48 protein-coding genes (2 of these 48 cut by a window edge) are annotated in these 57,671 nt (G+C 58.5%); 25 read left to right on the top strand and 23 right to left on the bottom strand.

Features of this window, described 5'->3' with window-relative positions; translation table 11 throughout:
• The 3 genes from ahcY to QUE75_RS15285 form a co-directional block, all read right to left on the bottom strand.
• Positions 1–414, bottom strand: partial view of an adenosylhomocysteinase gene (ahcY, locus tag QUE75_RS15295; protein ID WP_286251448.1) — the beginning only. 981 nt of this gene lie to the left of the window's left edge; 414 of the gene's 1,395 nt are visible here — the first part of the coding sequence; the start codon lies at positions 412–414; its stop codon lies off the left edge, out of view.
• A gap of 447 nt (positions 415–861) precedes the next feature.
• The gene (gene metK, locus QUE75_RS15290; RefSeq protein WP_061332607.1) at positions 862–2,052 is read right to left on the bottom strand and encodes a methionine adenosyltransferase; all 1,191 of its coding nucleotides are present in this window, start codon (positions 2,050–2,052) and stop codon (positions 862–864) included.
• A gap of 96 nt (positions 2,053–2,148) precedes the next feature.
• The gene (locus tag QUE75_RS15285) at positions 2,149–3,150 is read right to left on the bottom strand and encodes a metalloregulator ArsR/SmtB family transcription factor (RefSeq protein WP_286251445.1); all 1,002 of its coding nucleotides are present in this window, start codon (positions 3,148–3,150) and stop codon (positions 2,149–2,151) included.
• A 235-nt stretch (positions 3,151–3,385) separates the two neighbouring features.
• Between QUE75_RS15285 and tkt the strand changes: the two genes are divergently transcribed.
• The 4 genes from tkt to fba all read left to right on the top strand — a co-directional run bounded on the left by tkt (position 3,386) and on the right by fba (position 8,973).
• Positions 3,386–5,386, top strand: a complete 2,001-nt coding sequence (tkt, locus tag QUE75_RS15280) for a transketolase (RefSeq protein WP_286251444.1) — start codon at positions 3,386–3,388, stop codon at positions 5,384–5,386.
• Positions 5,386–6,414, top strand: coding sequence for a type I glyceraldehyde-3-phosphate dehydrogenase (gap, locus tag QUE75_RS15275; protein WP_286251442.1), 1,029 nt, complete (start codon positions 5,386–5,388; stop codon positions 6,412–6,414). The genes tkt and gap overlap by 1 nt, the downstream gene beginning before the upstream one ends.
• A gap of 111 nt (positions 6,415–6,525) precedes the next feature.
• Entirely contained in the window at positions 6,526–7,686 is a 1,161-nt protein-coding gene (locus QUE75_RS15270; RefSeq protein ID WP_106694779.1) for a phosphoglycerate kinase, read from the top strand.
• A gap of 222 nt (positions 7,687–7,908) precedes the next feature.
• Positions 7,909–8,973: a class II fructose-bisphosphate aldolase gene (gene fba / locus QUE75_RS15265; protein ID WP_138435297.1), complete on the top strand. Its 1,065-nt coding sequence runs from the start codon at positions 7,909–7,911 to the stop codon at positions 8,971–8,973.
• A 107-nt stretch (positions 8,974–9,080) separates the two neighbouring features.
• Here fba and pntB read toward each other — a convergent pair whose 3' ends face one another.
• Complete coding sequence (gene pntB, locus QUE75_RS15260) at positions 9,081–10,472, bottom strand: Re/Si-specific NAD(P)(+) transhydrogenase subunit beta (RefSeq protein WP_286251438.1); 1,392 nt, start codon at positions 10,470–10,472, stop codon at positions 9,081–9,083.
• Positions 10,473–10,484: 12 nt separating this feature from the next.
• On the bottom strand, positions 10,485–12,062 hold the full coding sequence (locus tag QUE75_RS15255; protein ID WP_286251436.1) for a Re/Si-specific NAD(P)(+) transhydrogenase subunit alpha: 1,578 nt from the start codon (positions 12,060–12,062) through the stop codon (positions 10,485–10,487).
• A 222-nt stretch (positions 12,063–12,284) separates the two neighbouring features.
• Here QUE75_RS15255 and QUE75_RS15250 point away from each other — a divergent pair, with 222 nt between their 5' ends.
• The 6 genes from QUE75_RS15250 to QUE75_RS15225 all read left to right on the top strand — a co-directional run bounded on the left by QUE75_RS15250 (position 12,285) and on the right by QUE75_RS15225 (position 22,672).
• A complete protein-coding gene (locus QUE75_RS15250) occupies positions 12,285–13,346 on the top strand; it encodes a zinc-binding metallopeptidase family protein (protein WP_286251434.1) in 1,062 nt (353 codons plus the stop codon).
• 14 nt (positions 13,347–13,360) lie between these two features.
• Positions 13,361–14,821, top strand: a complete 1,461-nt coding sequence (locus tag QUE75_RS15245; protein WP_106694784.1) for a circularly permuted type 2 ATP-grasp protein — start codon at positions 13,361–13,363, stop codon at positions 14,819–14,821.
• Between the two features lies 1 nt (position 14,822).
• On the top strand, positions 14,823–15,761 hold the full coding sequence (locus QUE75_RS15240) for an alpha-E domain-containing protein (RefSeq protein ID WP_286251430.1): 939 nt from the start codon (positions 14,823–14,825) through the stop codon (positions 15,759–15,761).
• A 35-nt stretch (positions 15,762–15,796) separates the two neighbouring features.
• Positions 15,797–19,114 (top strand): transglutaminase family protein, encoded by a 3,318-nt coding sequence (locus QUE75_RS15235; RefSeq protein ID WP_286251427.1) that lies wholly within the window; start codon positions 15,797–15,799, stop codon positions 19,112–19,114.
• 89 nt (positions 19,115–19,203) lie between these two features.
• A complete protein-coding gene (locus tag QUE75_RS15230; RefSeq protein ID WP_286251425.1) occupies positions 19,204–21,708 on the top strand; it encodes a circularly permuted type 2 ATP-grasp protein in 2,505 nt (834 codons plus the stop codon).
• 10 nt (positions 21,709–21,718) lie between these two features.
• Positions 21,719–22,672 carry a transglutaminase family protein gene (locus tag QUE75_RS15225; RefSeq protein WP_106694788.1) on the top strand — a complete coding sequence of 318 codons (954 nt, stop codon included), beginning with the start codon at positions 21,719–21,721 and terminating at the stop codon, positions 22,670–22,672.
• 36 nt (positions 22,673–22,708) lie between these two features.
• Here QUE75_RS15225 and QUE75_RS15220 read toward each other — a convergent pair whose 3' ends face one another.
• Genes QUE75_RS15220 through QUE75_RS15205 form a run of 4 tightly spaced genes read right to left on the bottom strand, consistent with a single transcriptional unit; the run spans position 22,709 to position 26,470 of the window.
• On the bottom strand, positions 22,709–23,332 hold the full coding sequence (locus QUE75_RS15220; protein ID WP_286251422.1) for a DUF2894 domain-containing protein: 624 nt from the start codon (positions 23,330–23,332) through the stop codon (positions 22,709–22,711).
• Entirely contained in the window at positions 23,329–23,985 is a 657-nt protein-coding gene (locus QUE75_RS15215) for an OmpA family protein (protein WP_286251420.1), read from the bottom strand. Before QUE75_RS15215 ends, QUE75_RS15220 begins: the two co-directional genes overlap by 4 nt.
• On the bottom strand, positions 23,985–25,784 hold the full coding sequence (locus QUE75_RS15210) for a coiled-coil domain-containing protein (RefSeq protein WP_286251419.1): 1,800 nt from the start codon (positions 25,782–25,784) through the stop codon (positions 23,985–23,987). Before QUE75_RS15210 ends, QUE75_RS15215 begins: the two co-directional genes overlap by 1 nt.
• Positions 25,781–26,470 carry a DUF3348 family protein gene (locus QUE75_RS15205; RefSeq protein WP_286251418.1) on the bottom strand — a complete coding sequence of 230 codons (690 nt, stop codon included), beginning with the start codon at positions 26,468–26,470 and terminating at the stop codon, positions 25,781–25,783. Before QUE75_RS15205 ends, QUE75_RS15210 begins: the two co-directional genes overlap by 4 nt.
• Positions 26,471–26,581: 111 nt before the next feature.
• Between QUE75_RS15205 and QUE75_RS15200 the strand changes: the two genes are divergently transcribed.
• A complete protein-coding gene (locus QUE75_RS15200) occupies positions 26,582–26,827 on the top strand; it encodes a Rho-binding antiterminator (protein ID WP_286251417.1) in 246 nt (81 codons plus the stop codon).
• Here the strand turns inward: QUE75_RS15200 and QUE75_RS15195 are convergent.
• The gene (locus tag QUE75_RS15195; protein WP_286251416.1) at positions 26,824–27,849 is read right to left on the bottom strand and encodes a hypothetical protein; all 1,026 of its coding nucleotides are present in this window, start codon (positions 27,847–27,849) and stop codon (positions 26,824–26,826) included. The two genes, QUE75_RS15200 and QUE75_RS15195, sit on opposite strands and share 4 nt — an antisense overlap.
• Before the next feature lie 57 nt (positions 27,850–27,906).
• Positions 27,907–28,686, bottom strand: coding sequence for an SGNH/GDSL hydrolase family protein (locus QUE75_RS15190; RefSeq protein WP_286251415.1), 780 nt, complete (start codon positions 28,684–28,686; stop codon positions 27,907–27,909).
• Between the two features lie 281 nt (positions 28,687–28,967).
• On the opposite strand from QUE75_RS15190, the gene QUE75_RS15185 reads away from it, so the two are divergent.
• Together QUE75_RS15185 and QUE75_RS15180 are read left to right on the top strand one after the other, a co-directional pair.
• Positions 28,968–29,939, top strand: coding sequence for a DnaJ C-terminal domain-containing protein (locus tag QUE75_RS15185; RefSeq protein WP_286251413.1), 972 nt, complete (start codon positions 28,968–28,970; stop codon positions 29,937–29,939).
• Between the two features lie 11 nt (positions 29,940–29,950).
• Positions 29,951–30,307: a chaperone modulator CbpM gene (locus tag QUE75_RS15180; RefSeq protein WP_286251412.1), complete on the top strand. Its 357-nt coding sequence runs from the start codon at positions 29,951–29,953 to the stop codon at positions 30,305–30,307.
• A 29-nt stretch (positions 30,308–30,336) separates the two neighbouring features.
• Here the strand turns inward: QUE75_RS15180 and QUE75_RS15175 are convergent, their stop codons facing one another.
• Positions 30,337–30,513: a DUF6435 family protein gene (locus QUE75_RS15175; protein ID WP_286251411.1), complete on the bottom strand. Its 177-nt coding sequence runs from the start codon at positions 30,511–30,513 to the stop codon at positions 30,337–30,339.
• Positions 30,514–30,623: 110 nt separating this feature from the next.
• Here QUE75_RS15175 and QUE75_RS15170 point away from each other — a divergent pair, with 110 nt between their 5' ends.
• Positions 30,624–31,220 carry an acyl carrier protein phosphodiesterase gene (locus tag QUE75_RS15170; protein WP_286251410.1) on the top strand — a complete coding sequence of 199 codons (597 nt, stop codon included), beginning with the start codon at positions 30,624–30,626 and terminating at the stop codon, positions 31,218–31,220.
• On the opposite strand, the gene QUE75_RS15165 is transcribed toward QUE75_RS15170, so the two are convergent.
• Entirely contained in the window at positions 31,206–32,168 is a 963-nt protein-coding gene (locus QUE75_RS15165) for an NAD(P)H-dependent flavin oxidoreductase (protein WP_286251409.1), read from the bottom strand. The genes QUE75_RS15170 and QUE75_RS15165 overlap by 15 nt on opposite strands.
• 115 nt (positions 32,169–32,283) lie before the next feature.
• Here QUE75_RS15165 and QUE75_RS15160 point away from each other — a divergent pair, with 115 nt between their 5' ends.
• The 3 genes from QUE75_RS15160 (at position 32,284) to QUE75_RS15150 (ending at position 35,086) form a co-directional block, all read left to right on the top strand.
• Positions 32,284–33,015 carry a DsbA family protein gene (locus tag QUE75_RS15160; protein ID WP_286251408.1) on the top strand — a complete coding sequence of 244 codons (732 nt, stop codon included), beginning with the start codon at positions 32,284–32,286 and terminating at the stop codon, positions 33,013–33,015.
• A 294-nt stretch (positions 33,016–33,309) separates the two neighbouring features.
• Positions 33,310–34,329 carry an oxygen-dependent tRNA uridine(34) hydroxylase TrhO gene (trhO, locus tag QUE75_RS15155; RefSeq protein WP_286251407.1) on the top strand — a complete coding sequence of 340 codons (1,020 nt, stop codon included), beginning with the start codon at positions 33,310–33,312 and terminating at the stop codon, positions 34,327–34,329.
• Between the two features lie 25 nt (positions 34,330–34,354).
• Positions 34,355–35,086: a DUF481 domain-containing protein gene (locus tag QUE75_RS15150; protein ID WP_286251406.1), complete on the top strand. Its 732-nt coding sequence runs from the start codon at positions 34,355–34,357 to the stop codon at positions 35,084–35,086.
• Between the two features lie 73 nt (positions 35,087–35,159).
• On the opposite strand, the gene QUE75_RS15145 is transcribed toward QUE75_RS15150, so the two are convergent.
• The 3 genes from QUE75_RS15145 to QUE75_RS15135 form a co-directional block, all read right to left on the bottom strand.
• Complete coding sequence (locus QUE75_RS15145; RefSeq protein ID WP_286251405.1) at positions 35,160–36,107, bottom strand: YbgA family protein; 948 nt, start codon at positions 36,105–36,107, stop codon at positions 35,160–35,162.
• A gap of 107 nt (positions 36,108–36,214) precedes the next feature.
• On the bottom strand, positions 36,215–37,231 hold the full coding sequence (locus QUE75_RS15140; protein WP_228263741.1) for a DUF6160 family protein: 1,017 nt from the start codon (positions 37,229–37,231) through the stop codon (positions 36,215–36,217).
• Positions 37,232–37,427: 196 nt separating this feature from the next.
• Entirely contained in the window at positions 37,428–38,084 is a 657-nt protein-coding gene (locus tag QUE75_RS15135; protein WP_072676502.1) for a GntR family transcriptional regulator, read from the bottom strand.
• Between the two features lie 257 nt (positions 38,085–38,341).
• Between QUE75_RS15135 and QUE75_RS15130 the strand changes: the two genes are divergently transcribed.
• The gene (locus tag QUE75_RS15130; protein ID WP_286251404.1) at positions 38,342–39,481 is read left to right on the top strand and encodes an alkane 1-monooxygenase; all 1,140 of its coding nucleotides are present in this window, start codon (positions 38,342–38,344) and stop codon (positions 39,479–39,481) included.
• A 200-nt stretch (positions 39,482–39,681) separates the two neighbouring features.
• Entirely contained in the window at positions 39,682–40,224 is a 543-nt protein-coding gene (gloA, locus tag QUE75_RS15125; protein WP_286251403.1) for a lactoylglutathione lyase, read from the top strand.
• Between the two features lie 24 nt (positions 40,225–40,248).
• Here gloA and QUE75_RS15120 read toward each other — a convergent pair whose 3' ends face one another.
• The 5 genes from QUE75_RS15120 to atzF all read right to left on the bottom strand — a co-directional run bounded on the left by QUE75_RS15120 (position 40,249) and on the right by atzF (position 48,663).
• The gene (locus QUE75_RS15120; RefSeq protein ID WP_286251402.1) at positions 40,249–41,193 is read right to left on the bottom strand and encodes a DMT family transporter; all 945 of its coding nucleotides are present in this window, start codon (positions 41,191–41,193) and stop codon (positions 40,249–40,251) included.
• 109 nt (positions 41,194–41,302) lie between these two features.
• On the bottom strand, positions 41,303–41,575 hold the full coding sequence (locus tag QUE75_RS15115; RefSeq protein WP_061332622.1) for a ComEA family DNA-binding protein: 273 nt from the start codon (positions 41,573–41,575) through the stop codon (positions 41,303–41,305).
• Between the two features lie 408 nt (positions 41,576–41,983).
• Positions 41,984–42,679: a GntR family transcriptional regulator gene (locus QUE75_RS15110; RefSeq protein WP_286251401.1), complete on the bottom strand. Its 696-nt coding sequence runs from the start codon at positions 42,677–42,679 to the stop codon at positions 41,984–41,986.
• 495 nt (positions 42,680–43,174) lie between these two features.
• On the bottom strand, positions 43,175–46,807 hold the full coding sequence (gene uca, locus QUE75_RS15105; RefSeq protein WP_286251400.1) for an urea carboxylase: 3,633 nt from the start codon (positions 46,805–46,807) through the stop codon (positions 43,175–43,177).
• Between the two features lie 26 nt (positions 46,808–46,833).
• Positions 46,834–48,663 carry an allophanate hydrolase gene (atzF, locus tag QUE75_RS15100; RefSeq protein ID WP_286251399.1) on the bottom strand — a complete coding sequence of 610 codons (1,830 nt, stop codon included), beginning with the start codon at positions 48,661–48,663 and terminating at the stop codon, positions 46,834–46,836.
• Between the two features lie 341 nt (positions 48,664–49,004).
• On the opposite strand from atzF, the gene urtA reads away from it, so the two are divergent.
• The 5 genes from urtA (at position 49,005) to urtE (ending at position 54,640) form a co-directional block, all read left to right on the top strand.
• Positions 49,005–50,303, top strand: coding sequence for an urea ABC transporter substrate-binding protein (gene urtA, locus QUE75_RS15095; RefSeq protein ID WP_138435329.1), 1,299 nt, complete (start codon positions 49,005–49,007; stop codon positions 50,301–50,303).
• A gap of 73 nt (positions 50,304–50,376) precedes the next feature.
• Positions 50,377–51,981, top strand: coding sequence for an urea ABC transporter permease subunit UrtB (urtB, locus tag QUE75_RS15090; protein ID WP_286251398.1), 1,605 nt, complete (start codon positions 50,377–50,379; stop codon positions 51,979–51,981).
• 3 nt (positions 51,982–51,984) lie between these two features.
• Positions 51,985–53,121, top strand: a complete 1,137-nt coding sequence (urtC, locus tag QUE75_RS15085; RefSeq protein ID WP_286251397.1) for an urea ABC transporter permease subunit UrtC — start codon at positions 51,985–51,987, stop codon at positions 53,119–53,121.
• Positions 53,118–53,942 (top strand): urea ABC transporter ATP-binding protein UrtD, encoded by an 825-nt coding sequence (gene urtD / locus QUE75_RS15080; RefSeq protein ID WP_058092764.1) that lies wholly within the window; start codon positions 53,118–53,120, stop codon positions 53,940–53,942. Before urtC ends, urtD begins: the two co-directional genes overlap by 4 nt.
• The gene (gene urtE, locus QUE75_RS15075) at positions 53,942–54,640 is read left to right on the top strand and encodes an urea ABC transporter ATP-binding subunit UrtE (protein WP_286251396.1); all 699 of its coding nucleotides are present in this window, start codon (positions 53,942–53,944) and stop codon (positions 54,638–54,640) included. Before urtD ends, urtE begins: the two co-directional genes overlap by 1 nt.
• Before the next feature lie 77 nt (positions 54,641–54,717).
• On the opposite strand, the gene dcd is transcribed toward urtE, so the two are convergent.
• Positions 54,718–55,740: a dCTP deaminase gene (gene dcd, locus QUE75_RS15070; RefSeq protein WP_286251395.1), complete on the bottom strand. Its 1,023-nt coding sequence runs from the start codon at positions 55,738–55,740 to the stop codon at positions 54,718–54,720.
• A gap of 114 nt (positions 55,741–55,854) precedes the next feature.
• Between dcd and QUE75_RS15065 the strand changes: the two genes are divergently transcribed.
• Entirely contained in the window at positions 55,855–57,168 is a 1,314-nt protein-coding gene (locus tag QUE75_RS15065; protein ID WP_286251394.1) for a DNA methyltransferase, read from the top strand.
• Positions 57,169–57,170: 2 nt separating this feature from the next.
• Here the strand turns inward: QUE75_RS15065 and QUE75_RS15060 are convergent, their stop codons facing one another.
• Positions 57,171–57,671 carry the 3' portion of a hypothetical protein gene (locus QUE75_RS15060; RefSeq protein ID WP_286251393.1) on the bottom strand. 453 nt of this gene lie beyond the right edge of the window, so 501 of the gene's 954 nt are visible here — the last part of the coding sequence; its start codon lies beyond the right edge, outside the window; it ends in the stop codon at positions 57,171–57,173.

The raw sequence follows: 57,671 nt of genomic DNA, 5'->3' as shown, positions 1-57,671 counted from the left end.
CAGGATCATGTTGGGTTCCCAGCCGTCTACGTCCGCACCCACGGTGCGGTGCAGGCACCATTCGTATTCTTCATCGGTTTCGCCTTTCCAGGCGAACACGGGAATGCCTTGTGCTGCGATGGCGGCTGCGGCCTGGTCTTGGGTGGAGAAGATGTTGCACGATGACCAGCGCACGTTAGCGCCGAGCTCCACCAGGGTTTCGATCAACACGGCGGTCTGGATGGTCATGTGGATGCAGCCCATGATGTTGGCGCCTTTCAGCGGCTGCTCGGCTTTGTATTTCTCGCGCAGTTTCATCAGGGCGGGCATTTCGCCTTCGGCGATTTTGATTTCCTTGCGACCCCAGTCGGCGAGGGTGATGTCGCGGACTTTGTAGTCTTCAAACGTGGTCAGTTTTTCTGCCGGAGTGCTCATTTGGGTGTTCTCCTGTCAGCCTTTCTCTACGGTCCCGGAACATTATCGGGTACCGCCTGTATGGGTTGCGTCGGAGATGGGGAACGTCTTTCGCGGAACCGCTACGAGCACATCCATGTGCGCTTCTCTCAGGCCATCCTTGGCCTTCGAAATTCCGCGAAAGACGTTCCCCATCTCCTCTTTCAAACTTTGGCGTATGCCGTCTCCGGTACGCCGAAATACTGAATTTGGCCTTCTTTCAGCGCCTTGCATGAAAGAGTTTTCGATAATCCCTCGCCACAAGTTCAAAAGCGGTGGTGAGGAACGTCTTTCCGGGACTATCTTTGGCCATGGATGGCCAAAGCTAAGCGCCCACGGACGGCTTGAGCGTGTCCCGGAAAGACGTTCCTTGCCGCCGCCACTCCAAAATTGGAGGGCTGGGCCACGACAAGAAGCCAGTGCCAGTCTTTAGATGCCTGCAGCGTCCTTCAGGGCCGCAGCGCGGTCGGTCTTCTCCCACGGGAACGCGGTGAAGGTCTTGCCGCCAACGGTCATCTCGTATGGGTCGCGGCCGAAGTGGCCGTAGGCTGCGGTTGCCCGGTACATCGGGTGCAGCAGGTCCAGCATGTTGGTGATCGCATAGGGGCGCAGGTCGAAGTGCGCGCGCACCAGGTCGATGATCTTGTCGTCGCTGATCTTGCCGGTGCCGAACGTGTTCAGGGAAATGGAGGTCGGCTGGGCTACACCGATGGCGTAGGAGACCTGGATCTCGCATTTCTCGGCCAGGCCGGCGGCGACGATGTTCTTGGCCACGTAACGACCGGCATAGGCGGCAGAACGGTCAACCTTTGAGGGGTCTTTGCCGGAGAACGCACCACCGCCGTGACGGGCCATGCCGCCGTAGGTGTCTACGATGATCTTACGGCCGGTCAGGCCACAGTCGCCCACCGGGCCGCCGATCACGAACTTGCCGGTCGGGTTGATGTGGAACTGAGTGTCTTTGTGCAGCAGTTCTTCCGGCAGCGTGTGCTTGACGATCAGTTCCATCACCGCTTCTTTCAGGTCTTCCTGGGTCACGTCCGGGTCGTGCTGGGTGGACAGAACCACGGCATCGATACCGACAACCTGGCCGTTCTCATAGCGGCAGGTGACCTGGCTCTTGGCGTCCGGGCGCAGCCACGGCAGCAGGCCGCTCTTGCGGGCTTCGGCCTGGCGCTGTACCAGCCGGTGCGAGAAGGTGATCGGAGCCGGCATCAGCACGTCGGTTTCGTTGCTGGCGTAGCCGAACATCAGGCCCTGGTCGCCGGCGCCCTGATCTTCCGGCTTCTGGCGGTCAACGCCCTGGGCGATGTCGACAGACTGTTTGCCGATGATATTGATCACGCCACAGGTGTCGCCGTCGTAGCCCACGTCTGAGGAGGTGTAGCCGATGTCTTTGATCACTCCGCGCACCAGGTCTTCCAGGTCTACCCAGGCGCTGGTGGTGATTTCACCGCCAACGATGGCAACGCCGGTCTTGACCATGGTTTCGCAGGCCACGCGGGCGTGCGGGTCGTCGGCCAGGATGGCATCCAGTACCGCATCGGAAATCTGGTCGGCCAGTTTGTCCGGGTGGCCTTCAGAGACCGATTCGGAGGTGAAGATGTTGTAGTCAGACATAGCGGTGCTCCTTTGTGAGCGTTTTCAAAGTCAGTGTACGTATTTCTACGTACGACAATATCAAAGTTTTTTGATGTTCCAGTATCCGCGCGGGCCTCAGGCCGTTGCGGTCGTTTTCCAGAATTCCCTGACCTGCACCTGAAAACCGTTGCGCAGGCCAATAAACAGTTGCTCCCCGGCGCTTAAGCCGGCATCAGCGGCCCAGGCGGTCAGCTCTTCCGGCTCAAAGCCAAGCCAGAGGTCGCCGCAATTCTCTTTCGCCCAGTCCTGATCATGGCTGCACAAATCACTGACGATAAAACAGCCACCGCTGTTCATCAGTGCCGCGGCATCCAGGAAGATGTCCGCCGGGCTGGGCACATGGTGCAGCACCATGTTGGCGACGATCAGGTCAAAGGCATCACCGCGGGCCAGCAGGGTGTCGGTGACGCCTTCAATCAGATCCACGTTATTCAAACGCTCATCAATACAGGTGCGGGTGGTCTTGGCCAGCATGTCCTTGCTGTTGTCCAGCGCTACCACGTGTTCAAACAGGGCTGATAGTACGGGCAGGAAGGCACCTTCACCTGGGCCGATTTCCAGCGCACTGCGCCATTCTTGCCGGGTCGTGCGCTTGCGGATCAGCTCTGCTGTGGGCTCGGCATACAGGTCAAAGGCTGCAATCAATTCCTGTTGTTCCCGGAACTGCTCCGAGTGTCGGGAGAAAAACGCCTGGGATTGCTCCGCCCGCTGCTCCCGGATTGCCTCAATCTTTTCTTCCAGCTGCGGCGGCAAAGGCACGCGGTCCACCGTCTCAAAAATCTGCCGGATGGCCTGGTCCGCCAGTTTGTCGCTGTCCAGATGCAGGGGGCGGCGGTAGAAAATGGCGTTGCCTTCACGCTGGGGTTCCAGCAACCCGGCCTTGTTCATCACTTTCAGGTGATGGCTCATGCCGGACTGGCGCATATTAAACAGCTGGCTCAGCTCAAGCACGCCGAAGGTGTCACGGCGCAGCACCCGCAGGATCTCCAGGCGCAGGGGGTCTCCGCTCGCCTTGAAGATCGGTGCCAGGGTGTCCACAGAGGACAGTTCGTTAGCATGTGCATTGAGTGAGGTCATGGTTGGCAAGTGTAGGGGTGATTGGTTGGTCGATCAATAGCCATATCAAAATTTTTTGATATAGGTTTGTGGCTTTGTGAAATCAGTTGCTTTGGCGAGTTTGTGCCGCCGCCATCGGAAAACCACTACATATGGATTTGCCCCGGCATACCGTAATCGGCGAAAATACGCGCCTTCTTTTTAAGCAGTTTTTGCAGCTTGAATTCTTTTCCTGAAAAACACTGGAGAATAGTCAATGTCGTCCCGTAAAGATCTCGCCAACGCCATTCGCGCGCTGAGCATGGATGCGGTTCAGAAAGCCAAGTCCGGCCACCCGGGTGCGCCCATGGGTATGGCGGATATCGCCGAGGTACTGTGGAACGATTACCTCAGCCACAACCCGGCCAACCCTCAGTGGGCCAACCGTGACCGCTTTGTGCTGTCTAACGGCCATGGCTCCATGCTGCAGTATTCGCTGCTGCACCTGAGTGGGTACGACGTCTCCATTGACGACATCAAGAACTTCCGCCAGCTGCACTCCAAAACCCCGGGCCACCCGGAATACGGCTATACGCCGGGCATCGAGACCACCACTGGCCCGCTGGGGCAGGGCATTGCCAATGCCGTTGGTTTCGCGCTGGCCGAGAAATCCCTGGCGGCGCAGTTCAACCGCCCGGGCCACGAGATTGTTGATCACTACACCTACGCCTTCCTGGGCGATGGCTGCCTGATGGAAGGCATCTCCCACGAAGTCGCCTCCCTGGCTGGTACTTTGGGCCTGGGTAAACTGGTGTTCTTCTACGACGACAACGGCATTTCCATTGATGGTGAAGTAGAGGGCTGGTTCACCGACGACACGCCCAAGCGTTTCGAATCCTACGGCTGGCAGGTTATCCCGAACGTGGATGGCCACGATGCCGATGCCATTCGTGCGGCCATCGAAGCGGCCCGCGCGAATACCGATCAGCCCACCATCATTTGCTGCAAAACCATCATCGGCTTTGGTTCCCCCAATAAACAGGGCAAGGAAGATTGCCACGGCGCCCCGTTGGGTGACGATGAAATCGCCCTGACCCGGGAAGCGCTGGGCTGGCAGCACGGTCCGTTCGAGGTGCCTTCTGAAATTTACGCAGCCTGGGATGCCAAAGAAAAAGGCGCCGCTGCCCAGAAGGCATGGGAAGAGAAATTCGCCGCCTACGAAAAGGCCGAGCCGGAACTGGCCGCTGAGTTCAAGCGCCGCATGGCCGGCGAGCTGCCAGCAGACTTCTCTGGAAAAGCTCAGGCCTACATTCAGGAATGCCAGGACAAGGGCGACACCATCGCTTCCCGTAAGGCATCCCAGAACACCCTGAACGCCTATGGCCCGCTGCTGCCGGAACTGATGGGCGGCTCCGCCGACCTGGCCGGTTCCAACCTGACCATCTGGTCTGGTTGCAAAGGCGTGACCAAAGACGACGCCTCCGGCAACTACATCTATTACGGTGTGCGCGAGTTCGGTATGGCGGCCATCATGAACGGCATCGCCCTGCACGGCGGTTTTGTCCCCTACGGCGCCACCTTCCTGATCTTCATGGAATACTGCCGCAACGCGGTACGTATGGCGGCTCTGATGAAGCAGCGCTCCATCTTTGTCTTCACCCACGACTCCATCGGTCTGGGCGAAGACGGCCCCACGCACCAGCCCATCGAGCAGATGGCCAGCCTGCGCACCACGCCGAACATGAGCATGTGGCGCCCGGCCGATACCGTGGAATCTGCGGTGGCCTGGAAAGCCGCCCTCGAGCGCAACGACGGCCCCACCGCCATGGTGTTCTCTCGTCAGAACCTGCCGCACCAGCAGCGTGACGCCGAGCAGCTGGCCAACGTTGCCAAGGGTGGCTACGTGCTGTCTGACAGCGAAGGCACCCCGGAGCTGATCCTGATTGCCACCGGCTCTGAAGTGGCCCTGGCCCAGGACGTTGCCGTCAAGCTGCGCGAGCAGGGCAAGGCTGTGCGTGTGGTGTCCATGCCGTCTACCGATGTATTCGACGCCCAGAGCGCCGAGTACAAGCAACAGGTGCTGCCGCTGGAAGTCACCAACCGCATCGCCATCGAAGCCGGCATTGCTGACTACTGGTACAAGTACGTGGGCCTGGACGGCCGGGTTGTGGGCATGACCACCTTCGGTGAGTCTGCGCCTGCTGGCGAGTTGTTCAAGGAATTCGGCTTCACCGTCGATAACATCCTGGAAGTGGCTGACGAGCTCCTGGACGCCTGATGACCAACTCAACGCCGTTTCGCATCGCCATCAACGGGTACGGCCGCATAGGCCAGTGCGTGTTGCGGGCACTCTATGAAAACGGCTATCGCGACCATCTGCAGGTGGTCGCGATTAACGAGTTGTCGGATATCGACACCATCGCCCATCTCACCAAATACGACTCCACACACGGGCGGTTTCACGGTGAGGTGGCGGTGGATGGCGATAACCTGGTGGTGAACGGCGACCGCATCCGGGTGCTGCGCCACCCGGACCCGAGTGATCTGCCGTGGCGTTTGCTGGACGTGGACCTGGTGCTGGAATGCTCCGGCGCCTACTCCGACCGCGCCACAGCGGAAAAGCATATCGCTTCGGGTGCCCAGCGGCTGCTGTTTTCCCAGCCAGGAGAGGCCGATGTGGACCGCACCGTGGTGTTCGGGATCAACGACCACCAGCTGAATGCTGAGGATGTGATTGTGGCTGCGGGTTCCTGCACCACCAACTGTCTGGTACCGGTGATCAAGGTACTGGACGACGCCTTCGGCGTAGAGCAGGGCAGTACCACCACCATCCACGCCGCCATGAATGACCAGCCGGTGATCGATGCCTACCACCACCAGGACCTGCGCCGCACCCGCAGCGCGCTTCATAATATCGTCCCGGTAGACACAGGACTGGCCCGTGGCATAGAGCGTTTGCTACCCCATATGGAAGGTCGCTTCAGCTCGGTGGCCATGCGCGTGCCAACACTCAATGTCTCTGCTATAGACATGGTGGTGAATGTACGCGAGGCCACCGATGTAACGGCGGTAAACCAGTTGCTGCAGAACGCCGCAAAGGGCTCGTTAAAAGGCATCCTCGGTTACACCGACGAACTGCTGGCCAGTTCCGACTTCAACCACGACGCCCATTCCGGCGTGGTAGACGGCGGCCAGACCCGAGTCACCGGCGGCACCATGGTGAAAGTACTCTGCTGGTTCGACAACGAATGGGGCTTCGCCAACCGGATGCTGGATGTCAGCCAGGCATGGCTAACCAAAACCTGAAGGCTACAAAGGGGCCTGACCTTTAACCCAGCCCCGACGGATACAAAGGGGTCAGACCCCACCCAAATTTAACTATTTGAATCTGTGAACCCATAACTACGGAACCTGATTATGGCCATCAAAAAAATGACTGACCTGAACCTCGCCGGCAAGCGGGTTCTGATTCGTGAAGACCTGAACGTACCGGTCAAAAACGGCAAAGTCTCCAGCGACGCCCGCATCCGCGCCTCGCTGCCGACCATCAAAGCCGCTAAAGACGCCGGCGCCAAAGTCATGCTGATGTCCCACCTGGGTCGCCCGGAAGAAGGCGTGTACGACGAGGCCTCTTCCATGAAGCCGGTTGCCGAACACCTGAGCACCCTGTTGGGCCAGGAAGTGCGCCTGATCAAGGATTACCTCAGCGGTGTTGAAGTCGCCGACGGCGAAGTGGTGCTGTTTGAAAACGTTCGCTTCAACAAAGGCGAAAAGAAAGACAACGAAGACCTGGCCAAACAATACGCCGCCCTGTGCGACGTCTACGTGATGGACGCCTTCGGCACCGCCCACCGCGCCCAGGCCTCCACCCACGGTGTAGCGAAGTTTGCCCCAGAAGCCTGCGCCGGCCCCCTGCTGGCGGCAGAACTCGACGCCCTCGGCAAAGCCCTCGACAACCCGGCCAAGCCGGTCGTCGCCATCGTTGGCGGCTCCAAAGTCTCCACCAAACTGGACGTACTCAACGCCCTGGAAAAAGTGTGTGACCAGATCATCGTCGGCGGCGGCATCGCCAACACCTTCCTGGCGGCCGCTGGCCACCCGGTCGGCAAATCCCTGTGCGAACACGACCTGATCGACACCGCCAAAGACATCGCCAGCCGCGTGGAAATCCCGCTGCCGGTAGACGTAGTGGTCGCCAGCGAATTCGCCGAAACCGCTACCGCCACCGTGAAAAACATCTCCGACGTCAGCGACGACGACATGATCCTCGACGTAGGCCCGGAAACCGCCGGCCAGTTCGCCAACCTGCTCAAGAGCGCCAAAACCATCCTGTGGAACGGCCCGGTTGGCGTGTTCGAATTCGACCAGTTCGGCAACGGCACCAAAGCGTTAGCCGAAGCCATCGCCGAAAGCGACGCCTTCTCCCTGGCAGGCGGCGGCGACACCGTCGCGGCCGTTGACAAATACGGCATAGCTGACAAGATCTCCTACATCTCCACCGGCGGCGGCGCGTTCCTGGAGTTCGTGGAAGGCAAAACCCTGCCGGCAGTAGCGGTACTGGAAGAACGCGGAGCGTAATCAACAAAGCGATTCTGAGAGAAACCCGCACAGGGCCAGAATCGCAAGGAGGGTGGGGTAGGCCTTTCGCGGAATTTCGGAGGCCATGGATGGCCGGAGAGAAGCGCACACGGATGTGCTCGTAGCGGTTCCGCGAACGACCTACCCCACCCTCCGAAGCAGACCCCAAAGTCTGAAAACGAACAGAATTCAAACCTCAAAAGTCAACGAAGGAGACAACCCATGGCCCTGATATCGCTGCGGCAACTTCTGGACCACGCCGCCGAGCATGGTTACGGTGTGCCAGCCTTTAACGTAAACAACCTCGAACAAATGCGCGCCATCATGGAAGCCGCCGACAAAACCGACTCCCCGGTAATTGTCCAGGCCTCCGCCGGTGCCCGCAAATACGCCGGCGCCCCCTTCCTGCGCCACTTGATCCTGGCCGCCATCGAAGAATGGCCGCACATCCCGGTGGTTATGCATCAGGACCACGGCACCAGCCCATCCGTCTGCCAGCGCTCCATCCAGCTCGGCTTCAGCTCCGTCATGATGGACGGCTCACTGGGTGAAGACGGCAAAACCCCGACCAGCTACGAGTACAACGTAGACGTTACCCGCCGCACCGTCGAAATGGCCCACGCCTGTGGCGTGTCCGTAGAAGGCGAGCTGGGCTGCCTGGGCTCCCTCGAAACCGGCCAGGCCGGTGAAGAAGACGGCATCGGCGCCGAAGGTACCCTGGACCACGACCAGATGCTGACCGACCCGGAAGAAGCTGCCGACTTCGTCAAGAAGACTCACGTGGATGCCCTGGCCATCGCCATCGGCACCAGCCACGGTGCCTACAAGTTCACCCGCCCGCCCACTGGTGACATTCTGGCCATCGAGCAAATCAAAGCCATCCACAAGCGCATTCCAGATACCCACCTGGTCATGCACGGCTCAAGCTCTGTACCCCAGGAATGGCTGAAGGTGATCAACGAATTCGGTGGTGAGATTCCGGAGACCTACGGTGTGCCGGTGGAAGAAATCGTCGAAGGCATCAAGCACGGCGTACGCAAGGTCAACATCGACACCGACCTGCGCCTCGCCAGCACCGGTGCCGTCCGTCGCTTCATGGCCCAGAACCCGGCTGAATTCGACCCGCGCAAATTCCTCAAGGCCACCATGGTCGCCATGACCGATATCTGCGTAGCCCGCTACGAAGCCTTCGGCTGTGCCGGACAGGCCAGCAAGATCAAGCCGCTGAACCTCGAGCAGATGTTCGAGCGGTATGAGGCTGGCGAGCTGGACCCTAAGGTTAAGTAAGCTGCACAAGAAAGCCCCCGCGAGTCGGGGGCTTTTTTCTGGGGTTGGTGAATACCACCCGATGATGATGGTTCAGGTTGTGCCAATTCAGCCCCGCAAGCCTTCCTCTAGCCCCGCAGACCACTGACCAGCTTGTCGATGCTTTCCTTGGCATCGCCAAACAACATACGGGCGTTGTCCTTGAAGAACAGCGGGTTCTCCACCCCGGAATAACCAGTGGCCATGCCCCGCTTGAGAATAACCACCTGGTGGGCTTTCCAGACCTCCAGCACCGGCATGCCGGCGATCGGGCTGCCCGGGTCTTCGGCGGCGGCCGGGTTCACCGTGTCGTTGGCGCCGATCACCAACACCACGTCGGTATCCGGGAAGTCGTCGTTGATCTCGTCCATCTCCAATACGATGTCATAGGGTACGTGGGCTTCCGCCAGTAGCACGTTCATATGTCCGGGCAGGCGGCCCGCCACCGGGTGGATGCCGAAGCGCACGTTCACGCCCCGGTCCCGAAGGATCTTGGTCATTTCGCTGACGCCATTCTGGGCCTGGGCCACCGCCATGCCATAACCGGGCACGATGATCACCGACTGGGCGTTGCGCAGCTCCTCACAGACATCATCCACGCTGGATTCGTGCACCGTCTGGTCGCCATTCGCAGCTGCCGAACTGCTGCTGGTCTGGCCGAATCCGCCAAGGATCACGCTGATGAAAGACCGGTTCATGGCCTTGCACATGATGTAGCTGAGAATGGCACCGCTGCTGCCGACCAGAGCACCCACGACAATCAGCAGATCATTGCCCAGCATGAACCCGATGGAAGCGGCGGCCCACCCGGAATAACTGTTGAGCATGGACACCACCACCGGCATGTCGGCGCCGCCAATGGCCATGATCAGGTGAATGCCCAGGACCGAGGCAATGATGGCCATCAGTATCAGGGCGCCGATGCCCAGGGCCATGCTCTCGGTGCCCAGGAACCAGGCCCCGAGGAACACGCAGACAATGATCGCTGCCAGATTCATCAGGTGCCGGCCCGGAAGGGTCAGCGCCTTACTGTCGATTCGGCCGTCCAGCTTGCCGCAGGCCACCAGTGAGCCAGTGAAGGTGATGGCACCGATGAAAATGCCCACATATATCTCCACCAGCTTGATGGTGTGCTCGGTACCGGAGGTGGCAATCAACGGCTCGATGTAGCCTGAAAAGCCCACCAGCACCGCAGCCAAACCCACAAAGCTGTGGAGCAGGGCTACCAGCTGCGGCATCTGGGTCATTTCCACCTTGTTGGCGATGGGAATGCCGATGCCGACACCAAGCAACACGGCAATGACGATGGCGGTGATGCCTCCGTCCACGCTGGCCAGGGTCGCCCCCACCGCGATGATGATGCCGGCTACGCCGTAAAGATTACCTCGCCGTGCCGATTCCTGGTGGCTGAGACCACCCAGGCTGAGAATGAAACAGATACTTGCGACCACGTAGGCCACGCTCACCAGTCCTGTGCTCATATCGGGCGTCTCCTACTTGCGGAACATTTTGAGCATGCGATGGGTGACCCGGAAGCCACCGCCCACGTTGATGCTGGCAATCAGCACCGCGACAAACGCCATGATGCCCACGGCAATATTTTCCGCCTGGGCCAGATGCAGAATGGCGCCGATTACGATGATGCCGCTGATGGCATTGGTGACGCTCATCAAGGGTGTATGCAGGGAAGGCGTAACGTTCCAGATCACCTGCCAGCCAATGAAGCAGGCCAGCACGAATACGGTGAAGTGTTGCAGGAAGCTCTCTGGCGCGTGGGCGCCGACTCCGTAGAGTGCCAGTGCCGTGACCACGAACAACACGCCCTTGCCGATCTGGCTGCGGCGGTCGGCCTTTTTCTTGGCGGCGGCTTTTGCTTCGGCTGAGGGCTCCTCGGTGCCCGGTGCCGGTTTGGGGCTGACCGGCGATTCCGGTTTTGGCGGTGGCCAGGTGATGTCGTCCTCGTGCACTACCGTAAGGCCACGGATGACTTCGTCTTCCATGTTCACCACTGGCTGGCCGTCCTTTTCCGGTGTCAGCTCGGTGAGCAGATGCACCAGGTTGGTGGCATACAGGTCACTGGCCACCTTGGCCATCCGGCTTGGCAGATCGGTGTAGCCGATCAGGGTGACGCCATGGTGATGGGCTACCTTGCCGGGTTCGGTAAGCTCGCAGTTGCCGCCCCGCTCGGAGGCCAGATCCACGATCACGCTGCCGGGTTTCATGGATTTCACCATGTCGGCGGTGATCAGCTTCGGTGCCGGTTTGCCGGGAATCAGGGCGGTGGTAATGATGATATCCACCTCTTCCGCCTGCTCCGCAAACAGCGCCATCTCCGCCTTGATGAATTCGTCGCTCATCTGCTTGGCGTAGCCGCCGCTGCCGCTGCCATCCTCGTTTTCAAAATCCAGCACCAGGAACTCGGCCCCCATACTCTCGACCTGTTCCTTCACCTCCAGTCGGGTATCGAAAGCCCGAACGATCGCGCCCATGCTGTTAGCGGCGCCGATCGCTGCGAGGCCCGCCACCCCGGCACCGATCACCATAATTTTCGCCGGTGGCACCTTGCCAGCAGCCGTTACCTGCCCGGTAAAGAAACGTCCGAAGTGATTCGCCGCCTCAATCACTGCCCGATAGCCTGCGATGTTTGCCATGGCGCTGAGGGCGTCCATCTTCTGGGCGCGACTGATGCGGGGCAGGCTGTCGATGGCGAAAGACGTGATCTTTCTGGCGGCCAGCTTTTCCAGGAGCTCCGGGTTTTGCGCCGGCCATAGGTAGCTGACCAGAAACGCCCCTTCTTTCATCAAGTCTGCTTCGTGCTTGCCCAGCGCCGGGTTCTCCATGGGCGCCCGGACTTTCAGGATAAAATCGGACTCCTTCCACAACATGGTTGTGTCAGCGGCGATGGCAGCGCCCACTTTCTCGTAGGCGGCATCGGAGTAGTTCGCTGCCTCCCCGGCGCCACCTTCAACGATCACGTCGTAACCCAGGCCGATCAGTTTGTGAACCGAGGGTGGCGTAGCGGCCACCCGCCGCTCGTCCTCAAAGATTTCCTTTGGGATACCGATTTTCATTATTGGTTTGCCTCCGGATTTCCCGATCAATCAGATGTCTGGATACCTACATACTAGTGCAGGTTGTCAGATTCGCTCGCCTGGCTACTCCCAAACAAGGGCTCGGGCTTTCCTGATGATCCGGTGCGCGTTCGTACCTATTTGAGGATTCTTTGCATTTTGGCCTGGATGGCCAATACTTGAAGGCATGGTCTTGCCGATGGTGGCCAAGGATGCCTTCCAATGAAGCTGTTCCATTGTGGCCGGTGCGCCAACCTGCTTTATTTTGAAAACAGTCGTTGTACCAACTGCGGGGCGGACCTGGGCTTTGCTCCGGATGTCATGGATTTGCTGGCTATCGAGCCAGAAGGTAATGCCACCTGGGCGAGTGTCGCCAGTGGTGACCTCTATCGGCTGTGTGACAACTATCAGAATCAGCAAGCCTGCAATTGGCTGATCCCCAAAACCGATCCCCACACCTTCTGCGTCGCCTGCCGCCTGAATCGCACCATTCCCAATCTTAGTATCCCGAAAAACCACGATCTCTGGCTGCGTCTGGAAAAGGAGAAGCGACGCCTGGTGTATTCGGTGCTGCGGCTCAAGCTGCCTTGCGCCCCCCGCAATGAAGAACAGTTTGGACTGGCCTTCGATTTTCTGGCCGACCAGCCGGCGATGTTTGATGAGCGCTCCAAGGTAGCAACCGGCCATGCTAATGGTGTCATCACCATAAACATTGCCGAGGCGGACCCGGTGGAACGGGAACGGATGCGTAACCAAATGGCTGAGCCCTATCGCACTGTTCTGGGGCACTTCCGCCACGAGTCCGGTCACTACTACTGGGATCTGCTGGTTCGTAACAGTCCCTGGCTGGATAAAGTCAGGGCGCTTTTTGGTGACGATACCAGAGACTACCCGCAAGCCCTGGATCAGCATTACCAGTACGGCCCGCCAAGTGACTGGCAAAACCGGTACATCAGCGCCTATGCCAGCAGCCATGCCTGGGAAGACTGGGCGGAGACCTGGGCACACTACCTGCATATGGTGGATACACTGGAAACCGCCTGGCAGTTCGGGATGCGGGTGAACGCTCGCCAGAGCCCTATGGTGAGCAGCGAACCGGGCCCAGCGTTTGATCCTTACCAGGCCGATGATTTCGATGCGCTGATCAAGCACTGGTTGCCCCTGACGCTTGCGCTCAACAGCCTGAACCGAAGCATGGGGCATGAAGACGCCTACCCCTTTGTGCTTCCTCCTCCGGTGGTGGAAAAGCTTCGCCTGGTACACCGAATAGTTCACGGTGGTTAATGAAAGGACATCAAATGAAGAAGAACAAATCGATTGACTGGAAAAACTACGACCCAAACGACTTCTATGATGAGCTGATCGCCGCCAAAGGGAAGCCCAGGCGCGCAGCCACGGCGATTACCGACTACCTGGGCAATCTTGACTCCGAGGAGATTCAGGCGCGCCAGCAGGCTGCCGAACTGGCGATTCTGGAGACGGGGATCAGCTTTACCATCTACAGTGAGGGCGAAAATATCGACCGGGCCTGGCCTTTTGACATCATTCCCCGGGTGATCTCGCTCCGCGAGTGGGAAACCATCGAGCAGGGACTGGCGCAGCGCCTGACGGCCCTCAACATGTTCATCAACGACATCTACAACGACCAGAACATCGTCAAGGACAAGGTGATCCCCAAGTATGTGTTCGCCAACTCCAAGAACTTCCGCGAGCAGTGCCGGGGGTTTACGCCGCCATTGGGGGTCTGGGCACACATCTGCGGATCGGACCTGGTGCGTGATAAGGACGGCAAGGTGTATGTCCTTGAGGATAACCTGCGGGTTCCCTCGGGTGTTTCCTACATGCTGGAGAACCGGCAGCTGACCAAGCGGGTGTTCCCGGAGCTGTTCGACAACACCAGCATCCTGCCGGTGGATGACTACACCAACCAGCTGTTCGACATGCTGGCATCGATTTCGCCGAGGCCCCAGGACCATCCGAAAATTGCGGTGCTCACGCCGGGCATTTTCAACTCCGCCTATTTCGAACACTCCTTCCTGGCCCAGCGTATGGGCGCAGAACTGGTGGAAGGGGCTGATCTGGTGGTTGGTGAGGATGACTGTGTCTACATGCGCACGGTCGAGGGCCTGGAACGTGTGGATGTGATCTATCGCCGCATTGATGACGATTTCCTGGACCCGGAGGAGTTCCGGGCGGATTCCACTCTGGGCGTGCCGGGCCTGATGCGGGCCTGGCGCAATGGCAAGGTTGGCCTGGCCAATGCACCCGGTGCCGGCGTGGCCGACGACAAGGTCATCTACGCGTTCGTCCCTGACATGATCCGCTACTACCTGGATGAGGAGCCGATCATCCCGAACGTGCCCACCTATATGTGTGTGAACAAGCAGGACCAGGAGTATGTCCTCGAACACCTCGACGAGTTAGTGGTGAAACCGGCGAACGAATCCGGGGGCTACGGGATGCTGGTTGGGCCCCATTCCACCAAGAAGCAGCGCACCGAGTTTGCCCGGCTGATCAAGAAGAACCCGCGCAACTACATCGCCCAGCCCACTTTGAGCCTGTCGGTGGCGCCGACCCTTTGCGACGAGGGCCTGGCGCCAAGGCATCTGGATCTGAGGCCCTTCGTGCTGCAGGGCGTACGAACCTACGTAACCGCTGGAGGGCTTACACGAGTGGCGATGCGCAAAGGCTCCCTGGTGGTGAACTCTTCCCAGGGCGGTGGAAGCAAGGATACCTGGATCGTGGACGAGGAGAACTGATGTGCTGTCACGTGTAGCGGAACGACTGTACTGGATGGCCAGATACCTTGAGCGGGCCGAGAACAACGCCCGGATGATCATGGCCTTCAATTCCCTGGCGCTGGATATGCCGAGAGAAACCCAACTGTCCTGGAAGAGTCTGGTAGCGGTTACCGGAATGGAAGCCCTGTTCGATCAGCACCACCAGAAGGCCGATGAGCGCAATTGTGTGAAGTTCCTGATGGCCGATGGTTACAACCCGAGTTCCATAGCCTCCTGCATCAAAGCGGCCCGGGAGAATGTTCGCACGACTCGGGACCAGATTCCGACCGATGCCTGGGAGGTGATCAACGAGCTTTACCGGTACATTCTGGAACACATAGACCAGGGGGTTGGCAAGCGCGCGCGATACGAGTTCCTGAACGAAATCGTGGGGCGCTGCCAGATGCTCAATGGCTTGCTTGCCGGCTGTATGAGTCACGACGAGGGGTATGACTTCATCCGGGTCGGGCGCAACCTGGAGCGGGCTGACATGGCCACCCGGCAGATTGAAGTGGGTGCCCTGCAGTTCCTGGATGGCTGGGATGGCACCGAAACCTACGGCGGGCTGCTGTGGACCAGCGTGCTGCGTTATCAGAGTGCCTTCCAGATGTACCGTCACAATGTTCGACGCAAGGTTAGCGGACCCCAGGTCATTCGCTTTCTGCTGCAGAACGAGCCGTTTCCGCGATCGGTGCTGCACAGCCTCAACGAGGTGGCCAGTGCCCTCGGTCGTTTGCCAAGGAACGAGATTCCGTTACGCACGGCATTACAGGCGGTACGTCACACCCGGGAAGGAGACGTGGATGCGCTTATTCGTAAGGATGAGGGGATCCTGTTCCTGGAAAACTTGCAGTTGGAGATCGGTGAGCTTCACGAAGACATTGCAGAGACCTGGTTTCCTGTCTACGAGACAGCCTGAAACTCCCAAACATATTCGCCTGCGAGATAGGTTTCATGTCGATTCACGTTGCCCTGAGTCATACCACGCACTATCGCTACGAGCGCCCGGTTACCCTGGGGCCTCAGATCGTTCGCTTGCGACCGTGTCCGCATGCGAGAACCCGCATTCTCAGCTACTCGCTGAAGGTTGAGCCGGAAGGTCACTTCTTGAACTGGCAGCAAGATCCGCAGGCCAATTATCTGGCCCGTCTGGTATTTCCTGAGAAAACCGATGAACTGAAGATCACGGTAGACCTGGTTGCCGAGATGGCCGTGATCAACCCGTTTGATTTCTTTCTGGAACCCCGGGCGGAGACCATTCCTTTCGACTACGAGGAATGGCAGACGGCAGAGCTGGCACCATACTTACAGAAACTGCCGGAGACACCGGACTTCCGTAAGTGGATGGCCACCATAGACCGCAAGGAAACCCCCAGTGTCGATTTTCTGGTGGGTGTGAACCAGCGTGTTTCTGATCGGATCGATTACCTGATCCGGATGGAGCCGGGTGTCCAGACGCCGGAGGAAACCCTGAAAAAAGGTTCTGGATCCTGTCGGGATTCCACCTGGCTGCTGGTTCAGACACTCCGGCACCTGGGGCTTGCGGCGCGGTTCGTGTCCGGTTACCTGATTCAGCTCAAGGCGGATCAGAAAGCACTGGACGGCCCCTCCGGGGCCGAGGAAGACTTCACCGACCTGCATGCCTGGTGCGAGGTCTACCTGCCCGGCGCGGGTTGGGTGGGGCTGGACCCTACCTCCGGCTTGTTTGCCGGGGAAGGGCATATTCCCCTGGCTTGCAGCCCCGATCCGTCCTCCGCCGCGCCCATTACTGGCATGGTGGAGGATTGTGAGGTTGAGTTCGAGCACCAGATGAGCGTCCAGCGCATTTGGGAAGCGCCGCGGGTAACCAAACCCTACACCGAGGACCAGTGGCAGCGCATTGTTGGGCTAGGTCATGATGTCGACAAGCGCCTTACTGAGCTCGATGTGCGCCTGACCCAGGGCGGCGAACCCACCTTTGTGGCGAATCATGACCGGGACGAGCCGGAGTGGAACACCGAGGCCATGGGCCCCACCAAGCGCAAAAAAGCCATCGAACTCTACCACCGGATGCGGGACCGCTATGGTGCTGGCGGGCTGGTACACTTCGGCCAAGGCAAGTGGTACCCGGGCGAACCGCTGCCCAGATGGTCCCTGAATTGTTTCTGGCGCAAGGATGGAGAACAGATCTGGCAGGATGAACGTTGGCTGGCGGACGAACGCACCAACAGCGGCGCCACCGCAGAAGCGGCCGAGCGCTTTATACAGAGCCTGACCCAGGAGCTGGGCCTGGATGCCGAACAGGTGTTCCCGGCTTTTGAGGATGCCTTCTATTATCTCTGGCGCGAGCGGCGCCTGCCGGTCAACGTCGATCCCTTCGACTCCCGTCTGGAAAACGCACTGGAGCGGAAACAGCTCCAGCAGATTTTCAGTCGCGGCCTGGATAAGCCGGTGGGCTACGTGTTGCCCCTGCGGGTCTCCGAAAAGGAACAGACGTGGGAGACGGGCCCCTGGTTCCTGCGCAGTGAGCGCTGTTACCTGGTGCCGGGCGGCTCCCCAATGGGCCACCGTTTGCCGCTGGACAGCCAGCCTTGGGTGGCGGAGGCGGATTACCCCTGGATCCACCCTCAGGATCCGTTCGCGCCCCGGGGCCCGTTGGCAAAAAACGAGGAGATCCGCCAGTGGAACAGCCGCGGACAGCGTGTAGAGCCAGGGTCGGAGCAGGAGGCCATTGAACAGAAGGCGCCTGAGCAAGGGAAGTCCTCCCCGGAGGTGGTCCGCACTGCCCTGTGCGTGGAGCCCCGGGAGGGCATACTGCGGGTTTTCATGCCGCCGCTGGCTGAGCTCGAGCCCTACCTGGCGCTGGTGGCGGCCATCGAGAAAACCGCCGCCGGGCTGGAGCAGCCGGTGTTGCTGGAAGGCTACGAGCCGCCCTCGGACCCACGACTGAACCACTTCCGGATTACCCCGGACCCTGGTGTAATCGAGGTCAATGTGCAGCCGGTGACCACTTGGGATGAACTGGTCGAGCAGACCGAGACGCTTTACGCAGACGCCTACGAGTGCCGTCTGACTTCCGAGAAATTCATGATGGACGGCCGTCATACCGGCACCGGCGGCGGCAACCATTTTGTGCTGGGGTCGCAGAAGGCCGAGGATTCCCCGTTCCTGCGGCGTCCGGATCTGCTGCGCAGCCTGATCAGCTACTGGCATAACCATCCCAGTCTGTCTTACCTGTTCTCCGGCCTCTTTATAGGGCCCAGTTCCCAGGCCCCCAGGATTGACGAGGCCCGTAACGACCATGTGTTCGAGATGGAGCTGGCTTTCAGGGAGATGGAGCGGCTGTGTCCGGTCAGCAAAAAGGTCGCTCCGTGGGTGGTAGACCGCCTGCTCCGAGACCTGCTCACGGATGTGACCGGCAATACCCATCGGGCCGAGTTCTGTATCGACAAGCTGTATTCGCCGGATGGCCCTGGCGGGCGCCATGGCCTTCTGGAACTGCGGGCCTTCGAGATGCCACCCCACGCCCGCATGAGCCTGACCCAGCAGCTGCTGTTGCGGGCGCTGGTGGCCCGATTCTGGGAGCAACCCTATAAACCAAGTGGGCTGGTGCGCTGGGGCACCGAGCTCCACGACCGGTTCCTGTTGCCGCACTATGTCTGGCAGGACTTCGAAGATGTAATCGACGATATGAAGGCGCAGGGGTACCCGCTGGAGAGTGACTGGTTCGCGCCACATTTCGAGTTCCGGTTCCCGCGAATCGGCGACTACAAGGTTAAAGGGATCACCCTTGAGCTGCGCTCGGCTTTGGAGCCCTGGCACGTGACCGGGGAGCACGGGGCAATTGGCGGCACGGCCCGCTACGTGGACTCTTCCTTGGAGCGATTGCAGGTAAAAGTACGTGGTGCGGCCCCGGATCGTTACCAGATAACCTGCAATGAGGTGCCGCTGCCGCTTCAGCCAACCGGTATGGTGGGTGAATCCGTTGCCGGGGTGCGCTACAGGGCCTGGCAGCCGTCGTTGTGCATGCACCCGACCATTGGTGTGGACGGGCCGCTGGTGTTCGACATCGTAGACACCTGGAACGAACGAAGTCTGGGTGGGTGTGAATACCACGTGACCCACCCTGGTGGCCGCAATTTCGAGACTCTGCCGGTGAATTCGTTCGAGGCTGAAGGTCGCCGTATGGCGCGCTTCTTCCGAATGGGGCACAGCTCCGGCAAGCAACCCCTGCGGCCGGTTCAGGAGCACCGGGAATTCCCATTTACCCTGGATCTGCGATATCACCAATAAGATGCCTGGACGCGTAGTTTGAGGCTGGCTCCGGAGCGTATAAAGCGGCTATGCTTCCAGCTCACTGACAAACGGAGCCTGAATTCAAGGTGGCGAAACAGCGCGCAGTAGCGGACATCCTCCGCCAGTACCATCCGGTACCGGATCGGTTTGATGAACTTGGTTCCATGGGTTCCGGGCCGCAGGCTCATTGGTGGCCATTGTTACAGCAGCTGAACCTGGAGTCAGTCGACAGTCTCAACATCCGGGCTCAGGCGGTTTCCAATGCCATTGCCGAAGATGGCGTAACCTATAACGTCTACGAAGATCCCCGTGGCGATACCAGGCCCTGGGAAGTGGATCTGCTGCCACTGGTCCTGGGCGCCGATGAGTGGCAATGGCTGTCGAAAGCTGTGGCCCAGCGTGCTGAGCTCCTGGACAGCGTTCTGGCCGACCTTTACGGCGAGCAATCGCTGCTGAAGGAAGGCCTCTTGCCGCCGGCCCTGGTCTATGGTCAGGCCGGTTTCCAGTGGCCCTGTCAGGGCATTCAACCCGCCGGAGGTCGTTTCCTGCATTTATACGCCGTGGATCTGGCCCGGGCGCCGGACGGCGGCTGGTGGGTGATGGCGGACCGAACCCAGGCGCCTTCGGGTGCGGGCTACGCCCTGCAGAACCGCCTGGTGATTTCCCGCGCTTTCCCGGCGCCCTTCCACAACCTGCCGGTGACCAACCTTTCGGAATTCTTCCAGGGTTTCCAGAACAGCCTGGTGGGTATGTCGCCAGCCGGAACCGAGACGCCGCTATGCGTCCTGTTGACCCCTGGCCGTTTCAACGAAACCTATTTCGAGCATGTGTTTCTGGCCCGTTACCTGGGCTTGCCCCTGGTTGAAGGCCAGGACCTGACCGTGCGTGATGACACGGTGTACCTCAAGACCCTTCAGGGTCTGCGGCGGGTGCATGCCATTTACCGCCGGCTGGACGATGGCTTCTGTGACCCACTGGAGCTTCGCGCCGATTCGGTGCTCGGTATTCCAGGGCTGCTGGGAGCGGTGCGGGCAGGCAAGGTGTTGATGGCGAATGCGTTGGGCTCCGGTGTGTTGGAAAGTGCCGCGCTGTTTGGTTTCCTGCCGGAGATCTCGAAGAAACTGCTGGGTGCGTCGTTGGAGATGCCATCGGTGGCGTCTTGGTGGTGTGGTGAGAAACCTGCTCTGGATTATGTGATCGAACACCTGGACGAACTGGTGATCAAGCCCGCTTTTGCAAGTATGCGAATGGAGCCGGTGTTCGGCTATCAGGTGAAGGGCGCGGAGCGGGATGCACTGATCAAGAAGATGCATGCCCATCCCCATGCCTTTGTGGGGCAGGAGCTGGTCCACCTTTCACAGGCGCCGGTCTGGAAGGGCGACCAGGACCAGCCGCTCGCCACCCGCTCTATTGGTCTCAGGTTATTTGCCGCCGCCACGCCCTCCGGCTGGCGGGTCATGCCTGGTGGGCTGACCCGGGTGGCCATGGACGAGGGTGTGGAAGTCATCTCCATGCAAAGGGGGGGGCTGTCTAAGGATACCTGGGTGGAAGCACGCTTCACGGGGCCCTCCAAATCACTGATCAAAAAACGGTTGCAGGTGTCTGACCTGCTGGACGGCGAGCGGGACACGCCCTCGCGGGTTGGTGAAAACCTGTTCTGGATGGGCCGCCATTCGGAGCGGGCAGAGGGTACCGCCCGGTTATTGCGGGCGGCGTTCAACAGGCTGTCGGGCCACGACCAGGCCAGTGAGGAAGCGCTGCTCGGGCTGCAACAGGCAGCCGAACAGTTCGGGACGCTGCCGGAACCCGAGGAGGACGCGGTGCCGGAGCCGCTGCCCGACCTGTTGCTCAGAGCGGTCAGTGATGCCAAGTCTCCGGGCTCCATTGCGTCTATTCATCAGGCACTGTTGTTCAACGCCAGCCAGGTGCGGGACAGGCTGTCTTCGGACAACTGGCACACGCTCAATCGGGTAGGCAAGCCATTGAGCCCAGCGCCAACCACCCCGGACCAGTCGATCCGGGCGTTGAATCTGGTGTTGTTGGACTGCATCTCCCTGGCCGGCTTTGCCATGGACGACATCACCCGCGATTGCAGCTGGGTGTTCCTGGTGATTGGCCGGCGCCTGGAGCGGCTGGCCAACCTCTGTACGCTCATCTGCGTGCCGTTGTTCAGCGACCGGTTCAGCCGCAACGCAATGCTCGAATGGCTGCTGGAAGTGGCTAACTCGGAAGTGACCTATCGGACCCGGTATCGACGGACACCGGAGCTCCTGGGCGTGCTTCATACCCTCGTGATCGACGGGAGTAACCCCCATTCCATCATGTTCCAGCTTCGCCAGTTGCAGAAGGATCTGCCGGAGATGGGGCGGAAAACCGGGCAACTATTTCCTCCAGATCTGAACGAATCGCTGCAGCGGCTTCAGGCGTTGGATTTACATCCTTTCGAGCGCAAGCGCCCGGACAAAGCTTGCGATAGCCTGGCAGAGCTATTGTGTGACATCCGGTCTGAGGCCTATCGTGTATCGGATGAGATCCAGCGGCAGTATTTCATTCACACCCGGTATTCCGACCAGCGTGTGAAACCGGATTGAGGCGTTCGTCATGACATTTGTCCGTTACCATGTGCGTCATGAGACCCTGTACCAGTACGATCAGCTGGTGGGGGAGTCCCACCATTTGCTGAGGCTTACGCCGCGGGCTCTGCCTTGGCAAAAGAACCTTGAGCATCATCTGGCGATCTCTCCAGAGCCGTCGGCAAGGCGTTCTTTCCTTGATTGCTTTGGCAACCGGATTACCAAGATTCATTTCAACGCCGATCATGAGTACCTGGAGATCATCAGCGAATTCTGGGTGGAGCTGCGCGACCGGCCCCAACCCTCGGCATCCGCTGCAAAAATGCCGTGGGAGATCGCGCGTGACAACCTGCGATACCGGGCAGATAGAAAGTTCCCGCCGGACCACCTGCAGGCCACCGCCTTCCGGTTTGTCTCCACCAATGTGCCGATAGATTCGCAATACGCTGCCTATGCCCGAGAGGCCTTCCTACCGGGACGACCTCTGGTGGAGGCGGCGGATGCCCTGATGCGGATGATTCATCGCGACTTCAAGTTTGATGCGACGGCGACGGAAACCTTCACCCCGGTGGAACAGGCGTTCAAGGCCCGTCGCGGGGTATGCCAGGATTTCTCCCACATCATGATTGCCTGTCTGCGCTCGATTGGCCTGGCCGCCCGTTACATGAGCGGTTATATCCTGACGCATCCGCCGGAGGGCAAGGAGCGGCTGGTTGGCGCGGATGCCACCCATGCCTGGGTGGCCGTATTCGTGCCGGATTTCGGCTGGTTGGAGCTGGACCCAACTAATGCTTTGCGGCCGGATCTGGAACACATCACCCTCGGTTGGGGCCGGGACTTCTCTGATACCACACCGATGCGCGGCGTGCTGCTGGGCGGTGGTGATCATGAGCCGGAGATTGCCGTGACCGTTGTCCCGGAAGAGGAATTTGCATCGCTATACTCGGATGGCGAAACCTACCTGGAAGAAATCTCCCCCTGAGCGGGGAGGCCTTGTTCCGGCGTGAGGCTCGTTACGTCAGAGGTTCTTCTCCAACCCTCTTTTGGCCAGTCGCTCCAACGCCAGCAACGTATCGGTATAACGGGCAAACCGCTCCAGATACTCCGGCGACAACGTCTGCATTTCCGCAAGCGCCCGGCTAACCAGCCGGTGTGCGTTCATCGGCCCCGCCTCTTTCGGGGTGCTCTCAATCGCATGGCGGATGCGCTCCTGAAGGGCCTGAGTGCCCTGATCCGCTCTTGCTCTGATCATCGCCTTGAGCGGTTGTGGGCTGTTGGAGCTTGATGCCGTGCGCGTTTGCTCCAGCTCTGAAGTCTCTCCAAACACCCTTTGTTCCAACGTTGATCTCGGGGCTTCGGCCGGTGTCTCTGTGATTTGATTCAGCCGGTCCAGCAGGGATGAAATGGGGGATGGCTCAGGGGCAGCGGGTGCCTGCCTGGGCTGCTCGGCACCCTCTAACCTGGCCTGATAATCGGAAATGGCCTGCTCTAGCTTCCGCCAGTGACCGCCCTGCTGGAGTCCGTTCGCACGCAGGCGCTGTTCGAAGGACTCCAGATAACGAAAGCGAACCGGATCAAACCGGTCTGCGCCTTGTTGCTTCAGGTTCTCTAGCAATGAAAGGCTGGAGGCTTGGTTCATCATCCGTTGCCTGCCCCGGTTTCGGGTTCCGTGGCCGCCGAAGGTGCCCGGGGCACGGTACTGATTTCCACTCGTCGGTTCTGGGCTCTTGATTCGGCATCCGTGTTGGGTACCGCTGGATGGTGCGGGCCGAAGGCGGCGGCGAAGACGCGGTCGTTGGGCAGGCCCAGTTCTGTTAACGAACGGGTGACGGTGAGCGCCCGCTGGGCCGACAGGCCCCAGTTATCCTGGTAACGGTTGCCAGGATGCATGGGCAGGTCGTCGGTGAAGCCGCTCACCATCAGAAGTTCATCGTGCTGCTCCAGGTAGGTTTGCAGGGGCCGAATCAGCGATTCCAGAATCTCCTCACCTTCGGTCTGCAGTTGGTCCGAGTTCAGCTCAAACAGTACGTTGCCGCTGATGCCGATGCGGCCATCCCGAAAGGTGACCAGGCCCTTGGTGAGCGGGTCTTCCAGGGCCTGTTCCAGGGCGATTCGACGTTGCTCTTCCGCTTCCCGCTTCTCGATTTCCTGGGCCAAGGATTGGCTGAGTTCCAGTTGAATGCCGATTACCCACACCAGGATCAGCGCCAGAATACCCACCAGCGCCGCCATCAGGTCTGAGAAAATGGCCCAGACCGGTGCCGATTGCTGTTCGCCGCCTTCTAGCTGTTCCATCAGCCAGCCTCGCTGGGTTCGGCCCGGCGCAGTGCTGCGGCGGCATCAATCACATCTTTCTGGGTGCTGACGCTCAGGTCGATCACTTCCCGTGCCTGGGCCACGTAATAGGCCAGTTGCTCATCGTGGCGGGTGCCGGCGTTATCCAGCGCTTTCTGGATATCCGCCAGGCTGTCGACAACCTGCTGGTTGGACTGGCTGAACAGCTCAATGGCCTGCGCGAACGCATCGCTCAGGGCCCCCACTTCCTGGCTGCTGCCGGTGATGTCGTCGCCCAGTTTGCCCAGCTGCTGGCTCTGTTCCTGAATCAGAGTGTTGAATCGCTCGCTGATGCCGATCAGCGTGTCGCCGGCGCCACTGATCAGCGACGCCACCGCATCTCGCTGGCTGTCGGCGGTGCTGCGCTGGTTTTCCAGCAGGCTGTCCAGTTGTTGTACCAATCGCTGGCGTTCTTCCAGCAGCTCGTTTTCCCGCTCGCTGTTGCGGGCGATTTCCGACTGGAGCTGGCGGATCACTTCGGCGGCTGCCTTCGGGGTTTCGGAGGCGGTTTCGATCAGGCGGGTCATGGGGGCTTCCAGCGCGGTGCCCAGCTCTGACAGGTGTTTGGTCACCGTCGCTTCAAGGCTCTCCATGCGTGCCGCAGACGCATCAGCGCGACCGGACTCCTGCTCCCTGAGTGCGGAGAGCTGTTGGCCAATGGTGGTGACCAGTTGCTCAAGGCCGGCTTTCTGGTTTGTCACCAGCTCTGCGGTGTTACGACTGAAATGTTGCTGGTATTCCGCCAGATTTTGCTGCCAGCGATCGCCAGCCTCACTGGTGGTTTTTTGAAAATCGGTGGTCATTTCAGCCAGTTGCTGGCGGGCATCATCCGCCCAGTTCTTTTGCAGGGACCGGGCATTGCTCTGAAGCTGCTCCATGGCACTGATGACAATAGGCTCAATCCGCCCTACTGCCTGCTTTGCGCTGTCATCCAGCGCGGATTTCAGGGAGTTGGCGACGGAATCGGCCAGGGCCTGGTAGTGGTTGCCAACGGTACTGTGGAATTCCTGTTGGTTACGGGTCAGGGACTGTTCCAGTTGTTGACCCAGCTGTTCCATGCGCGTGGTCATACGTTCCATGGCCGACGCCATCTGCGGCAGGGCTTGTGCCTGGGTTTCCAGAGCCTGGAACGCCTGCTGGCGTTGATGGTCGGCAGACAGGTGGTGCAGTTTCTCCCGCAGGGCAGTATCCAGCGTGCGGGATGCCTGTGCCCGGTCCCGGCGGCTCAGCGTAGAGGCCAGCCCCAGCATGGCGGAGGCGGCCACACCGGCAATGGAGGTACCAAATGCCAGGCTCAGCCCCGCGATGGGGGCGGCCAGCGCACTGCGGATGGCGCTGAGTTCGGTGCTGTTATCCAGGGCCGAGGCGGCACCGCCCAGGGTCACGATCATGCCGGCAAAGGTGCCCAGCAGGCCCAACATCACCAGCAGGCCAGTCAGGTAGGGGGTGATCTGCGGCCCGGGCAGGGCAGCGGCGTGGCCTTCGATGCGACGTTGAGCCGGGTATTGAAGCGGCTGGGGCAAGGTATTCAACCAACGGGAAACCTGGTCCTGGCTTTCCGGCAGTTGGCCGACTTGCCCGGCCAACTGCCGGGTTTGCCGGCGAAAGTTCACCAGCTCGCCAAAACCCAGGCAATACACCGCGCCAATCAGACCGGTGAACGCCAGGGCCAGCAGGTCAGAACCAATAAAGCCTGCGCCAATCCAGCTCACGACAGCAAGGCCGATGGCGAACGCCAGGGTAAAGAACAGTTTACTCATGGGGTGTTATTAACCTCATTGTGGCAGGCTTCAAGCAAACCCAGCACCGGTTCCAGCCGAACGTCCAGTTCAGCGAGTAACAAGGCCTGCGCTTCCTCGCAGTAACGGTGGAACCAGTCGTGGGGTGCCTGGCCTGATGTTTGGGGTTGTTCATCGGATGTTTGTAAGGCCCGGAATCGTTGTTCCAGCACCTGGGATACCGTGGAAAAACACTGGCCGGTGTAGCCGGCCATGGTGTGATCGAACACCGCGTCCAGCTCAGCCAGGCGGGCCAGGCTCTGGCCCTGATCTTTCATGGATTTGCGTACTTTATCCCTGAACTGGCGGCTATTGGCCGCGATCTTGCGCTGTAATGCCAGCCAGGCATTTAACACCGGCTCACATTCCGGCTCGCCTTCAAGTTCCAGTTCATCGGCCCAGGTGTGAACGCGGCGGACCAGTGCCCGGCGGGTGATGGCCAGCTCGGCGGTCAGCTTATCGACCACAGCACCTTGCGCCTGGCCGGGCTGCCGAGCGCGGTAGGCCGTGGCGGCGTCCAGGGTCATGGTGTCGCCCAGGCCAAACAGCCGGCTCAGGCGCTCTGCAAAACAGGGCAGGGCGTCAGTAGTCGCAGCTGTGCCCAGATGGGCCAGCTGTGCGAGCAGTTTGGATGGGTGGCCTGTTTGTGCCTGAGGCTGGTATGGCATCCGTTCGGTGTCTCACTCCGTGATCAAATCTTGCAGTTCTGAAAAAGGGCTATTCTACTCAGTATGGAACACGAAACATAATGACTGACGGGATAGAAACTGAGTGTGGATATGATCACTTGTCATCAGTCGGACTACCTTGAAATCGCCTGCTTGTACAGGATACCGGTGTCGTTGGCCTGGGGTGACGGTCGCGAGGTGGTAGGAATGCCACGGGACACCGGGTACAACGACCGGAAGCAGGAGTGCCTGTTAATGCAGGTTGACGGTCAGGAACGCTGGATCGTTCTGGAAGGCGTGTCGACGATGACCGCTTTGCAGGAAAACCGGTACTTTGACCGGGTGGACTTTGACTAGTTCAGGCCATAACGCCGGGGCCGCTCAAACCGATAGAAGCCCTCCTCCTCTTCCCGCGCAATGGTGGGCGCTGCAATGCCAAAATGTTCTTCCCGCAGGTGGTTGAGTGCCGATTCCAGTTCTTCACCGGCCAGACGTTGGGAAAGCGTCTGCCGTTTCGCCATGTAGGCGTTTCCGTTCTGCCATTTTTCTTCCCGAAGCTGGTCTTGTTTTGCCATTCGCTCCAACGCGGCCTCTGGATAGCCGAAATGCCGGCGCAGATCGGTAATGGTTTGCTGCCGCTGATCCGGTGGTAACTGGTGTAAATGGCTTTGCACGCTGTCCAGACTGAACAATGCATGGCCCAGCGCACCGGAGCCGGCGAATTGTCGGGTCATGTCGCTACCGTAGATTTCCTCGGCACGGGTGTGCAGTTGGTGGGCAAGTTCGGTTAACTGGAGTTCCCCGGATTCCTCCAGATTGGAGACTGCCTGCTGGAACCGCTGGGATTTTTCTTCCAGAAACGAGGCTTCTTCTCCCCAGATCTGGCTCGCCAGCGCACCAAACAATGCTTCGCGTTGCTGCCAGAGTTCAGTGTCGCGCTGCAGCGGCTGCAATGCCTGTAACCGAAGCTCGTTGTCATCCAGCCATTCGTGATAACGGTCCAGGTTTGCCAACAGCGTCAGAATCTGAGCGGCGGTATCGGGAAAAGCTGTCTCAACGGCATCGCGGAATAGCGCAGCGCCATGACGGGTGTCGGCCTCAATCAACCCCCGCCGCTCGTTATACAGCCGGGCCTGTGTTGCCGGCTGATGGATGCTTTCGCCATAGATTTCCAGGTACTTCACCGCCAGTTCCAATACCTGATCCGGAGCCTGTCGGCTGGTTTCGCCGGGCGCGGATACGGCCTGTGTTTGCTTTGCCTCGAGGGCGTTGGCGCGCTTTTGGGCGTCGGACTTGCCCGCTTCCTGGGTAATATACATCCCGCTGGCCATGGTCAGCCCTGTAAACGCCGCGAGTACAATCCAGCTTTGAGCTCTCATGGTGTTCCTCAGGTTGTCGGGCGGCCCCGGTAAGAGGCCGCCCAGTGGTTGCGGGGCTTAGAGTAGCGGCTGCAGTTTCGGCCAGATCAGATCGGCGATTTTCTTCGAGCCGCTGTCGGCTGGGTGAATACCATCAAAGATGATGTCGCTGTCGTTAATCACGCTTCGCGGATCAACAAAGGTGCAGTCAAGCACCGAGTTTCGGCAGGCTCGTGCCAGAGTGGCGTTGCCGTAGTCGACCGCCTCCTTCATATCTTTAAGGCGAAACAGCCCGTTCTTGGTGTAGTAGTAACCCAGAAGAACGCCATTTTGTACTCCGGCTTGGGCCACTTCATTTAGAAAATCCACGCCTTCCACGTAGATGTCATCGATAAAGTCCCGGCATTGCTTGCTCAGTCGGCCAAAACGCCACCATGGGGTTTTGCAGTTATTGGAATTCAGCGCGATGGCCGGAATCAGGATATCGTTACCACCAGCATCGCCCACCATCGTCTTGATGTCCGGGTTGTCGGCTACGGCTTGCCGGAACTGATTGGGGATAGACGGGGCGATCAGCTCGCCGGACAACTGGGCGCCAGACACGGTGTAGCGCCGGAAGGTCTCACCGGCCTTGGCTTCCAGTTGGTTCTGGATCTCGCCAGACAACGCAAAGATGGAATCACCAACAAAGACAACCTGATTGTTGTCGGCATCGGTCACCTTGTCGTTACTCAACAGGTAACCCAGTTCGCTACATCCGGTGAACAGGGCTGCCATTAACAGGGCGGCCACGGCTTTGGTCAGGCTGGCGTTAACAGCAGCCGGCAGGTACATCGGTTTTTTGTGATTGTTGTTCATAGTGCAACTCCGTTTGTAAGGGATAGATACTCCAAATACTGGGACTGCAGCATGAATAGTGGTCTGAAAGCCTGGGGTTTTGAAATGCTGTGGCTGGTTAAAAATTGTCCTAATCGGCCAGCGTCCGGTAGTTGTGAGCGGTGTCACGAAAGCTTGGGGGGAGCGCGACAATATTGGCTTTGACCCAACGCAATTCCGGAACACGCCCGCCTTGTATTTTCCGCGCCAGCGTCAACTATTAAGTATCAGAGCATTACCTTTGATCAGACGTGAGGAGTTCCATGGACTTCAAAGACTATTACGCCGCCCTGGGGGTGAGTGAGTCTGCCTCACCCGAGGACATCAAAAAGGCCTATCGCAAGCTGGCGCGAAAGTATCACCCGGATGTCAGCAAGGAAGAGGACGCCAGCGACAAATTCAAGGAAGTCGGGGAAGCCTACGAAGTTCTGAAAGACCCCGAAAAACGCGCCGAGTACGATCAACTGCGCAAGTACGGCGCCCGTGCCGACGGCTCGTTCCAGCCGCCTCCAGGTTGGCAGAGCTCATCCGGCTTTGGTGGTGGCGGCTATACCGAGGCCGATGCCCGGCAGTTCAGTGACTTTTTTGAAGAGATCTTTGGCGGTGGCCGTGCTGGCGGATTTTCCGGTGCAGGTTACAGCGGTGGTTTCCGGCAGGCCCGTTCCATGCGTGGTGAAGATGTGCATGCCCGCCTGGCGCTGTTTCTGGAGGAAGCCTTCCATGGCTGTGAAAAGCAGGTGTCGTTTACGGTACATGAGCCGGATGACCACGGCCGGCTCATCGCACGCAGGAAGACCCTTAACGTCAAGATACCGGCTGGCATGCGCGAGGGTCAGCATATCCGCCTGAAAGGGCAGGGCGCGCCGGGTATGGGCGGCGGCGACAATGGGGATCTGTTTATCGAGGTGGAACTGGCGCCGCATCCGCACTTTACCGTGGAAGGCACTGATGTGGTGATCACCGTACCAGTGGCCCCCTGGGAAGCCGCGTTGGGTGCGACCATTACCGTGCCAACCATTGGTGGCAAGGTGAACGTGAAAGTGCCAAAGGGTTCCACCAGTGGCCGAAAACTCCGGCTCAAAGGCAAGGGCTTCCCGGGCAAGCATCCGGGTGACCAGATTGTGGTGTTGCAGGTCGCCATGCCAGAGCAGCACTCGGCTGAGGCTGAATCGCTTTATGAAAAGCTGGCGGAGCTAGAGAAGAACTTTAATCCACGCAGCAAGTTGCACGTGTGAGCGGGGTGGGTATGACACGCAAAGACCAGATCCTGACCGTAGAAGTGGCCGACGAAAACGGTAATACCTTCACCCTGCGTGAAGTATGTGAACGGGGAGACTGCCACGCTGAGTTTGTCATCAAACTGGTAAATTACGGCATCATAAGCCCGGTAGAAGACATCACTGAGGCTCGCGAGTGGCAGTTTGATATGGCGGCCCTGGCCCGTTTGCAGAAAGCCTTAAGGTTGCAACGAGACCTAAAACTCAACCTGCCCGGCCTGGCGGTTTCCCTTGATCTGATCGATGAGGTCAACGACAGGCGTCGGGAAGTGGCGCGCCTCAATCAGCAGATCAGGCAGTTGCTGGGAGACTCAGGGAAGTCGTAATTCGGGCGAGCGCTGTCCGGTTCAACCTGTCAGCGCTTGCCCTGCTCAAGGCTCTGGATTTCCGCGTACAGTTTTTCCGCTTCTTCCATCAAGGTGCCGTGGCTGCGCAAATCGCCGTTACGTTGGGCGTGCAGCGCCTTGGCCAGTTTGTCCTCATACGCTTTTTGCAGTTTCTTCTTCGGGTCGCCTTTCAAAAATCCCAACATACTGGTCGCTCGGTTGCTGTGTTTATGCAAAGGTATACGGAACAGGCCCCGCAGAGTTCACCGTGGACTGACCGCAACATGCTCAATGATCAAAATGGTAGACATTCAGAATGAACCACCTGGCCCACACCTTCCTCGCCCCGGACTCCCCGGAGGCCCGTGTGGGCAGCATCCTTGGTGACTTCTGCCGAGGTATTAGGCTGGCGGAGTTGCCGGAGCCGGTGTTGCTGGGCGTGCGCCACCATCGGGCGGTGGATGCCTTTACTGACCAGCATCCGGAAGTGCGGGCCAGCAAGCAACTGTTCTCCAGCCAGCGCCGACGCTTTGCCGGTGTGGCGCTGGACATTCTTTATGATCACTACCTGCTGCGGCACTGGCAGAGGTTCAGTGACGTTGATCATCACCGGTTTGTGCGGGGCGTGTATCGGGAGCTGACAAGTCACGAAGATGTCATGCCGCCAACCATGGTCAAAGTGACCCGCCGGATGGTTCAGCATGACTGGTTCGGCGCCTACGAAGACTTCGAAAACATTGGCTATGCCCTGGATCGCGTGGCCGGTCGAATCCGCTTCGCCAATCAGTTTGCCGGCATCATCGAAGAAATCCGGGCTAACGATGAACAGCTCGAAGCCCGGTTTCTCCAGTTCTTTCCGGAACTGCTTAACTTCGCCGAAGCGGAAGCCGCCAGCCTGTCAGCCCAATCGTGAACGTGCCTGCTGGTACTCCTCTTTCAGCCGGTCTACCAGCGCCTGAACACTCGGAACGTCGTGAATCAGGCTCACCCCCTGGCCAGCGGACCAGACGGTTTTCCAGGCCTTGGCCTCGTCGTCCATGGGCTTGAGCTTCTCGCCGTAATTCACATCGCCGGCCTTATTCAGCTTCGCCATATCAAAACCGGCTGCCTCCAGGCTCTGGCGCATAAAACTGGCGGGAACCCCGGAAACCGCCGGGGTGTGAATAATATCAGCGGACACCGCCTCAATAATCATGTTCCGATAGGCATCCTCCGCCTCGGATTCCTCGGTATTGATAAACCGGGTACCCATGTAGGACAAATCTGCCCCCAGGGCCTGCGCGGCGAGCAGGTCTTCACCATGAGACAGCCCGCCCGCCAACAGAATCGTGCCGTCAAACACCTCGCGAATCTCGTGCACCAACACAAACGGATTCACCGTGCCGGCATGGCCGCCGGCCCCGGCACTCACGGCAATAATGCCATCCACCCCGGCTTCCGCCGCCTTGCGGGCATGCTTCTGATTGGTCACATCATGGAACACCAGCCCACCATAACTGTGCACCGCCTCCACCACCTGGCTGGCCGCGCCCAGTGACGTAATCACCATCGGAACCTGGTGTTTCACACATAGCTCCAGATCCGCCTGCCAGCGGGGATTGGTGCGATGCACCACCAGATTGACCGCATAGGGCGCGGTAACTGAGTCCGGATGGGCCTGCTTCCATTGCGCCAGCTCCGTATTCATCTGAACCAGCCATTCCTCAAACCCCTCACTGCTGCGCTGGTTCAGGGCCGGGAAACTTCCCACCACGCCCGCCTTACAGCAGGCCAGCGCCAGCCGGGGCGAAGAAATCAGAAACATCGGCGCGGCAATCAGGGGTAATGACAGAGAATCTTTGAGCTGAACGGGCATTGGCATGATTGGTCCTTGATTTTTATTGGAACTTTCTCAGGATATAGGGGATCTTAGCCTGCCCGACGAGCAGTGGACAATCGTTCCAACGGGTGACAGGACAAAACAAAAGGAGCCCACCATGGGTGAAGCAAAAAGACGCAAACAAACCGGCGCCCCCGCACCGCGTAAGCACCGAAACAAAAAACCGGCCATCATCGGCATCTCTGTTGCCGTTATCGCCGTTGTCGCAGTGGCCGTCTACTTCCTGACCCAACCACCCAAACCAACCTCCGAGGCACTACCGGTAGCCGCCCCCAACGCATCAGAATTCCCGGCCTTCCTCGACCAATACGGCATTTCCGTGGGCCCGGCAGACGCCCCGGTTGTGGTCCGCGAATTCGCCGACTACCAATGCCCCGCCTGCGCCAGCTTCGCCTCAGCCAGCAAACGCCTGAAACAGGAATACGTAGACACCGGCAAAGTCCGCTTCGTCTACTTCGACCTGCCCCTACGCCAACACCAAAACGCCGTCCCCGCCGCCCAGGCCGCCCGCTGCGCCGGAGACCAGGGCCAATACTGGCAGATGCACGACAAACTCTACGACGCACAAAGCGAATGGAGCGGCTCCAACGACCCGGTAGCCACCTTCACCCGCTACGCAAACGGCCTCGGCCTCGAAGAACGCCGCTTCCGCCGCTGCCTGACCACCGAACTCCACAAAGAAGCGGTAGAACAAAGCCTGCAAGTGGCCACCCAGATGCGCGTAATGAGCACCCCAACAGTGATGGTAGACAACATCCAGTTAACAAGACCAGGCTGGGGTCAGTTGTCGGCGGTCGTTGAACGTGAATTGAATAAAGCGGATAACTAATCACTTGTAGCCGACTCATCTTGACGGCAAATTGAGAAGCTAGCCGTTGGCCGGGGAAGGTCTCCCAAAAGCCTGCGGAGCCATGGATGGCGGAGCGGAGCGTACAGGGATGTATACACAGCGTCTTTTGGGAGGCCTTCCCCGGCCAACGGCGGGCTCCAGGGTGCCAAGATAAGGGCTTCCCCAACTTGCACCCAACCCCCAGTTGGTTAAACTTTGCCCCCTAAACGGCCAACCCCCGTGACAATTATCAAACCATGCTCCGGATTTACGATCCGGCCCGCAGGAGAAACCATGAGCAACGAAATAGTCGTCTGCGCACTCTACAAGTTCGCAGTATTGAATGATTACAAAGACCTACGCCAGCCCCTGCTGAACCTCATGCTGGAAAAAGACGTCCACGGCACCCTGCTGCTGGCACGGGAAGGCATCAACGGCACCATCGCCGGCAGCCGCCAGGGCATCGACGCCATCAAAGCCTGGATCGCCAGCGATGACCGATTCGACGGCGTGGACTACAAAGAATCCTTCGTAGACATCCAGCCCTTCAAGCGCACCAAGGTCAAACTCAAAAAAGAAATCGTCACCATGGGCGTTGAAGGCATCGACCCCAAACGGGTGGTTGGCACCTACGTCGACCCCAAAGCCTGGAACGACCTCATCTCAGACCCCGAAGTACTGCTGGTAGACACCCGCAACCAGTACGAAGTTGAGATTGGCACCTTCAAAAACGCCGTCAATCCGGCCACTGACACCTTCCGGGAATTTCCAGAGTATGTGAAACAGAACCTGGACCCCAGCAAACACAAGAAAGTCGCCATGTTCTGCACAGGCGGCATCCGCTGTGAAAAATCCACGGCGTACCTGAAAGAACAGGGGTTCGATGAGGTATACCACCTCAAAGGCGGCATCCTGAAATACCTGGAAGAGGTGCCCCAGGAACAGAGCCTTTGGCAGGGCGAGTGCTTCGTGTTTGACGACCGGGTAACCGTCAACCACAGCCTCGAACGCGGCGATTACGACCAGTGCCACGCCTGCCGCCGGCCAATCACCGAAGAAGACAAACAACGCCCGGAATACGAACAGGGCGTGAGCTGCCATCAGTGCATTGAATCACTGACAGAAGAACAAAAAGCCCGGTTCAAGGAACGTGAGCGCCAGATGCAACTGGCCCGGGAACGCGGGGAAGCGCACGTGGGTGGTGAAGCCGCCCGCGTTATTGCTGAGCGGAAGGCCCGCAAGAAGGCCGAAAGGGAAGAACAGGCCCGCAAAAGTCTGGAGGGGGAGAAAGTTCGTAAGGTTGTTAACAACTGAAAACTAACCCAACCAAGGAGATAACATGGGTATCAGAAAACCACTGGCAGTCGCATGTATGGCACTGGCCCCGCTGGCCCAGGCCCAGGACAGTGGCAACTGGACAGGCGAGGCAGAACTCGGTGTGCTGGTAACCTCCGGCAACACCGAAGAAACCAAGGTAAACGGTCGCCTGGGATTGCAGCATGAGACCCAAACCTGGCGCAACACCGGTGAGTTCAGCTCCCGTTACACAGAGACGGAAGATCAGACCACCGCTGAAGAGTACAAGGCGGCCCTCGAAGCTGATTACAAATTCGACGACAAACAATACTGGTTTGTGCGTGGCTCCTATGAAGACGACCGGTTCTCCGGTTATGACTTCGAATCCACCCTCACTACCGGTTATGGAAACCGTGTTTGGCAGGCAGGGGATCGTTCCTTCCTGGACCTCTCAGTGGGAGGCGGTTATCGCTACAACAAGCTGCGGCAGGAAAACCCCGATGGCCGGGATGTGGAAGAAGAGGCCATCGCCCGCCTGGCTGGCCAGTTCGATTACGCGTTGTCTGAAACTGCCCTGTTTCGCCAGAAGCTGAGCACCGAGATTGGCCTGGATGAGAACAACACCATCAGCCAGTCCGAGACCTCGCTGCAGAGTAACATTGTCGGTAGCCTCTCCATGAAAGCGGCTTTCCGGGTAAAGCACGTGTCTGATGCGCCCGTTGGCTCAGACAAAACCGACACCGAGACCTCGCTCTCGCTGCTGTACGGTTTCTGATTCCGGATTCCCGGAGCCAACGAAAAAGGGGCAGATGGTAAAATCATCTGCCCCTTTTTCGTTATCCAGAACCTCAGACGTTGTTCCGAAGTCCCAACTCATCCGGGTAGGGTGTGAGGTACTTCTGGGTGTGAAGATAATCCACCGGCTCCTTACGCTGTGCCAGTCGCAGTAGTGTCATCGGCACCACCAGCGGAATCTCGCCGCGCCGGTAAGCTTCAATCTGCTCCAGCAGCACCGCTTTCTCTTCCGCTGCCATCCCGTCTTTCAGGTAGCCCAGCAGATGCTGCATGGCATTCACGTGAGAACCCCGGCTTACGCGCTGGGTCATGGCTTCCATAAAGCCGTGAATGTAGCGATCCGCAATCTGCGCCAGCGGCTCGGCTTTCAGGTCGGCCAGCATCGGGCCAAGCTGCCGGTAGATTTTTTCAGAGTGGGCCAGAAGTGTAAACTTGTGGCGCTGATGGAACTCCAGCAGCGACTGCTTGGTCAGCTTGTCGCCGGCCACGTTCTGCATCCAGTCGTCGTAGGAGAACACGCGCTCAATGAAGTTCTCCCGCAACATGTCATCGTGCAGGCGGCCTTCTTCCTCCACCGGCATCAAGGGGTAGGCCTTCATCAGCGCCTCGGCAAACATGCCACGGCCATCCCGGTGCATGAAATTACCTTCCGCGTTGTGAATCTTGATGCGCTCCATGCCGCAACTGGGGGATTTGGCCATCAGGATGTAACCACGCAGGTTCGCCAGCGAGGGCATCACCTCGGCAATGAAGTTCTGCATGCCTCCGGTGTGGTCTTTGGTGCCCTTGCTTTCCACCAGGTGCAGGCCGTCTTCGTGCTCGCGCAGGTGAATGGCCGGGCGGGGAACACCCAGGCCGGCTTCCAGTTCCGGGCAAATAGAGCGGAACTCAAAATGCTTAGCCAACACCTGGGTGCAGTATCGGGAATGCTTGTGGCCACCGTCGTGGCGAACTTCCTTGCCGAGCAGGCAAGTGCTAATACCAACAGGAATACCGGTCACTAAAACTCTCCAGCCGTTGGATGATCGGGTACTACACCACTATACGTGCTGTGAGTATAGCCCGATCAAGTCAGGGCAGAGTGTTCATCCGGGTAATTGCGGAGCCGTCAGTGGCCGTACACCATCATGGTGGTATCACTGATGACAAAATCCGTGAACTGCACCGAGCCAATGCTGGTGCCACCCACCTTGAACACCGGCATATCGATATCGGCCCGGAATTCCACCTCATGGATCGACAGGCCTTCCTTGCCAGAAGTGGCACCGGTTCCGCGAGACAATTTGGCGGTGGCGTGGGCCATGCCGAAATGACCGAGGGTATCGTTACCCCTGCGGTTGTGTATTTGCAAGCCTTCAATGCCCACAGCGGCGAAGTTGAAAATAAGGATGACGTCTGCGGCGTCCCAGTTCAGGCTGCCGTCGGTCACCTCAAAATGCGTGTCGAGCTGCAGTTCGGAGCCTGAGACGGTATTGCCATTGGCCAGGGTGCGGGTAGAGTTGCCGCCGTTACGAATCACCAGATCGGTAGGGCCGATGTAGCCCTGCAGATTGATGTCGGAGAACAGGTTGGTGCTGCCATCCGTGCCGGAGGTGGTGATGCTGTCGATGGCCAGCTCAAAATCCATCGCTTTCAGGTAGTCGTCCAGGCTGGTCGGGTCGCCGTAGTCGGTGGCGCCCAGGTGAATCACCAAATCACCGCTATTGAACTGCTTGCCAAAGCTGCCGGCCACGGAATACTTCGCCAGAGCATCGGCTACATCCGGATTGCTGGTATCCAACAGGCCCGCGTTGGCGCGCCGGGCAATCTCGGAAAAGCCGTGTTCCAGCACCTCGCCTTCACCGGCGATGTCGATGGTCAGCTTCAGGTTGTCGAGTACCGTGTCGTTGTGGCCGGACAGCCGCAGGCCGTTAACACTGAGCGAGCCTTCATCGGTCCAGGTCAGCCGGTCGATGCTCAGTTTGGTTTCCAGCTCGATGGACACGCCAGCCTGGCCGGTAACGGCGGCCATGGAGGCATCATCCAGCGGGCGGAAATCCGCCAGTGCCGGAAGCGACAGGAAAGTAGCAGACAGGCAGGCACCTGCCAGGCGTGATGGATGACGAAAAACCCTGTGAAAAGACATGATGGCCCCGGATTCCGTTCAGACATTCTTGTTGTTATTCAGAGGCCTGAAGGCTTGGCTACGGGCACTCTGACGGGCCGCAGGGACAGCAGGACCAAGGCTGCGGTGGTTAATGGTTACACACTGTTACTTTATGCCGGTGCCCTGGAAGGATCTGTGAGACTGATCACACCCTGAACAGCAGATGATCAGTGCCTCAGCTCAGGGCCTGTCGAATCAGCTGTTTCTGGTGCTCGGCAAATCCGCGAATCAGCGCCTGGGCCTTGTCAGCGTCCCTGGCCAGGACTGCCTGGGGAAGTTCCGAGAAAAACTGACTGGTTTGCGCCAGCCCCTGGCGATACCGCTCCGCGCTGAGATAGTACGCGCGGCTGACCGCGGGTTTGAAGTTGGAAAGGGCTTCCGTCAGGTACGGGTTGTCCACCACCTTACAGCAGGCCTCCATCACCCCGAAACTGGCCTCCACCACCGCGGTAATGTCGGCGGCTGGTTGCTTTACCTGGTCCACCACCTGGGCCACCGCGTCCAGCATCATCGGCTTGTCGGATTCCTGCCAACGCTCACACAGGCGGGCGGCCAGCATCATCAGCAGGTGCATGTACACGTCATACAGCTCTGAAGCGTAATCGGCGTTCAGTTTGGTGGCAGAGGCGCCTTTGCGCGGGGTGATTTCCACCAGGTGCCAGCGTTCGAGTGTATACAACGCCTCTTTCACTGACGCCCGGCTGACCTTGAGTTCGTTCGCCAGGGTGGCTTCCTGAATACGTTCACCGGGGCGGATCTGCCCGGTCATGATGCGTTCCGCCAGGTAGTTGGCTATCTGCTCCGCCAGGGTGTTGGGCACCTGAAAATCCATAAGGGCTCTCTGAACAGGTTGAACAATCCGGCTGGCCAAAGAGGGCAGTACGCCGGCAGATGGTTGAACGCGCATGAGTTTATCACAGCCTCTTGATGGATGGATTCAGGCCCGCGCTGGGCGGGTGTTTCGTGACAATTGTCAAAAAATAACCAGAACAATGCTTGACGACTGATATATTGTAGGACAATAATGCAGAAAAAGTAAGGCCATTATTTCCATCCCGATACATGGTTCGACAACAAAAGGGGGCTACCATGAGCTCACGTCTGATTACCTGGAACACCGAGGCTGGCCGCCGTCGGGTTCTGATTACCCTGAAAAAATACAGCTACCTGATTGCCATGATTCCTCTGGTGCTGCCGCCGTTGCTGCTGGCGGCCGGGGAAAGCACCGGCCTGATCAATCTGTTTGCCTGGGGTGTGCCGGTGGTGGTGTTTGGCATCATTCCGTTGCTGGATATGATGCTCGGCAAAGACGCCCTGAACCCGGATGAGCAGGAAGACGTGCCCCGGCTGAATCAGGAAAAATTTTACAAAGTCATCACGCTGGGCTGGGTGGCTGCCTACGCAGCCTTGCTGGTCTGGAGCATGATCACCCTGGCCTCCGGCGTGTTCAGTGTGGCCGGCGCTGTTGGTTGGGTGGTGTCCATCGGTATTGTGGGTGGTTTGGGCATCAACGTTGCCCATGAGTTGATTCACAAAGATGGCAAGCTGGAACCCTGGGCGGGCGGCTTCTTGTTGTCACTGGTGTGCTATGCGGGCTTCAAGGTGGAGCACCTGCGGGGCCATCACGTGCATGTGTCCACGCCGGAGGATGCTTCATCCTCTCGCTACAACCAGTCCCTGTACAACTTCCTGCCTCAGGCCTACGTGCGTAACTTCTTGAACGCCTGGAAACTGGAAGCCGAGCGCCTGAAGCGCAAGGGGCAGGCACCTGTGAGCTGGCGCAACGAGCTGATCTGGTGGTACGGCATCAGCCTGCTGGCTCTGGTGGCCTTCACGGTTGCGTTCGGCTGGCTCGGCGCCGCCTTCTTCCTGGGCCAGAGCTTTATTGCCTTTACCCTGCTGGAGATCGTGAACTATCTGGAACACTACGGCCTGCATCGCCGCAAGCTGGACAACGGCCGCTACGAGCGAACCACGCCCGAGCACAGCTGGAACAGCAATTACTTCCTGACCAACGTGTTCCTGTTCCAACTGCAGCGCCACAGTGATCACCATGCCTTCGCCAAGCGCCGTTACCAGGTGCTGCGCCATCACGACATCGCGCCGCAGTTGCCAGCCGGTTACGCCACCATGGTGGTGCTGGCCTGCATCCCGCCCCTCTGGCGCAAGGTGATGAACCCTCGGGTAGAAGCCTATTACCAGGGCGAAGAACACCAGCTTACTTCCTGACGGTCCTCTCATTAGCTCCGGCCGGCTCGGCCGGGGCGATACCGCCTTCAGAGTGTCTCTGGAGAATGCCGGGGTAACACCCGGCCTTAAAGCCCCGTGAATGCGTCTCTGGTTCACGGGGTCTTTTTTTACCCTTGAAATCCGGGAAGGGGGCACACAAGTATATGGGTTGAACCCTCAATCCGATAAGGACACTCGACATGCCCAAGCATTTCGAACAGGCGCCGGGGCTTTACGACGCCCCGATTCCCGAGACCGAAGGTTACGTATTCAACCAGACCATGATGCGCATTAAAGTGCCGGAGCGCTCCATGGACTTCTACACCCGCGTGATGGGCATGCGCCTGGTGCGCAAACTGGACTTCCCGGAGATGAAGTTCACCCTGTATTTCCTGGGCTACCTGGATGATAAACAGGCGAACTTTGTGCCACACGACGACGCCCACCGCACCACCTTCACCTTTGGCCGGGAAGCGATGCTGGAGCTGACCCACAACTGGGGCACAGAAGATGACGCAGACTTTGCCTACCACAACGGTAATGACCAGCCCCAGGGCTTTGGTCACATTGGTGTGGCCGTACCAGATGTGTACGCGGCCTGCGAACGTTTCGAAAAGCTGGGCGTGGAGTTCGTGAAAAAGCCGGACGACGGCAAGATGAAAGGCCTGGCCTTTATCAAAGACCCGGACGGCTACTGGATTGAAATCCTGCAGCCCAACATGCTGGAGAAACAGCGCAAGTAAGGCTGGCTTGGCAAAGCCCCGGCGTCAGTCTGAGCGACTGTTGCCGGGAGCGTTGCCGTAACGGGAAGCCACAATAACCGCAATGGTCAGTATCAGAGCCCCGGTAATGCCGATGGGCCCTAGCACCTCCCCCAGAATCAGCCAGGCCAGAAGTGCCACAAACAACGGTTCCAGCGTGACGATAATGCTGGAAAGCGTGGCAGGCGTAGTCTTCATCCCCGCGAAGAAACACAGGTAGCCAATACAGGTTGGCACCACGCCGATGTACAGCACCATCAACCAGTGCGACAGCCCAAGGCTGGCGAGCCCGGCAAAGCCACCGGTAAGCGCCACTATCGGCAATAGCAGAATGGCGGCGGTCAGAAAACAGATAAAGGCGGTGGTAAACACCGGCGTGCCGGCGGAATTGTAGCGACTGGTGAGGGTAAAGCCGGTGTATACGGCGGCGGCAAGCAACGCCATCAGAATACCCGCAAGCCGCAAGGTGCCTGCGGTGTCCATATCACTGGCCACCAGCATGCCGGTGCCGAGGATGGCCGCAAAGGCCGCCGCCAGTGTCAGCGGGCCGGGTTTTTCGCCTAACATGGGTGCCGCCAGAATGGCCACCAGAACTGGCGGCAGGCACAGGGCGATCAGCGTGGCGATGCCGGCACCGGTCAGATCGACCGCCACCAGATAACTGCCCTGATAGAACGCCTGGAACAACCCCATTGCGGCTAATGGCAATAGGGCCTTGGCGCTGAGCCCACGCAGTGAGCTACCGGCGACCTTCTGGCCGGGATGCTGTAATTCCAGCTGCTGCTGTTCCCGCCGCATCAACAGGTAGAAAAACGGCAACGCAACCACCAGGCGCAACAGCGCAAGCGTAAGGCCGGTCAGCTCGGTGCCGGTAAACAGGAATTTGGCAACAATGCCGGTGGTGCCCCACAGCAGGGCCGCGAACGCGATGAGTAAAGCGCCATGAATCATGAAAGTGGCCAACGCAATGAATGTAAAGCCGAAAAGGGTAACAGTGGCTGGCAGTTGGCGCTATAGGGGAAAGAACGGGCAGCCAGGGCTGCCCGGAGGGCTTAAACGCTTACTCGGCAGACAGCCGATCGGCATTGCGCTCAACGGTGCGAGCACCGATGCCTTTCACATTGGCCAGGTCTTCCACAGACTGGAACGGACCGTTTTCAGAGCGGTAAGCCACAATGGCCTCGGCCTTGCTTTCGCCAATGCCGTTCAGGGTGGCCAGCGTGGCAACGTCCGCCTGATTGATGTTAATGGTAGCCGGCTGTTCAGCGTGGGCGAAGCCTGTGGCCAGAGAGAACAGCAGAACGAGGGTAGCCAGAATGCCTGTGTGTTTCATCGGAGAACTCCTTTTTAAAGACGTTGTTATGAGACGTCAGGAGTAACAAACCGTGGGTGTGGGTAATGGGCTGGAGCGATGAGAGAAACGGTAAAACGGTAGGCTGTGTAAGTGCACGGAACGGGACCACAGTCCGTGTAGTCCCCAAATTCCGTGGCTGACCCCTGCCTGATCCATCAGGCGCGCATCATCCTGAGCACTTCGTCCTTGCGTTCGTCCCTGTAAGCCCTGTTCCATCGGGCAACTCCGGTTCCGTGGAGTTTCCATCCCTGAGCCAACGTCCGTGCTGGCTTGTCATCCCTGACAATGCTCATTCTACGCCTGGCCGGTTCATTAAGAATCGGACATCTGCCTGTCGGTGTGTGCGATATTTCCTACAGCGCTGTGAGCCTGCCGGTGAACCTAAGTTCATTGTTTCACGGGGCTTTTCTGGGCAATTTCTTGCCCGCCGCGATGCGCGTCGGCGGCCTCTTTTATCTTCTCCATGGTGATTTCCCGCACCGCTTTCTGGCTGGAACGGATGTGCCGGGTCAGCCGGTCGGCGGCATCGGTGGCATGGCCGGTGCGAAGTGCTTCCAGAATCTGGGCGTGTTCTATATAGGTGGCATCCACCCGGTCATCCCGGGTGAAATCCAGCCGCCGGATAATCCGCAGGCGGTCGGTAATCTCCCGGTGAATACGGGTCATCTCCCGATTGCCGGCCGCGGCCACCAGGTCGCAATGAAAGCTCTCGTCCAGTGCCCGCACGGTGCTGCCCACGGCACGTTCGGAGGGGTGGTCGGGGTTCCAGATGGCAATCAGGGTGCGCAGGGTTTGTGGCTCCTCGGGCAGGGCGCATATTTTGTGCATGGCGGCCCGTTCGACGGTAATCCGCAAGTCGTAGAGTTCTTCCACCTGCTGAAAGTCAAAGGGCTTAACCTGCCAGCCGCTGCGAAACAGGACGTCGACGTAGCCTTCCCGCTGCAACCGGTACAGGGCCTCGCGCACCGGTGTCCGGCTGGCATTCAGGCGGGCACCCACGTCGCCCTCGCTGAACTTGTCCCCGGGAATCAGGCGGAACTCAAAAATATCGTCCTTCAGGGCTTCATAAACCCTGTCTGCCATGGAGGCCTTTCTTTTAGTGTTTGTCGCCATTTTCGAGTTTGCCCTCTTTTAGAGATGCGGGAGGCCTGTTGATTTGGAGTTCGGCTCTGGGCGCGGCTATCGGGGAGGCTGTTCAAAAGACGCCGTGAACCCATCCATGGGGGCTTGAGCGCAGCATCCCTGCTGCGCACACTTTTGAACAGCCTCCCCGATAGCCACGCCCAACTCCCTATGCCTGCGAGAGGCGTCTGCCGAGAAAGTGGAGCTGGCACGTGATTCAACATCGAGTTTCAGGCAATCGTAATCGGTTTTTTATGCCGCAATCATCGGAGCCAACCAAGCCGATGTGCGGGAACCCCTCCACAGACTGTGCGCAGCATGGATGCTGCGCTCAAGCCCCCATGGATGGGTTCACGGCGTGTCTGTGGAGGGGTTCCCGCACAGCGGCGCTATCACCCAAACAGCAGGCCAGCACCAAAGGCGCCGATTTCCCAACCCCGAAACCAGCAACCGTAATCAAACTTCGATGCTAAGCAGGGGCTCCCCGGGAGTAACAGACTTCCCAGGCTCCACATGCATGGCACTGATGGTGCCAGACAGCGTCGCATTTACCTCGAACTCCATCTTCATAGCCTCTACGATCACCAACGGATCACCCTCCGCCACCGTATCCCCCGGCTTCACCAGGCACTTCCAGATATTCCCGGCAATCTCCGCGCTCACCAACTCCCCAAACCGCTCCAAGTCAGAGGTATCCGGTTTTGGTGGGGCCTTGGCCAGGCGGTCGAGTTCTTCGGCTTCGCTCTCCTTCCACAAAGCCACCTCTTTAGCATAAGCCGCCTGCTGCAGTTTGCGGAACTCGGCAATAGAACTCTCGTTGGCGTCCAGGAAGGCCTGGTGGGATTTCAGATCGAAGGTTTCTTCTTCGATCTTGATTTCCAGCTTGCCGGCGCGGAACTGGTCGCGCATCTCGGTCAGTTCGTCTTCGGTGACCGGGTAGTAGCATACCTGATCAAAGAACCGTAACAGCCAGGGGGCGTCTTCGGCGAACTGTTTGTTTTTCAGGTATTTGTTCCAGATCGGCAGGGTTCGGCCCACCAGCTGGTAGCCGCCGGGGGAATCCATGCCGTAGATGCACATGTAGATGCCGCCGATGCCTACGGTGCCTTCGGCGGTGTAGGTGCGGGCCGGGTTGTATTTGGATGTCAGCAACCGGTGGCGTGGGTCCAGGGGCACGGCGCAGGGGGCGCCGAGGTAGACGTCGCCCAGGCCCAGTACCAGGTAGCGGGCGGAGAAGAGCACGTCTTTGACGTCGTCCCGGCTGGGCAGGCCGTTGATGCGTTGCATGAAGTCGACGTTGTTGGGTAGCCAGGGCGCGGTGTCGCGGACCGACTGGCGGTATTTGTCGACCGCCTCCAGAGTGGCGCTGTCTTCGAAGGCCATGGGCAGGTGGATGACCCGGCTGCGCACTTTCAGCTCATCCGTGGGCGGCAGGGTGGCTTCCAGGTCCAGCAGGTAGGTCATCAGCGCTTCCTGGGACAGCAGGCGGGCGTCGTACCTCAGCTGCAGGGAGCGCACACCGGGGGACAGTTCCAGCAGGCCGTTGGGTTGTACATCGGCGATGGCTTCCATCAGGGCGTGGATGCGCATACGGGCGCCAAGGTCCAGCACGTTGGCGCCGTATTCCAGCAGGATGTACTGGTCACCGGCCTGGCGGTAGGTCACTTCCGGGCGGCCGTCGGTTTCGTCCAGGTGCGCCAGGATGGTGGCAGACAAACCGTTCAATGGCGCCAGGTCAGGCGCCACCAGGGTGACCGCCGGCGGGGCCATCAGGCTCTTGATGGCCAGTTCCTGGCGTTCGGCCAGTTGCACCGCCGTGTCGTTATCAATGGCCACAAAGCGGATGGTGTCGCCGGGTTTTACCTGGCCGACTTTCCACAACTCGGCTTTGGCGATGGTCACGGGGCACACAAAGCCGCCCAGGCTGGGGCCATCCTTGGTGAGGATAACGGGCATGTCGCCGGTAAAGTTGATGGAGCCTATGGCGTATTCGGTGTCGTGGATGTTGGACGGGTGCAGGCCCGCCTCGCCGCCGTCTTCACGGGTGAATTCCGGTTTCGGGCCATTCAGCCGGATGCCCAGGCGGTTGGAGTTGTAGTGTACTTCCCAATCCTGCTCGAAGAACTTCTCGATGGATTTTTCCGAGAAGAAATCCGGGGCGCCGTGGGGGCCATAGAGCACGCCGATTTCCCAGTGGTTGGGGTAATCCGGAATCAGGTCCGGGTCTGCCGGGGCGGGGTCGTGGGTTGGCCCCGGGGTGGTGCAGGCTGGCAGTTCCAGCTGGCTGATGCCGAGCATGTCGCCGGGGCGCAGCGGGCGGCCGCCGTGGCCGCCAAACTGGCCCAGGGCGAAGGTAGAGCGGCTGCCCAGGTACACCGGCACATCAAAACCGCCGCGTACCGCCAGATAGGTACGGCAACCTTTGATGGCTTTGCCCACGGCCAGCACCTGGCCGGCTTTGACGGTAATGGGTTTCCAGAATTCCACCGTTTTGCCGTCGAGGGTCGCGTCTGTAAGAGCACCGGTCAGCGCTACTACGGAATCCTTGTGGAATTTCAGGCTGGGGCCGATCAGTGTGGACTCCAGGCCGGCGGCGTCGTTGTGGTTGCCGACAATCCGGTTGGCAATGCGGAAGGCGTAGTCGTCCATCGGGCCACTGGGCGGTACGCCGATGTTCCAGTAACCCACACGGCCAGGGTAATCCTGCACCGTGGTGTAGGTGCCGGGTTTCAGCACCTCCGCCACCGAGGGCTTGAACTCAAAGCTCTCCAACGCGCGGGTGGAGACAATACCATCCTCAAAACTTTGCTGGGCCACCACCTGGCGCAGGTAATCCAGATTGGTGGCGATGCCCATCAGCCGGGTTTCCGCAAGCGCCTGGCGCAGTTTGGCCAGTGCGTCGGCCCGGTTGGTGCCGTGCACAATCAGCTTGGCGATCATCGGGTCGTAGTGGGCGGATACCTCACTGCCATTCTCCACCCAGGTATCCACCCGCACGCCGTGTTCCGGCCAGTACACATCGGTCAGTTCACCGGGGGAGGGCTGGAAATCTTTCAGCGGGTCTTCCGCGTAGATGCGCACTTCCATGGAGGCGCCGTTCAGTTCCGGCTGGAAGCTGGCCAGATCCGGGCTTTCGCCGGCGGCGATTTTCAGCATCCATTCGATCAGGTCCAGGCCGGTGACAGACTCGGTCACCGGGTGCTCAACCTGTAAGCGGGTGTTCACTTCCAGGAAATAGAATTCGTCCCGGTCGGCGTCGTAAATGTATTCCACGGTACCGGCAGAGCGGTAATTCACCGACTGCCCGAGGGAGACGGCGGCATCCAGCATGGCCTGGCGAGTAGCGGCCGGCAGGTTCGGCGCCGGGGTTTCCTCCACCACCTTCTGGTTGCGCCGCTGCAGGGAGCAATCCCGTTCGCCCAGGGCCACCACATTGCCCTGGCCATCGCCGAACATCTGCACTTCCACATGGCGAGCCCGGGCGATGAAGCGTTCCAGGAACACGCCGCTGTCGTTAAAAAAGCTCTGGCCCTGGCGGCGCACGGTTTCAAAGGCATCCCGCAGTTCGTTTTCGCTGTTGCAGCGTGTCAGGCCGATGCCGCCACCGCCGGCGGTGCTTTTCAACATTACCGGGTAGCCCAGGCGCTCGGCGGTTTGCAGGGCTTCGTCCAGGGTTTCCAGCAGGCCGCTGCCCGGGGCCAGGGGTACGCCGGCGGCTTCTGCCAGTTCCCGGGCCCGGTGTTTCAGGCCGAATTCGCGCATCTGTTCCGGGGTGGGGCCGATGAACACAATGCCTTCGGCCTCGCAGGTTTCGGCGAAGTCGGCGTTCTCGGACAAAAAGCCGTAACCGGGAATGATGGCTTCCGCGCCGGTTTGCTTGGCCGCCGCCAGAATCTGGGCCTTGTCCAGGTAGGTTTCGCTGGCGCCTTTGCCCACCAGCGCCACGGCTTCATCGGCGGTGGTGACGTGCAGGCTGTGGCGGTCTTCATGGGAGTGAACCGCCACGCTGCCGATGCCCATGGCTTTCAGGGTGCGAATGGTGCGAACGGCGATTTCGCCTCGGTTGGCGATCAGGACTTTCTTGAACATGTTGTTTGGTCTCCGGAGTAGGTGGATCAGGCCCTGGATTTAATGAAAGCTCGCCAGCCGCCGAATTCGGTGACGTCTCTGGCGCCGGTGAAACCGTAGCCTTCGCAGATAAAGCCGTTTACCCATCGGCCATCGGCCAGCTCAACATTGCCGATGCCAAGGGGGGCGGGGATCAGGTCGACGAAGGAGCCGAATTCCGAGGCGGCCATTTCCCAGACTTCCAGCACAATCTGCGCGCCGTCTTCTTCCACTCGCTTCAGGCCCGGTTTGGGCGGAGTGGTGTTGGGCAGGGCGTACAGGCGGTAGTTGGGGGTGGTGGTGGTTTGCTCCAGCAGCCGGGCCTTGCGTTCGGTGAGCTGGGTGTTCAGGGGCATACCAGACAAATGGGCGCCGACTACCGCCACCTGAATGGTCGGAACGGCCGGTTGGTAAGTAACCACTTCCTCCGGTCGGGCTTTGTCTGTGGCGCCCAGGGGTGTTGGGTGAGCGTTCAGCCACTGGCTGGCCAGGGTTTGCAGTTCCCGGTCTTTCCAGGCACCGCTTATCAAGGTCACGCCAAAGGGCAGGCCGTCGTCCCGGAAGCCGGCGGGCACCGCCAGGGCGCACAAATCCGCCAGGTTCACGAAATTGGTGTAAGTGCCCAGCTGGCTGTTCAGTGATACCGGGTCGGCATTCACGGCTTCAATGGTGGGCGCGATCGGGGCAGTGGGCACCAGCAGGCCATCCACTTCTGCCAGGAGGCTATCGATCTGCCGCAGCAACTCTTCCTTGCGGTACTGGGCGTTGAAGGTGTCGGTGGCGGTGAAGTGTTCGGCTTTGCTGATTATCGAACGCACTGTCTCGTTCATATCGCCGGCGTGGCCTGCCATAAACCCTTTGACGGCCGCGTGGCGCTCGGCTACCCAGGGGCCTTCATAAAGCAGGGCAGCCAACTCCAGCAGCGGGCTGAAATCCAGCGGCACCAGTTCAACGCCAGCGGTATCCCGCTGGCGCCATTGGCTCAGCGTGGTATTCCAGGCCGCTTCCGCCTGCTGGTCACCAAAGAACTCGGGGTGTTCGGGAATGGCCAAACGCTGCACCGGGCCGGGGCGGCGAATGGCGGGGGCATCCAGGGGCAGGGCGCTGGGCGCTTTCCGGGAAAACGCATCGGCTTTATCAAAGCCCGCCATCACCTCAGCCACCAGTGCGGCATCGGCAATGGTCAGCCCGAACACCGAAACGCAATCCAGCGACCGGCAGGCTGGCACCACACCGTTAATGCTGAACAGGCCTTTGGTGGGTTTCAGCCCCACCAGGTTGTTCAGGCCGGCGGGCACCCGGCCGGAGCCGGCGGTGTCTGTGCCCAGGGCAAAGGGCACCAGGCCCCGTGCCACCACAGAGGCAGAACCAGAGCTGGAACCGCCGCTGATCACCTTCGGGTTAACACTGTTGGGTACCGCACCATAGGGCGACCGGGTGCCCACCAGCCCGGTGGCGAACTGGTCCAGATTGGTTTTGCCAATCACCACGGCGCCGGCGGCTTTCAGTTTGCGCACCACGGTGGCGTCTTGTTCGGGGGTGTAGGCAAAGGCCGGGCAGGCGGCGGTGGTTTCAAAGCCGGCGGCATCAATGTTGTCTTTCACCGCGAACGGAATGCCATAAAGCGGTAACTGCTCCAGATCACCGTCAACGGTTTCCAGCTGGTCTGCCAGTTCGGCCATGGCCTGGTGGAAGCCGTCTGCGCCCAACCGGGAGATCCAGGCGTTGTCGTCACCTTTCAGGTAATCCAGCAGTTTGCTGATCAGGGCTTCCGGCTCTGCGCCTTCTCTATAGGCCTGTTGCCAGTCTGCGATCGTCCATCCAAGGGTGGTTGGCATGGGATGTTGTCCTCATGTGTGGTCAAACTTGTATACATGAGCAATGGCAAGCTGCGTGCCAGACACCGGATAAACGTCACTATTTCAATAAAAACAGTTGGTTAATGGTTTTTGCATGATAGTTGGGCAAAACCGGCATGCACCAGTAAGGCGCAGAAACGCGCCAGAAGGCACCAAAATCAGGCCTCAATCCGGGTAAATCACCGGCCCTGGCAGCCTTTGGATAGCTTGTATACTAGATAACTTGTTGGTTTCTCGTGCTTTTTGTAGGAGTTGGAACGGCAGATGCAATCACCCCGTTGCGTTTGACGACTCATAACCCAACGAAAAGGACGCACAACATGAGCATCAAAAAACACGTGAAAATGGGCCTGTCTGCACTGGCACTGTCTGTCTCCTTCCACGCCATGGCGGCGGAAGACCCCATCAAAGTGGGCATTTTGCATTCCCTCTCCGGCACCATGGCGATCAGTGAAACCGCACTGAAAGACACCATGCTGATGCTGATCGAAAAGCAGAACGCCGAAGGCGGTGTACTGGGCCGCAAGCTGGAGCCGGTAGTGGTAGACCCCGCCTCCAACTGGCCGCTGTTCGCTGAGCGGGCCCGGGAACTGCTGGAGAAAGAAAAAGTAGACGTGATTTTCGGAAACTGGACCTCGGTGTCCCGTAAATCCGTGCTGCCGGTGGTGGAAGAGCTGAACGGCCTGCTGTTCTACCCGGTGCAGTACGAGGGTGAGGAATCTTCTGAAAACGTCTTCTACACCGGCGCGGCGCCCAACCAGCAGGCCATTCCGGCGGTGGATTACCTGAAGAACGACCTGGGCGTTGAGCGCTGGGTTCTGGCGGGCACCGATTACGTTTACCCGCGCACCACCAACCGCATCCTGGAAACCTACCTGAAAGACCAGGGCGTGGCGGATGCGGACATCATGATCAACTACACCCCGTTTGGGCATTCCGACTGGCAGTCCATCGTTTCCGATATCAAGAGCTTTGGCAGCGCCGGCAAGAAAACCGCCGTGGTTTCCACCATCAACGGCGATGCCAACGTGCCTTTCTACCGGGAACTGGGTAACCAGGGTGTGTCGGCCTCCGACATCCCGGTGGTGGCTTTCTCGGTGGGTGAGCAGGAGCTTTCCGGCATCGACACCGCACCGCTGGTGGGCCACCTGGCTGCCTGGAACTACTTCATGAGCGTGGATAACGAAGCCAACTACGACTTCATCGACGCTTGGGTAGAGTTCAAGGGCGACGAAAAAGCCGTCACCAACGACCCCATGGAAGCCCACTACATCGGCTTCAACATGTACGTTGAGGCAGTGAAGAAAGCCGGCACCACCGATGTCGACGCCATCAAAGACGCGATCATCGGCGTAGCCGTGCCCAACCTCACCGGCGGCATTGCCACCATGATGCCCAACCACCACATCACCAAGCCGGTGCTGATTGGCGAGATCCAGGACAACGGCCAGTTCTCCGTGGTCTGGGAAACGCCGTCTACCGTGGCTGGCGATGCCTGGTCTGACTTCCTGCCGGGTTCCAAAGACCTGATCAGTGACTGGCGCGCCCCGCTGCGTTGCGGCAACTTCAACGTGGTGACTGGCAAGTGCGGTGGCTCTGCGGAAGTGGCTTCCAACTAAGCGACCCAACCGGGCAGGTTAGCGTGCCTGCCCGGCTTTTCCACCCTCATTTCAACGCCAACAGGAATGAACCATGAGCATCATCCGACTGCTCGCCGGGCTCGCTTTGGCCTGGTGCCTGGCCCTGGGGCCGGCGGTGGCCACTGCACAGGTGCAGGACGACACCGCCCAAACGCTGTTGCAACGGCTCGCAGAAGCCAACAACGCCGAGAAAAGCAAGGTACTGAAACAGATTGCAGAAAGCGGCGACGAACGGGCCCGCAGCTGGCTGGAAGCCTTTGCCGGCGGCAAGCTCGCCACCGTAAAATCTTCCGGCTACGTGGTGCTGGTCACCAACAACACCGGGCGCAACTGGCAAGTGGCCAGCGCCGTGACCGGTGACAGCATGGGTGAGATGTCTCGCCGGGAGCTGGACAGCATTCGGGTGAACAACGCCCTGCGCAGCCAGGTGGAAGGCATTCTCTCGGTGGTAGACCTGACGGTAGCCGACCACCGCACCCGCCGCGCCGCCGCCCGCCATTTGCTGGGCCGGGTGGATGCGGTAACCGCGCCGTTGATTGAAGAACGGCTTGAGGTGGAAGAAAACGACCGGGTGCGCGATTTGTTGGCTAACGCCCTGGCCATCCACCAACTGGAACAAGGCGACATCAACGCCATCGAACAACTTTCCGGCAGCCTGAACGCCCGTGTGCGGGCTGCTTTGAATAATGCGGCCAGCAGTGACGACCCGGCCATCGCCGCGGCCGCCGAAAAAGCCCTGGCGAGCATCGAGCAGAAACTGAAACTGAACAAAGCCGCTGAGACCCTGTACTTCGGCCTCTCCCTCGGCTCCGTACTGGTACTGGCCGCCATCGGCCTGGCCATCACCTTCGGGGTGATGGGCGTAATCAACATGGCCCATGGTGAACTGATCATGCTGGGTGCCTACACCACCTGGGGCATGCAGCAACTGTTTCCCGGCCAACCGGGCCTGGCGCTGATTCTGTCCATCCCCGCCGGCTTCATGGTGGCGGCGCTGGCGGGCATCATCATCGAGCGCAGTGTCATCCAACACCTCAAAGGCCGCCCGCTGGAAACCCTGCTGGCCACCTTTGGCATCAGCCTGATTTTGCAGCAACTGGTGCGCACGGTGATTTCCCCGCTTAACCGCACCGTGGTTACCCCGGAATGGATGAGCGGCTCCATCATGATCAACGAGGCATTGTCCCTCACCCTTAACCGCCTGTACGTGATTGGCTTTGCCCTGGTGGTGTTCGCCGGGCTGATGCTGATCATGCGCAGAACCCGCCTGGGGCTGGAAGTGCGCGCCGTTACCCAGAACCGCGCCATGGCCCGCTCCATGGGCATCAAAGCCACCAAGGTGGACATCATGACCTTTGCCCTGGGCTCCGGCGTGGCCGGGCTGGCCGGTGTGGCGTTGTCACAGATCACCAACGTAGGCCCCAACCTGGGCCAGAACTACATCATCGATTCGTTCATGGTGGTGGTGTTCGGCGGCGTGGGTAACCTCTGGGGCACCTTAGTGGCCGGGCTCACCCTGGGCACCATCAACCAGATTCTGGAACCCTGGGCTGGCGCGGTATTGGCCAAGATCATGGTGCTGGTACTGATCATCCTGTTCATTCAGAAACGGCCGCGGGGACTCTTTCCCCAGAAAGGCCGAGCGGCGGAGGGCTGAGTTATGGCGTCATCACAAACCTGGCTGCTCCGGCCCCTGCAGGAGCGTTCCACCCAGATCTTCCTGGGCGTGCTGTTCGGCGCCCTCATAGTGGTCACCTTTTTGCACCTGTTCATGCCACAGGACAGCGCCCTGCACGTAAGTGCCTACACGGTCACCCTGCTGGGTAAATACCTGTGCTACGCCTTGTTGGCGGTGGCGGTAGACCTGGTGTGGGGTTACCTGGGCATTCTCAGCCTGGGCCACGGCGCCTTCTTTGCGCTGGGCGGCTACGCCATGGGCATGTACCTGATGCGCCAGATCGGCGACCGGGGCGTGTACGGCGACCCGGTACTGCCAGACTTCATGGTGTTCCTGAACTGGGACACGCTGCCCTGGTACTGGCAGGGCTTCGACATGGCCTGGTTTGCCTTCATCATGGTGCTGCTGGCCCCGGGCCTTCTGGCGCTCGTGTTCGGCTTCCTGGCCTTCCGCTCCCGGGTAACCGGGGTGTACCTGTCCATCATCACCCAGGCGCTTACCTTCGCCCTGATGCTGGCCTTCTTCCGCAACGAAATGGGCTTTGGCGGCAACAACGGCCTGACCGACTTCCGCGACATACTCGGCTTTAACCTGCGCAGCGACGCCACCCGGCTGGGGCTGTTCATCGCCACCGGCATCGCCCTGGCCATTGGCTATGTGATCTGCCGGGGCATTGTCACCAGCAAACTGGGCCGGGTAAGCGTGGCCTGCCGGGACGCCGAAGCCCGCACCCGCTTCCTGGGTTACCGGGTAGAACGGGTGCAGCTGTTCGTGTTTGTGGTGTCCGCCATGCTGGCGGGCGTGGCCGGGGCCCTGTACGTGCCGCAAGTGGGCATTATCAACCCCAGCGAATTCTCGCCGCTGTTCTCCATCGAAATCGTGGTATGGGTGGCCCTGGGCGGCCGCGCAACGCTGTACGGAGCCGTGATTGGCGCCATCCTGGTGAACTACGCCAAAACCGTGTTCACCGGCGTGATGCCGGATGCCTGGCTGTTCGCCCTGGGCGCGCTGTTTGTGCTGGTGACCGTGTTCCTGCCCAAAGGCATTGCCGGCCTGCTGCAAAAACGCCGAAAAGCCAAAGACGACGACACCACCACCGGGCAGGAGGCCACCGCATGAGCATGTTCGAACAACTGGCCAACCGCGACCGGGTATTCGAATTCCTGGCCCCCGCCGCCTCCCCGGTGGACGTGCGCCACGGCCCGATCCTGTACCTGGAAGACGTCAACGTGAGCTTTGACGGCTTTAAGGCCATCAACAACCTGAACCTGACAATCGACGACGGCGAGCTGCGCTGCATTATCGGCCCCAACGGCGCGGGCAAAACCACCATGATGGACATCATCACCGGTAAAACCCGGCCCGATACCGGCTCCGTGTGGTTCGGCAGCCGCCACAACCTGCTGACCATGAACGAGCCGGACATCGCCAGCCTGGGCATCGGCCGCAAGTTCCAGAAACCCACGGTGTTTGAAGCCCTCACCGTGTTTGAAAACCTGGAACTGGCCATGGCCGCCGACAAACGCATATTCCCAACCCTGACCGCCATCATGAAACCCGAATACCGGGACCGCATCGACGAAGTGCTGGAGATGATCAAACTGAAAACCCTGCGCGACAAACCCGCCGGCATCCTCTCCCACGGCCAGAAACAGTGGCTGGAAATCGGCATGCTGCTAATGCAGAAGCCCCGACTGCTGCTGGTGGACGAACCCGTAGCCGGCATGACTGAACAGGAAATGGAACGCACCGCCGAATTGCTCACCAGCCTCGCCGGCAAACAGTCTGTAGTGGTGGTAGAGCACGACATGGGCTTCGTGCGTTCCATCGCCCGCCAGGTAACCGTGCTGCACCAGGGCAGCGTGCTGGCCGAAGGCACCATGGACCAGGTCTCCAACGACCCGGAAGTGATCAAGGTATACCTGGGGGAGGAGGCGTAATGCTCAAGATCCAGAAGCTCAACCAATACTACGGCGAAAGCCACACCCTCCGGGACCTGGACCTGGACATCCCCCAGGGCCAGTGCACCTGCGTAATGGGCCGCAACGGCGTGGGCAAAACCACCCTGATGAAATGCATCATGGGCGAGGAAACCACCAAAAGCGGCAGCATTGAATTTGCCGGGGATGTGGAGCTCACCAAAAAGAAAGTGGAAGACCGCTCACGCCTCGGCATCGGCTACGTGCCCCAGGGAAGGCAGATATTCCCGCTGCTGACCGTGGAAGAAAACCTGCGCACGGGTTTGGCCGTGCGCAAGGACGGCAGCAAGAAGATACCGGAGCGGGTGTATGAGCTGTTTCCGGTGTTGAAGGAAATGAAACACCGCAGAGGGGGTGACCTGTCTGGTGGGCAGCAACAGCAACTGGCCATTGGCCGGGCGCTGGTGATCGAGCCCAGGCTGCTGATTCTGGATGAGCCGGGGGAGGGGATTCAGCCGAACATCGTAGCTCAAATCGGAGAAGTGATCCGCCGGCTTATTGAGGAAGATGGGTTGACAGTGTTGCTGGTTGAGCAGAAGTTGCCGTTTGCGCGGAAGTATGCGGATCGGTTTGCGATTCTGGATCGGGGGAGGCGGGTTGCTGAGGGGGGGATTGGAGAGTTGTATGATGAGTTGATCCGAAAACATCTGAAAGTTTGATTCAATTGCTTAGAAACCATATGTTAATGAGCTTAAATATGGGGTTGAATCACCTATTAGGGATCGAGAATTGATCCCTAATCAGCATCTTGTTGCCTGTCATTTTCATCAAGAAAAAAACGCACTTTTTTGCTGAAAAAATAATATGCAGCCGGAAAAGCAAGAATGATTGTTATCACTATTCTAAAATAAAGTGAGGCGTCGTAGTCTTTTAGCAAGCTTATGGTTTTACTAAGCGGCTGTAAGAGTTCAGGTAAGACGAGTGAGGCTAAGGCTGCTGGGAATGCCCAAAGAAAGAATTTACGCCGAAGTTTATATAAGCTAAATCGAGCTCTCTCTGATCTAGCAAACTGGCTCAACAAGTCGTCAGAATTTGAAAACGTTTTTGAGTCTACAAATCTATCGAGCCTGAATAAGCATCTATCATCGAGTTGATGAACTTCTTTTTGAAGTCTTTCAAGAACCGGTTTTGCAAGGGCGTTGGACGTAATATGCCTAGATATCTTTTGAACTAGTTCGTCTCGCCACCAAACAGATGGACCCCCGTCATCATCAACATATTTGCTATTTAATAGCTCACTGTCATAAGAGTTTCCAAGTTCTCCATCTAGTCTCATTATGAATAATTGACTTAAAGGAAGATACGGGTGAATCACAATTTTGTTAGGCGAGGTATTCATTAGTTCCAGTGGGACATGTCCAGAATATCCAGGGTTTACTAAATCGCAATTTCCCGCCGTCCATAAACCAAGTCTTGCAAATGAGCTTCTAGTTGTGAGCTTGCCTACATTCTCCTTTGGGATCGAAATTTTTTCATAGGTCCGACCAAGTATCATTTGACCAGGCTTTAAAGTGATTGATTCGTTGTTAGACAAAACAATTTTCTTCCACATCCTTCTGGGGGATACCTCAAAGATATTTCTTCTTCCTAAATCGAAGCTATTTCTCTGCCTTTTTGGTATCCAAAATATATTGGAAACTCGAATATCAATTGAACAAGTTTTAATTTGTTTGTCTGCGTCGAAGGCGTGATCTGGGTGGTTACACTCAGATATTACGGTGCCGCTGATGGTGTGGAGCTCTTTGTCTGTAAAGTACATCGTTTATCCAAATCTGGAACTTTCAAGGAAGATAGCGCATTTTGTAGGATTGTGCTATAGTTTGAGGCTATTCGTTTAATGGTATTCCGCTGTTTTTTTGAGATGACATGCGCAATGAGAGCTAAACAGTTAAGCTTGTTAGCAGAGGACAGTCAATTAGGATTGTTACCCACCGCAAAGATCAAAGCTAAGGATAAGCTTGGTGTTCATGGTTGGACTAAGTTCTATGCATCTTTTTCTGAAGAATTCGTAAATAAAAGTATAGATGCAATGGGGCTGCAGGATGATTCGGTTATTTTGGATCCTTTCGTTGGTTCAGGAACCACGCTTGTTAGCTGCCTAAAAAAGGGACTGCCAGCTATTGGTGTTGATCTTGATCCATTTGCTTGTTTGTTGTCCCGATGCAAAGTTGCACTAGATTTTGATAAAGATAAAGTGCGGCAGATTTTGAACTCTCCAAGATCGGTTTATAGCGATGATGTTGATTTTTGCGAAGAAACTTACCGATTTTTCTCAGAGTCGTGTATTGATTATGCCGCTAAAGTGATTGGCAGTATTAAAGAAAGTATTAAGTTAAATGGATCTAAAAGTTATTTAGACGCGATTCTGCAGGATGAGAAGGGGGTGTACGATTCGGAGGTTGTAGCCCTCACTTCTTTGTGTATAGCAGCGGAGAGTTCGGCCAAGGTTGTAAGAGGGTCAAACCCGACTTGGTATCGGAAGGCTAAAGATGGTGAAATGGATGTCGTAAATAGCATCATGGGTCCAGCTCAAACGACGTCGGAAGTGATCATGTCTGATTTGTCAGATTTGCAAGCCTATGCAATTAAAAGAAATATAAAAATATTTAACGCCAGCGTTGAAGATTTGACGACAGAATTACTGGGAGTTCGTGCTGATTTTATTATTACTTCGCCACCGTATCTCACAAGATTAGATTACATAATTAAGCATTTGCCAAATTTACTTGTTCTCTCGGGATTTGTTCCAATTGATATCGAAGGGGCTCGCCGAAGGATGATTGGTACCCCTAAGATAGTAAATAAATCTCCGAGCGAGGATAAGTGGGGTGTAACATGCAATCATATTTTAGAATCGATAAAGAGTCATGAAAGTTATGCTAGTGGGTCATATTATATATGGACTTATGTTCAGTATTTTAGGTCGCTGTTCTTATTTCTTGAAAGGGTGAAGTTTGTTTTGTCGGAAGAAGCAAATGGAATTCTTGTTCTTCAGAACAATACCTATAAAGATTTGTTTATACCTGTGAGTGATATCACGGTTGAAATGTTGGCTTACCTGGGGGTTGAATCTCAAGTTGTACGGCGCGAGTCAGTGAAAATAAATATAAATAACCTGGGAAAAGGTAGGAAGGGAAAAGAAGGTAAAAAAGAACATACTGAAGATGTTTTGATTTTTTCAATTTAAAATTAATACATTCTACTTATGAACTTTGGCTCCTCTAACTCAATGAACCTTTTGTCAAAGTTAAAAGCCGTGCAAAACGAATTGTAAGGGCAACCTTGGCTACATAGTTTTTTTACATCGTCAGGTACGCCTATGACCGTTGCAGTGCATCCTGGATTGATATTTGTGCAAATAGAGCGAGCGACTTGCCATTCGATGTAGTTTAGGTCCGCAACGTTTATTCCTGCGTAAAACGCTGTGAGCTCCTCGGCTTCAGAAACTGACTCACGCAGTATTCTTACCAGTGTTCCTCTCGGGTTCGGCGTTTTCCCGAGTTGTTGAAATATTGCAGGATCCGTTGGAACCACCCTGCCAGTTCTGAGATATACCCTCATGATATGGTAGTCAATGGCGGGTTTCACGAATTCTTCGTCTTCAAATCTGATAATAGATTCCTTGACAAGCTCGTGACTCAATATATTGGTTTTTTTTCTCAAAGGATCTTCAGAATAGGCGATAAAGGT

Source organism: Marinobacter shengliensis (assembly GCF_030297115.1).
Taxonomy (GTDB): Bacteria; Pseudomonadota; Gammaproteobacteria; order Pseudomonadales; family Oleiphilaceae; genus Marinobacter; species Marinobacter shengliensis.
This window is presented reverse-complemented; position numbering and strand designations above follow the sequence as displayed.

Excerpts from the sequence above, each read along its gene's own strand:
- metK (WP_061332607.1), bottom strand. The coding sequence starts at position 2,052 with ATGTCTGACTACAACATCTTCACCTCCGAATCGGTCTCTGAAGGCCAC.
- QUE75_RS15285 (WP_286251445.1), bottom strand. The coding sequence starts at position 3,150 with ATGACCTCACTCAATGCACATGCTAACGAACTGTCCTCTGTGGACACC.
- tkt (WP_286251444.1), top strand. The coding sequence starts at position 3,386 with ATGTCGTCCCGTAAAGATCTCGCCAACGCCATTCGCGCGCTGAGCATG.
- gap (WP_286251442.1), top strand. The coding sequence starts at position 5,386 with ATGACCAACTCAACGCCGTTTCGCATCGCCATCAACGGGTACGGCCGC.
- QUE75_RS15270 (WP_106694779.1), top strand. The coding sequence starts at position 6,526 with ATGGCCATCAAAAAAATGACTGACCTGAACCTCGCCGGCAAGCGGGTT.
- fba (WP_138435297.1), top strand. The coding sequence starts at position 7,909 with ATGGCCCTGATATCGCTGCGGCAACTTCTGGACCACGCCGCCGAGCAT.
- pntB (WP_286251438.1), bottom strand. The coding sequence starts at position 10,472 with ATGAGCACAGGACTGGTGAGCGTGGCCTACGTGGTCGCAAGTATCTGT.
- QUE75_RS15255 (WP_286251436.1), bottom strand. The coding sequence starts at position 12,062 with ATGAAAATCGGTATCCCAAAGGAAATCTTTGAGGACGAGCGGCGGGTG.
- QUE75_RS15250 (WP_286251434.1), top strand. The coding sequence starts at position 12,285 with ATGAAGCTGTTCCATTGTGGCCGGTGCGCCAACCTGCTTTATTTTGAA.
- QUE75_RS15245 (WP_106694784.1), top strand. The coding sequence starts at position 13,361 with ATGAAGAAGAACAAATCGATTGACTGGAAAAACTACGACCCAAACGAC.
- QUE75_RS15235 (WP_286251427.1), top strand. The coding sequence starts at position 15,797 with ATGTCGATTCACGTTGCCCTGAGTCATACCACGCACTATCGCTACGAG.
- QUE75_RS15225 (WP_106694788.1), top strand. The coding sequence starts at position 21,719 with ATGACATTTGTCCGTTACCATGTGCGTCATGAGACCCTGTACCAGTAC.
- QUE75_RS15220 (WP_286251422.1), bottom strand. The coding sequence starts at position 23,332 with ATGATGAACCAAGCCTCCAGCCTTTCATTGCTAGAGAACCTGAAGCAA.
- QUE75_RS15215 (WP_286251420.1), bottom strand. The coding sequence starts at position 23,985 with ATGGAACAGCTAGAAGGCGGCGAACAGCAATCGGCACCGGTCTGGGCC.
- QUE75_RS15210 (WP_286251419.1), bottom strand. The coding sequence starts at position 25,784 with ATGAGTAAACTGTTCTTTACCCTGGCGTTCGCCATCGGCCTTGCTGTC.
- QUE75_RS15205 (WP_286251418.1), bottom strand. The coding sequence starts at position 26,470 with ATGCCATACCAGCCTCAGGCACAAACAGGCCACCCATCCAAACTGCTC.
- QUE75_RS15200 (WP_286251417.1), top strand. The coding sequence starts at position 26,582 with ATGATCACTTGTCATCAGTCGGACTACCTTGAAATCGCCTGCTTGTAC.
- QUE75_RS15195 (WP_286251416.1), bottom strand. The coding sequence starts at position 27,849 with ATGAGAGCTCAAAGCTGGATTGTACTCGCGGCGTTTACAGGGCTGACC.
- QUE75_RS15190 (WP_286251415.1), bottom strand. The coding sequence starts at position 28,686 with ATGAACAACAATCACAAAAAACCGATGTACCTGCCGGCTGCTGTTAAC.
- QUE75_RS15185 (WP_286251413.1), top strand. The coding sequence starts at position 28,968 with ATGGACTTCAAAGACTATTACGCCGCCCTGGGGGTGAGTGAGTCTGCC.
- QUE75_RS15180 (WP_286251412.1), top strand. The coding sequence starts at position 29,951 with ATGACACGCAAAGACCAGATCCTGACCGTAGAAGTGGCCGACGAAAAC.
- QUE75_RS15175 (WP_286251411.1), bottom strand. The coding sequence starts at position 30,513 with ATGTTGGGATTTTTGAAAGGCGACCCGAAGAAGAAACTGCAAAAAGCG.
- QUE75_RS15170 (WP_286251410.1), top strand. The coding sequence starts at position 30,624 with ATGAACCACCTGGCCCACACCTTCCTCGCCCCGGACTCCCCGGAGGCC.
- QUE75_RS15165 (WP_286251409.1), bottom strand. The coding sequence starts at position 32,168 with ATGCCAATGCCCGTTCAGCTCAAAGATTCTCTGTCATTACCCCTGATT.
- QUE75_RS15160 (WP_286251408.1), top strand. The coding sequence starts at position 32,284 with ATGGGTGAAGCAAAAAGACGCAAACAAACCGGCGCCCCCGCACCGCGT.
- trhO (WP_286251407.1), top strand. The coding sequence starts at position 33,310 with ATGAGCAACGAAATAGTCGTCTGCGCACTCTACAAGTTCGCAGTATTG.
- QUE75_RS15150 (WP_286251406.1), top strand. The coding sequence starts at position 34,355 with ATGGGTATCAGAAAACCACTGGCAGTCGCATGTATGGCACTGGCCCCG.
- QUE75_RS15140 (WP_228263741.1), bottom strand. The coding sequence starts at position 37,231 with ATGTCTTTTCACAGGGTTTTTCGTCATCCATCACGCCTGGCAGGTGCC.
- QUE75_RS15135 (WP_072676502.1), bottom strand. The coding sequence starts at position 38,084 with ATGGATTTTCAGGTGCCCAACACCCTGGCGGAGCAGATAGCCAACTAC.
- QUE75_RS15130 (WP_286251404.1), top strand. The coding sequence starts at position 38,342 with ATGAGCTCACGTCTGATTACCTGGAACACCGAGGCTGGCCGCCGTCGG.
- gloA (WP_286251403.1), top strand. The coding sequence starts at position 39,682 with ATGCCCAAGCATTTCGAACAGGCGCCGGGGCTTTACGACGCCCCGATT.
- QUE75_RS15120 (WP_286251402.1), bottom strand. The coding sequence starts at position 41,193 with ATGATTCATGGCGCTTTACTCATCGCGTTCGCGGCCCTGCTGTGGGGC.
- QUE75_RS15115 (WP_061332622.1), bottom strand. The coding sequence starts at position 41,575 with ATGAAACACACAGGCATTCTGGCTACCCTCGTTCTGCTGTTCTCTCTG.
- QUE75_RS15110 (WP_286251401.1), bottom strand. The coding sequence starts at position 42,679 with ATGGCAGACAGGGTTTATGAAGCCCTGAAGGACGATATTTTTGAGTTC.
- uca (WP_286251400.1), bottom strand. The coding sequence starts at position 46,807 with ATGTTCAAGAAAGTCCTGATCGCCAACCGAGGCGAAATCGCCGTTCGC.
- atzF (WP_286251399.1), bottom strand. The coding sequence starts at position 48,663 with ATGCCAACCACCCTTGGATGGACGATCGCAGACTGGCAACAGGCCTAT.
- urtA (WP_138435329.1), top strand. The coding sequence starts at position 49,005 with ATGAGCATCAAAAAACACGTGAAAATGGGCCTGTCTGCACTGGCACTG.
- urtB (WP_286251398.1), top strand. The coding sequence starts at position 50,377 with ATGAGCATCATCCGACTGCTCGCCGGGCTCGCTTTGGCCTGGTGCCTG.
- urtC (WP_286251397.1), top strand. The coding sequence starts at position 51,985 with ATGGCGTCATCACAAACCTGGCTGCTCCGGCCCCTGCAGGAGCGTTCC.
- urtD (WP_058092764.1), top strand. The coding sequence starts at position 53,118 with ATGAGCATGTTCGAACAACTGGCCAACCGCGACCGGGTATTCGAATTC.
- urtE (WP_286251396.1), top strand. The coding sequence starts at position 53,942 with ATGCTCAAGATCCAGAAGCTCAACCAATACTACGGCGAAAGCCACACC.
- dcd (WP_286251395.1), bottom strand. The coding sequence starts at position 55,740 with ATGTACTTTACAGACAAAGAGCTCCACACCATCAGCGGCACCGTAATA.
- QUE75_RS15065 (WP_286251394.1), top strand. The coding sequence starts at position 55,855 with ATGAGAGCTAAACAGTTAAGCTTGTTAGCAGAGGACAGTCAATTAGGA.